This is a genomic window from Roseovarius sp. A-2 (assembly GCF_002072155.1).
Taxonomy (GTDB): domain Bacteria; phylum Pseudomonadota; class Alphaproteobacteria; order Rhodobacterales; family Rhodobacteraceae; genus Roseovarius.
Genome location: NZ_BDIY01000005.1, coordinates 111,914 through 169,584, shown reverse-complemented (window position 1 = coordinate 169,584; position 57,671 = coordinate 111,914). Strand labels below are relative to the sequence as shown.

Sequence of the window (57,671 nt, the reverse complement as noted above, 5' to 3'; positions counted from 1 at the left end):
GCACCTCAAACGTCACACAGACTCGGTTTGAGAGCGGAGCCATCTCTCCAGTGATGGGAGCGCCTTCAAAGCCGACGGCAATCACGCTGAGGCCGTCGGCACCCAGAAGAAGAACCTCGGTTGCAACATCGTTCAGGGCTAATTGTCCCTCCAATTGCGTGCCGGCCAAGCTCCCAAGGCCTTTCACGGTGGTTGCCGACAGTTCAGTGGCGGCCGCGCATTTTGCTATGCCTTCTTCAATCAGCTCGTTTGGCCGGATCGTTCCAAGCACCGCATTTGGATTGCCAACCTGTTGAGTGATAATCGGGCGAAACAAGTTGAACCCCGTCTCAACGTCCAACGCACTTTCAAACAAGGCGCCCTCTAGCTGCCAAACATCGACGATGTGATCAGCAGATAGGATCGTTTTCTCAGCCAAAAGGTGCCCCGCGTGACAGGCTCCGTTTTGGTCGGTCCACATACCATGAACATGCGCGAAGGGTTCACCATCTCGTCGGCCCAGATGCGCACCGGCCTGCTGGATCACGGCATCCCGCAACACTGTCTCACGACTGTACCACGCCACATGGCGATCATCTGAGGCCGGTGCAGGCCGGACGAAGGTGAGCTGCCGGACTGGTAACTCAGCCAAATCAAACCAAGCACCTGCACCGCCCGCTGCTTTGGTCATCGCCTGCAAGATTGTGGTCCCGGCCCTCAACTTTACCCGTCGATGAGTCGCCCGGCACGGCACCGCGCAAATCCGTTCCTCCGCGGCCGGGCCGGGATGCTGCAACATCCGCACCTCAGACATTCGCAAATTCCCCGCGAGATGCCAGTTCGGCTCTGATCAGTTTCTTGGTGATCTTCCCATAGCCAGATTTTGGCATCTCATCCCAGAACACGACGGTTTTGGGCATCTTATACCGCGGCATTTTTGCCCCCAACCATTCCAACAAAGCGGCAGCCTCAGGCGCATTGTCCTGCGCGACGCAGACGGCGATACCGACCTCGCCCCATGTCGGGTCCGGCATCCCCAGAACAGCGCATTCGCTGATGCCCGGATGTTGCAATATCTTCTCTTCAATCTCACGCGGATAGATGTTTGAGCCGCCCGAAATATACATATCCGACGCCCGGTCCGTCAGATAAAGGAACCCCTCAGCGTCCATATGGCCAAGGTCGCCAGTCAGAAACCAGCTGTTGCGGAACGCTTTGGCATTGGCCTCGGGGTTGTTGTAATATCCGGCAAAGACAGCCGGGCCGATAACCGCAACCTCTCCGGTCTCACCCGGTGCCACTTCGTGACCTTCGGCGTCTTGCACCTGAACCTGCATCCCTGTCCGCGCAAAGCCGCAGGTCCCGATCCGCATTGAGGTGTCGTCAGCAGAGTGATGGACCGGCGGCAGCACAGTGATGTTGCCAGTAACTTCGCCCAACCCGAAATATTGCACCAGTACTGGGCCTACAACCTCAATCGCACGGATCTGATCAGCCCGGTACATTGGTGCTCCAGCATAGATCATATAGCGCAGGCTGGAATGGTCGTGCTCGTGAACGGAAGGATGCTCAACCAGCATCTTTACAATCGTCGGCACCGTGAATGCGTTCGTAACGCGCCATTTGGCGATCAGACGCCAGATCTCGGCAGGATCGAATTTGGACCCGCCAGGGAGGATGGTTTTGGCCCCATGCGCCACCTGCGTCAACTGGTGAATCCCCGCCCCATGAGACAACGGAGCCACAACGATAGAGACATCATCTGGCCCCGTCCCCGGCATCAGATCACATAGATGGTTGGTGATGACGAAGGCCAATTGACCGTGCGTCAGAACAGCTGCCTTCGGCTTTCCAGTCGTGCCAGATGTAAAGAAGAACCACGCAGGGTCGTCACGGTCCACGGTGGCCGTGGTGACCGCGACACCCGCAAAAGCACCGACGAGCGTATCGTAGTCATCTTGGCCCGTGCCGCCAATTGACACGGTAAAGGCAACATCGTTGCAGGCAGCGATATGCTCTGCAAATTCGGCCCCCGCCAACAACCCCTTTGCACCCGAAGACGCGGCGAGCCAAGCCACCTCTTCCGGCGTTTGGCGGAAATTAGCGGGCACCCAGACGCAACCGAGTTTCCAACAGGCGAAAGCGGCTTCGAACATCTGGTTACAATTGGCGGATTGCACCAGCAAGCGGTCCCCCTTGCGCATCCCAAAGCGGTCGCGCAAAGCGGCAGCAAAGGCGGTCGCGCGCGCCTCTAACTCGGTCCAGCGCCAAGTCTCTTCTCCCCAGACAAGACCGATGCTGTCGGGGTTACGCCGCGCAGAGTCGGTCAAAAACTGCGAAAGGTTCATGACGCGGGTTGAAACAGGCTGCATCATGCGAGCCGCTCAAGAATTGAGGCATAAGACGCCACCGCTGCCCCGCCCATATTGAACACCCCGGCAAGCTCTGCATCTGAGACCTGCATGCCACTCGCTTCGCCCATCAACTGCATCGCGGCCATCACATGCATCGACACGCCTGTCGCCCCGATGGGATGCCCCTTGGACTTTAGCCCACCTGAGGGGTTTACCGGCAGCCGTCCGTCTTTGGCCGTCCAGCCTTCGCGGATGGCACGCGCCCCCTGCCCCGGCTCGGTCAATCCCATCGCCTCATATTCCAACAGTTCTGCAACGGTGAAACAGTCATGGGTCTCAACAAGGCTCAGATCGTCCAGCGTCACGCCACCTGCTGCAAAAGCCTGCTCCCACGCTCGCCTTGCACCGTCAAATCGGGTGATGTCGCGGCGCGACAGGGCCAGGGGCTCGTTGGTATGGCTTCGAGCGCGGAAGCGGATCGCGCGCTGTAACTGGGCCGCAACTTCGGGCGCAGCTAATACCATCGCTGCCGCGCCATCCGAGACCAGCGAACAATCAGTGCGCCGCAAGGGCCCCGCGACGAGGGGGTTCTTCTCCGACACAGTATTGCAAAAGGCCACATCGAAATCCCGCTGCATATGGGCAAAAGGGTTCTGCAATCCGTTGTGATGGTTTTTGGCGGCAATCATCGCCAGCGCTTCGGATTGGTCGCCGTAGCGCTGAAAGTAGCTTCCCGCGATCTGCCCAAATAGTCCGGCAAACCCACCACGCACATCCGCTTCTTCGCGCCGGTAAGAGGCGCCCAGCAGTATGTCACCAACCTCCACTCCCGGCGTGGCGGTCATCTTCTCGGCCCCTACAACGAGTGCGATCTTGCCGCGGCCACTGGCGATGAAATCCATCGCCCCATGCAGTGCAGCTGATCCGGTGGCGCAAGCGTTTTCATAACGAGTGGCAGGCACACGGGCCAATGCCTCATTGCCCATACCCACCAGCGCGCCCTGAAAATCTTGATCCGAAAATCCGTTGTTGAACACACCGACGAAGAGCCCATCAACGTCTTCGGCCGCCACACCCGCATGGTCCAGCGCCGGGCCCGTGACCTCGGCCATCAGCGCCTCTGTGTCCGGGGCTTCGCTTTTGCCAAAGGCGTTATGGGCCCAGCCCACAATATAAGGGTCTGTCATTGTCAGTCCTCCTCTAGGGCCGCTTGCGGCATGCGCCGTGCCAACCGTACTTCAATCTCTCGTGCCTCGCGGGCCAGCAAAGTGGCCAGTTCCGTATCACGCGGTGGCAGCATGCGGCTCTCGATCGCTGCAATTGACATGGCCCCGGCGACCGACCCGTCCGGACGACGCAAGACCACACCGACCCCCCAACTACCGGGTACGATTCGACCGGGGTTCAATGCAAACCCCCGCGCCCGCGTCGTGGCCACGTCGCTGCGCAGCAGTTCCGCATCATAATTCGGGTAATCCGAAGCCATCCTCTCAGCGTTGTCTGAGAGCACCATTTCGACCTCTGCATCCGGCAGTGCGCTCAGCATAGCGAGCGAACCTGCCCCGATCCCAAGTGGATGCTGCGCACCTGTCTCAAGAGCATGGGTGCGGATCGGGAAAGCCCCGTCTTCGCGGTGCAGGCAAACCGAAGCAGAGCCGCGCCGCATGCTGACGAAGGCCGTATCGCCGCTCACTTCGGCAAGCCGCACAACCGCATCTGCGGCAATCTCCAACAGCCCATGGCGCGGTGTCGCCAAGGTTCCGAGGACATAGCTCTCCTCTCCCAGAAAATAGAGCCGAGTGGCACTGTCTTGTTCCACCAGACCGCGCCGGATCAGTGCCAGCATCAGTCGACGCACCGTAGGCTTGCCCAGACCAGAAGCTGCGATCAACTCCGACAGCGTCACGCCACGCCCCGCACCACGCCCGGTAATCTGTAACAGAGCCAATGCGCGGTCCACCGCTTGGCTGCCGCTGGCGGAAGCCGCCTGATCGCCGCCATTCATAATATGGACCTCAACCTTCCACTTACCCGAAGTTTTCACCCAAAGACCTGCGCATTCCGCAGATAATTGCAAGAAATATCTTGCCCATAACTTCGAATTCTGTTCCACATTGTGGCTCAATGAGGGAGGAACCACCATGAAGTTGATCTCAAAGGCCGCATTGGCCACTATTTTAGCTACAAGCGCTTTTTTGGGCGCGGCACATGCCGAAACTCTGCGCCTGTCTCATAACACTGGTGACACTACGACTTGGCACAAGGGTGCCGAGAAATTTGGCGAGCTTTTGTCTGACAAGACCGATGGCAATTACGATGTTCGTGTCTTCCCAAATGCCCAACTCTCTGGCGGCGACCAGATGAAACAAGCCGAAATGGTGGGCCGCGGCGCGCTTGACCTCGTTGTCACCTCGGCGATTAACGTAACCCCGCTGGTGCCTGAAATGGCCGTCTTCTCACTGCCCTATCTCTATGCAAATTACGATCAGGTTGATGCGACCACCCAAGGCGAACCGGCAAAGCTTCTTGAGAATATCTTGCGCGACAAGGGCATCGAAGTTTTGGCTTGGGGCGAAAATGGGTTTCGCGAAGTCACCAACAACGTCCGCCCGATCAAAACCCCCGAAGACATGAAGGGGCTTAACATGCGTGTGGCTGGGCCGATGTATATTGATGTGATGAACGCCCTCGGTGCCAATCCACAGCAAATGCAATGGGGTGAGACGATAACCGCGCTTCAGCAAGGTGTCGTCGACGGGCAGGAAAACCCAATCGGTGCGGTAATCATTCCTCAGCAGGTGTTTGAAGTGCAAAAACACCTTACTGCGTGGCATTACTCCTATGACCCGATCTTCCTTGGTGTCTCTAGCGAGGTTTGGGCAGATCTGGATGCGGACACCCAAGAACAGATGCGTGCGGCAGCGACCGAGGCGATGGAATACCAGCGCGAGATTACCCGTAAAGGCACCGCCGAAGGCGTCGCATTCCTGCGCGATAAGGGAATGGAAGTCTACGAGCCTTCGGACGAAGAGCTAACCGCCTTCCGCGAAGCGACCAAACCTGCGTTCGACACTTGGGCCGCCAAAGTCGGCACCGACATCGTCGGCAGCTTTCAAGACGCCATCGCCGCGACTCCCGCGAACTAAGGCCACGACACGGCCCTGCTATAGGGCCGTGTCGATCCGGGGAGAGTTAAAGCCATGCGGTTTGTGCTGCAAGAATTCGAAAAGATCGTCTGCGCCCTGCTGTTCCTTGGCATGACGCTTATCGGTTTTATCAACGTCGTGGTCCGATACGCTACGCATTATTCCTTTGCCGCCTCAGAAGAGTTGTTGACCAACGGTTTTCTGCTGTTGACCGTTTTCGGCGCTGCCATCGCGGCGCGACGCGGGCAGCATCTGGCGGTGACGATTGTACAGGATTTCTTGCCTCGGCCCGCAGCCCGTGTGGTTTTTGTGCTGTCGGTGATCCTCTCAGTCATGCTGCTTGCGGCTTCGGCTTGGTTTTCCTGGGCTACATTGGTGAACCAGATAGACAGCGGCATCCGCAGCTATGCCCTCGGCGTGCCTGCGTGGTGGTATCAAATCGGCCTGCCCTTCGGCTTTGCCCTCGTCATTATCCGCTACCTGCAACACGCGGCGGAGACGTGGAATCCGCCACGGCAAGAAACACAGGCGACTCCAAGTGTCTGATATCCTGAATTTGGGTGCAGGCACGCAGATGATCGTGGCCTTTTTCCTGCTCATGGCGCTGCGCGTTCCCGTGGCTTTCGCGCTCGGCCTATCGGCCATGTTTGCGATGTGGCAAATCGGGTTCGGCTTCGATCTTGCAGGCGACCTGATCGCCACTGGCATCGCTAAATACGCTTTGCTGGCCATCCCCTTCTTCATCCTCGCGGGGACGCTCATGGGGACGTTGGGCATCGCAGAACGCATGATCCGGTTTTTCCGTATTCTGATCGGCAACCTGCCCGGTGGCATGGGGGTGGTTGGCACTGTGGTTTGCCTGTTTTGGGGTGCTGTTTCAGGCTCCGGCCCTGCCTCTGTGGCGGCCATCGGCCCTATGATCGTCAAGGGTATGCAAGAAGACGGCTACCCCCGTGCCACCGCCGCCGCCCTTGTCTGCACGGGTGCCGCATTCTCTATCGTCATCCCCCCGTCCATCGGCCTCGTGATTTATGGCGTCATCGCCGAAACTTCGATCTCTGCCCTCTTTATAGCGGCGATTATACCCGGCCTCTTTATGGGGGCCCTCATGCTGGTCGTCCTGCCCTTTAGCAAGTCGACAAACCGTGAGGGGCTGGACAAGCTTTCCCCCGCCCCTCCCAGCAACGGCTACTGGCGCGACCTTGGTCAAAGCTTTCGGGAGTCGTTCTGGGGCTTGATGACACCGGTTGTGATCCTCGGCGGTATCTATTCGGGCATCTTCACACCTACTGAGGCCGCTCTGGTCGCCACAGTCTATGCCATAGCAGTCGGTGCTTTCGCCTATCGCACGCTATCGGTGCGCGCGCTTTATGACGCACTGACCGAAGCTGCCTCCTCTTCGGCTGTGGTCATGCTGGTTGTCGCCTACGCCAGCCTATTTGGCTGGGTCGTCACCGTCGAGGACCTTGTCGGTCAATATTCCGGCCAACTGCTCGGCCTGTCGGACAATGGCGCAGTGATCTTGATGGTCATCATGTTGATCCTGTTGATTGCGGGGATGTTCATGGACCCCGTCACAGTGATGTTCATTTCGCTCCCGATCTTCATGCCTGTAGTGCGAGAGCTTGGCTGGGATCCGGTGTGGTTCGGCGTGCTGGTGATGGTAAACCTTGCCATCGGTCTCATCACACCGCCGGTCGGTATTAACCTTTACGTCGCTGCCAACATCACGCGACAACCGCTAGAGCGTATCGCCCGTGCCGCCTTGCCGTTTCTGCTCATCAGCGTCATCGGTCTTGCCATCGTGGCCGCGATCCCTAATTTGTCCCTGTTCCTACCCGAGGTGTTGAAATGAACGATACTATCGCCCTGATTACAGGTGCCGCACGCGGTATCGGCCTTGCGACTGCATCCCTCTTCCACGCTGAGGGCCGACGCGTCGTCATGCTTGACCGCGATGCAGATGAGCTGGCAAGCGCTGCGGCGACCTTACCCGGCGCGCTGGCGATCACCTGTGACGTTTCGATTCCGCAGCAAGTCGCCCAAGCCATCGCAGAGGTTGAACAGACCTGCGGACGCCTCGACATTTTGGTGAACAACGCAGGCGTCGCTGATTTCGGGCCGCTGGCCGAAACCGACTTCACCCGCTGGCGGCGCGTGATGGAAACCAACCTTGATGGTGTGTTTCTCATGTCCCAAGGCTGTCTACCGCTGCTGTCAGCCAGAGGCGGAGCTATCGTCAACATCGCATCAATCTCTGGCTTACGGGCCTCAACCTTGCGCGTCGCCTATGGCACGTCCAAGGCCGCGGTGATCCATTTGACCAAACAGCAGGCAGCAGAGCTTGGCGAAGTCGGGGTGCGGGCAAATTGCGTCTGCCCCGGACCTGTGGACACAAAACTTGCCCTGGCTGTCCACTCACCAGAAATACGCGCCGCCTACCACGATGCGATCCCACTCAACCGTTATGGAACGGAACGCGAAATCGCCAATATTGTCTGCTTCCTTAGCAGCGAGCGCGCCAGTTATGTCACCGGTCAAGTGATCGCCTCTGACGGTGGATTTGACGCCACCGGTGTAGGCCTGCCCGCGCTTAGGGCTGATCGGTAATACGTTGGGCAGCCTTTAGCGAGACGAGACAAGTAACCCCGGCGTGTCGAGGTTGACCCCCTCTTCGATGCGGATCTCATCGGGCAACCACTGGTGGTGGATACGCGGCGTGAAAGAGGCCTGCGGCAAGGGCAAGCTTGATCCGCATCGCTCCTTTCTGATCGGACTGATTGATCAGAATGGCGACATGACCATGCCCGAGCTGGCCGGTGCGCTGGCAGATGCGACTGGCGTTCAGGCCCACCCGGATGCGATTGGCCGGTTCTTACGCAAGCTCGGATTTACGTATAAAAAAAGACGTTGGTCGCGACCGAGCGACGCCGCGCAAGGGTAAGAAAGCAACGCAACGATTGGATCAAGCATCGCCTGCCAGCCGTCTCGACCAGACCGGACCACGTTGTCTTTATTGACGAAACCTCAGTCAAAACCAACCTGAGCCGCCAACGAGGCTGGTCACAGCGGGGTGAACGACTGGTCATGGATGCGCCCTTCGGATCATGGGGGACACAGACCTTCATCGCGGGTCTTGGCGCGGGGGCACTGATCGCTCCGTGGGTCATCAAAGGTGCGACGGATGGCGAAGCCTTCGCCGCTTACCGCGACGCCATCCGACCTCGACACCCATGGCCTGTCGGGATCAGATTGCGCAGAGCGTGCCGCGTTTTCAGATAAAGCTCACATCATCGAGGATGGCATTGGTATTGGTGATGCCGGTGAAGGTGAGCGTGTCGCCACCCCCGAAATCGAGCAGCAGGAAGCCGTCCGCGTCGCGGGTCGCGAAGGGGATCAAATCCGCCGGCTCGGGCGCACCGCCGCCCAAGAGCGCCGCCTCGAGTTCGATCGAATCCACATTGCCCAGATCCGCCACCCGGTCGTTGCCCGAGCCTAGGCGGAACACGAAAGTATCCGCCCCCAGCCCGCCGCGCAGCACATCGTCGCCCGCACCACCGTCGAGCGTGTCATTGCCCGCGTTGCCCTCAAGCAGGTCGTCGCCGTCGCCGCCATTGAGCAGGTCGAACCCGTTGCCGCCCAAAAGCGTGTCGTTGCCCGCATCGCCGTTGAGCACGTCATTGGCAAAGCCGCCCTCGAGCCGGTCGTCGCCCGCGCCGCCATTGAGCAGATCGTCGCTGTTGTTGCCCTGCAGCGTGTCATTGCCGTCGCCGCCATTCAGCGTGTCGAACCCGCCCTGGCCCTGCAACAGGTCGTCACCCGCATCGCCACTCATCACGTCCGAGCCGATGCCGCCGATCAGCAGGTCGTCGTCTTCGCCGCCATTCAGCTCATCATTGCCGGCATTGCCCTGCAACGTGTCCTGACCGGTGCCGCCCTCGAGCGTGTCGAACCCGTCGCGCCCGACCAGCAGGTCATCGCCCGCGTCGCCGCGCAGCACGTCAAAGCCGACGCCGCCCTGCAACTCGTCATCGCCGTCGCCGCCATTGAGCTCATCATTGCCGAAATTACCCTGCAACGTGTCATTGCCGGTGCCGCCATTCAGTGTGTCGAAGCCGTTCAGACCCTGCACCAGATCATCGCCAGCCCCGGCGTCCACCAGGTCGAAACCGATGCCGGTATTGATCACGTCATCGCCGTCGCCGCCGTCGATCGTGTCATTGCCAGCCCCGGCCAGAATGGTGTCGTTGCCGCTGCCGCCCGAAAGGGTGTCGGGCCCCGGACTGCCGAGGCGCGCGGCCCCCGGGGCGACCGCCCCCGTCGCGGCACTGGTCAGGCTCTCCTCCGTGCCGAACCCGTCGGTATAGCTGACCAAAACGCTGATCGCCGCGCCAAGCTGCGCCTCTCCCGGGGTGAATGTCGCCGCCGTGGCCCCCGCGATCGCGGTGCCATCGGCCCACCATTGAAAGCGGAACGCGCCCAGCCCGTCGGCATCGGCGAGGCTTCCGGTTTCGGCGGTCAGCACCGCGCCCCGCGCCGCTGTGCCCGAGATCATCACCGCGCCGGTGGGCAGATCGTTGACATTCGCCACCGGATCGGTTGCCGCAGAGCGCACGCTCTCCTGCGTGCCTGCACCGTCGACATAGATGGCCACCACCGTGATCGCCGTGCCCACATCGGCCTGGGTCAGCGTGTAGCTCGCCTCCGTCGCCCCGGCGATATCCGCGCCGTCGCGCTGCCACCGGTAGCTGACCTCTCCAAGCCCGTCCGCATCCGCCAGATCATTCGAGGCCGTCAGGGTCTGCTCCTCTGCCGCCACACCGCTGATCGTCACCGTGCCGGTGGGGGCGTCGTTGCTGATCGGCCCATCAAGACCCGCAATGACTTGAGGCTGCCCCTCGACCGTCAGGGACAGGTCTGCGGAGGCCAGGCTGAAACTGTCACTCACGGTGAAATCGACTGTCACCAGGGGCGCACCGGTCGCAACCGGGCCCGCGAGGGATCCTGTCACCGTGATCGAGAGAGCGGTGTCGACACGCTGATTGCCAGATGACAGGGTTCCATCCCCCCCGAGACGCAGATCATCCACGGTCACGCCCTCGACGACGAAATCGAGCGCCGCTTCGAATGAGGCGGCCGTGATGGCTGGTCCCGCATTCAGGACCCGGACGGAGAGCACATCGCCGTCACGCTGCGCCTCCAACCGGAAATCAGGGTCCTGAGCCGGAGCGTTGCCCGTGACGTCGAAACGCGTCGGTTGCCCCTCCAGTTCTATATGGTGCGCCTCAAGCGGTGTGCCGGTGACGCTGGCGTGAAAGACATCGACAAAGGTCCCGTCGGGCAGGGTCAGGCGCGAGACATTGCTGAACTGCTTGCTGATCGCTGCGAGCGCGTCGGTGACCGAGGCAAAGCCGGACTGGGGCAGGAACAGCACCTCGGTCGCGAGGTCGAAATCGTTGATCGTGGCGGAGCCGTCCCCGGTCCGGATCTCGAAGAGATCGACGCCGCTGCCGCCGACCAATGTATCGCTGCCGGGCCCGCCGACGAGCGTGTCCGCATCGTCGCCGCCGCTAAGAAAATCGTCGCCAGTTCCGCCGTTGAGCAAATCCGCGCCTGCGCTTGCAAAGAGCGTATCGCCTCCCGCCGAGCCCAGAAGCGTGTCGTCGCCCGCTTGTCCGATGATGCGGTCATTGCCCGCCATCCCGTCGATGACATCCCCCAGCAGGGTGCCGAACACCGGGTCGTCATCGCCGTCGGAGGTAAGCGGCGGGGTGCTGCCCTGGGTCACGAACCCTTCGACCTCGAACCCGATATCGGCAAGCATGGCAAGGTCAATGTCGCCCGGCAGCATGCGTCTGCCGTTGGTCAGGATCGGGTCGAACAGCACCGTGTCATCGGCGAACCCGTCCTGCACATGAGACAGGTCGCGCTCCAGCGGCAAGGGTTGCCCGCCATTGGCCGCGCGGGCATTGACCCCGTCGAACATGCCGTTCGCCACCAGAGCCTCAAAGGCGGCGCTGGTGCCGATCCCGAGGATATGGCCGATCTCGTGTAGCGCAACGCTGATGAAGTCAGGCCGCCCGGACTGGGCCGCATCCAACCGAAAGCTCCAGTCCGCCGCAGCATCGAAGGCGATCGTTCCCGCCCAAGGCTCGAAATCCGTGATCGGACCGATGTCGCGAAAGTCGGACGAAACGCGGCGGCTGAAGGCGTCACCCTGCGCATCGAACCCGTCCGGACCGGCATTGGCGAGGGTGCGCCCCGGCAAATCGGTCGCCCCGACGAAGATAAGCAGATCGTCGATCTCCTCGGTCAGCGTCACCGCGCGTCGCGCTCCGGTAGAAGGGTCACGCAGGCTGAAGGACGTCCCGGCAGGCACGTCGTCGAACTCATCCGCGATCAGGCTCTCCCATATCGCCCCGGCCTCTTCCAGGGCCTGCCTGCGTGTGTCGTCGGCAAAGAAGCCGGTGCTGTCGAAGCGGTAATCGAAAGTGATGTTGAAGGCCATGACGGGATGCCCCGGAAAACTGCGACTGGACCGCGGTGATGGCTCGCGAAAGCCGGGTATGCCGATCCGGTCCTATGGTCAAACTGTTAAGAAAACGTTCGGCGCTGACCTTACGGGGGCAGAACCCTAGGCGACCCCCCGTATCGGGAATAAGTCTAGCATCCTCGAATGGGCAAGTGAAGCCACGACGCAGATATGCCGTCCCGTAGTGACGGCGATGTTATTTCATAAGGGATGGTGCGGCTGACTGTACAGATCCGCTCACATTTGCGGGTGGGACCGGCGACCCGCGCCGCCGGTCCATTCGCCTCTGACCTCAGATGAAGCTCACATCATCGAGGATGGCATTGGTATTGGTGATGCCGGTAAAGGTAAGCGTGTCGCCGCCCCCGAAATCGAGCAGCAGGAAGCCGTCCGCGTCGAGCGAGGAAATGTCCCGCAGATCCGCCGGGTCGGGGCTGCCGCCACCCAGCAGTTCCGCATCGAGCGCAACCGAGTCCACGATGCCCTTATCCACGATCCGATCGTTGCCCGAGCCCACGCGGAACACGAAAGTATCCGCCCCCAGCCCGCCGCGCAGCACATCGTCGCCCGCACCACCGTCGAGCGTGTCATTGCCCGCGTTGCCCTCGAGCCGGTCGTCGCCGTCGCCGCCATTGAGCAGGTCGAACCCGTTGCCGCCCTCGAGCGTGTCGTTGCCCGCATCGCCGTTGAGCACGTCATTGGCCAGCCCGCCCTCGAGCAGGTCGTCGCCGTCGCCGCCATTGAGCAGGTCGTCGAGATTGTTGCCCTGCAGCGTGTCGGCCCCATCGCCGCCGTCGAGCGTGTCGAACCCGCCCAGACCTTGCAACAGATCGTTACCCGCGTCGCCGTTCATCACGTCCGAGCCGATGCCGCCAATCAGCAGATCGTCGTCATCGCCACCCGAGAGGCTGTCATCGCCGGCATTGCCCTGAAGCGTATCATTGCCCGCGCCCCCCTCAAGCGTGTCGAACCCGTCGCGCCCGACCAGCAGGTCATTGCCCGCGTCGCCGCGCAGCACGTCAAAGCCGACGCCGCCCTGCAACTCGTCATCGCCGTCGCCGCCATTGAGCTCATCATTGCCGAAATTACCCTGCAACGTGTCATTGCCCGCGCCACCGTTGAGCGTGTCAAAGCCGTTCAGACCCTGCACCAGATCATCGCCGCCCCCGGCCTCGACTAGATCGAACCCAGAGCCGGTATTGATCAGGTCATCGCCATCACGACCCTCGATCGTGTCATTACTGCCCGAACCGGTGATCGTATCATTCAACGGCGATCCAAGCAGCAAATCATCGCCGGACGTTCCCGTCAGGGTCAGTGCAACCGGGTCATCGGTCTCGACCGCTTCGGTGACCGTTGCCGGCACTTCACTGGCGGAGGTCAGGAACGAGGCATCATCTGTCAGGGCAAAGTCGAGCACGGCATTGTTGAAGTTCGGCGTGCCCTCGGTCAGTCCCGCATCAAGCGCCGCTTGCCGCGCCGCGTCGAACACCGCCGGATCGAGGGTGTCGAGGCCGACGATCTCGCCGGGGAATTCCGGCAGGTAAAAACCGTCGAGGCTCTCGCCGTTGTCATATGTGAAGAGGCTGTCGGCCTCCGAGCTCACGCGCCAATCCTCGCGGAACTGGCCATAGAGATCGCCAAAGGTGAACGGCCGCGCCAAGACCGTGCCATCGGCGCGGGCGACATCGTTGGCGGGATCGCCATCGCCATCGCCGAGCAGACCCTCGAGCCGCCCGAGAAGCTCCTCGTTGAGGCGCACGTCGATATCGACCCGGCCCTCACGTACCGCAACCCGCACCTGGCTGTCGCCATCGCCGACGGTGCCATCGGCCCCGGCATAGACAATCGTGTAGGTGTCGCCCTCGCGGAAGATCCGGTCATTGCCGACCGCGACAAAGCCGAAATCCTCGATCTCGGTGGCCACGCCGCCAATCGAGAGCGGGGTCGCGTCATTCGCGTCGATCATCACCGCAGTGCCGCCAAGTCTCGTGGCGATCGCCTGATTGACGCTGACATTCTCGGCCACCGGCACCATGCGGGCCTGCAGCTCGAAATCGCTGTCGGTTCCGCGCAGAAGCACGAATTCACCCGCCGCCTGAAAGTCGTAGCCGACCCCGTCCAGCGTGGCGAGATGCGGATCGCCGCTGACCCAGCCCCCGGCCCCCACGGCCGGCAGAAGAGGCACTATTGACTCCACGACGCCACCGTTGCGCACCGAGAACTCCCAGATGCCGGTCAAACCGCTATTTCCGGGGATCGCATCAAGGCTGAGCATGTCATCCTGACTGCCCGATTGCGGCAGTTCAAAGAATTCGCCCTCCTCGCCGGTGCCTGCGGTGAACCCGGCCCGCGCCACCGTCCCACCAAGGCCATTGGCGCCACCGCTCGCATTGCCAGTGGTCCAGTTGACATCCTCGTAGCGGAACTGGATGTCGAAATCGCCATTGCCGCGGTCAGTCAGGATCAGTTGGAAGGCGTTGAGCAGGTCGGTACGCGAGCCGAAATAGCCCACATCGTCCCAGGTCACGATCAACTGATCCCCAAGCGTGTTGAAATCCCAATGAACGAGGTTCGAACCTTGCGAGTTGCCGCCCGGTGTCGGCGCAACCTCGCCGCCGCGGGTGTCCACATCCGCAAAGAACGGCGTGATTTCGGGATTGTTCGACACGCCGGTGATCACGTCAGGCGTGAAGGTGCTGCGGGAATTGACGAAGGTGACGGAGCCGTTATTGTTGATCCAAAGCCCCGAATAGACCGTGCCGAAGAAGTTAAGCCCATCCTCGAAGATCGGCGTGATGTCGATCTGCGTCGTCGATCCATCATCGTTGCGATCCAGAAAATCCTCGCCAAAGCCGAAATCCCCGCCGAGGCCACGCAAGAGACCCGGGCTGGTATTGTCCGGGTTGAGCAGCACATCCGTGGACCTGTCATCGAACTGGAGCCGCTGGATATTGGCCAGCGTATCGACCTCACCAGTCATCGTGTTGGTGAGGATGCGCTGGTTGCTCTCGTTCAGGCCGGAGTCGTAATTCGACGCGGCGCCGGAAAACACCGCAGTATCGAACCCTGCTCCGCCATCGATCGTGTCATTGCCGGGCCCACCATCGAGAATGTCGTCGCCCGCGCCACCGTTGAGGCTGTCATTACCCGCTTCGCCGTTGATGGTGTCGTTGTCGGGTGTCCCGATCAGATTGTCAGCCTCTGGTGTGCCGGGAATTAGGTCGCCTTCCATGGTGTATTCCTCTTCCTGAATATGATTCCCCCGCATAAGACACCATAATCACATTTCTGTGAAGTGATTTAAAATCCCATTGTAAAAAGCATCTTCTTCGGAATTGGCACGCGGGAGCGATGTCGCCCCCGCGTGTCCGCTATTTGTGTTTCGCCCCCCTCAGATAAAGCTGACCTCGTCGAGGATGGCATCGGTGAAGGTCACGCCCGCGAAGGTGAGCGTGTCGCGGCCGCCGAAGTCGAGGATCAGGAAGCCGTCATTGCCGAGCCTGGCAATATCCCGCAGATCCTCTGCATCGGGGCTGCCGCCGCCGAGGAGTGCGGCCTCGATCTGGATCGCATCCACCCCGTCCTGGAAATCCATCACCCGGTCTTCGCCGGAGCCTGCGCGAAACACGAAACTGTCCGCACCGCCGCCACCGATCAGCGTGTCGTTGCCCAGCCCGCCGTCGAGCGTATCGGCCCCGGCCCCGCCGAGGAGGAGATCAAACCGCCTGCCCCCGAGCAGATGGTCGTCGCCCGCCCCGCCGATCAGCAGGTCATCGCCCCCGCCGCCCTCGAGCCGGTCATTGTCCGCACCGCCGTCGAGGGTATCAAGGCCGATGCCGCCGATCAGAAGGTCATCCCCATCGTCGCCCGAGAGAAGATCGTCGCCGGCATTGCCTTCCAGCGTGTCGTTGCCCGAGCCACCCTCGAGCCTATCGAAGCCGCGAAGCCCCAGCAGCAGGTCGTTGCCCGCACCGCCGCGCAGGGCATCGAACCCGATACCGCCATTGAGTTCGTCATCGCCGTCGCCACCATTGAGCTCGTCATTACCAGCATTGCCAAGGAGCGTGTCATTGCCCGCGCCGCCGTTCAACTTGTCAAAGCCATTGAACCCCCGCACCAGGTCATTGCCGCCCCCTGCCTCGACCAGATCGAAGCCGATGCCGGAATTGATCACATCATCGCCCTCGCCCCCGTCGATCTTGTCATTGCCGCCTCGGGTCACGATCAGATCGTTGCCGGCCCCTCCGGAGACGGTGTTGAACCCGCTGCCGCCTTCGATGACATCGTCGCCATCGCCTCCGAACAGCCGGTCGGGCCCGCGGCCCGCACGAATCTGGTCATCGCCTGCGCCACCGCTGATCGTGTCCTGCCGGGTCGTGCCGATGAGCGTGTCATTACCATCAGTTCCCAAAAGGTTCACCGGGGCCGCGTCCTCGACCAGAACGGTCTCGGTCGCGAAAGGAGGCACATCTGCGGCCGACTGGAGAAAGGACGCATCACCGGTCAGACCGAAATCGAGCACGGCATTGTCGAAATTGGCCGTGCCCGGGACAAGCCCCGCCTCCAGAGCCGCCGACGTCGCCGCATCGCGCACGGACGGCGCAAGCATCTCGACATCGATGGTCCCGCCGGGGATCTCCGGACGATAGAACCCGTCCAGGCTTTCGCCCGCGTCATAGGTGAACAGACTGTCGGCCTCGGTGGCCACGCGCCAATCGTCGCGGAACGCCCCGTGCAGATCGGCAAAGCCGAAGGGCCGCGCCAGCACCGTGCCATCGGCACGGGCGACATCGTTGGCGGGATCGCCGTCGCCATCACCAAGCAGACCCTCGAGCTGGCCGAGACGCTCTTCGTTGAGGCGCAGATCGACATCAACCCGCCCGTCGCGCAGGGTGACCCGGATCTGGCTGTCGCCATCGCCGACGGTGCCATCGGCCCCGGCCAGCACGATCGTGTAAGTGTCACCCTCGCGGAAGATGCGGTCATTGCCGACATCGACGAATCCCAGATCCTCGATTTCGGTACCCACGCCGCCAACAGAGAGCGGCGTCGCATCAGTGGCGTCGATCATCACCGCAGTGCCGCCGAGATTGGCCGCGACCGCCGAAAATACGCTCGTCTGCTCCGCCACGGGCACCAGCCGCGCCTGCACCTCGAACGCGCTGTCAGTCCCGCGCAGGAGGACAAATTCGCCCGCCGCCCGAAAGTCGTAGCCGACCCCGTCCAGCGTCGCGAGATGCGCGCCGCCGCTGGCCGAGCCTCCGGCACCGGTCTGCGGCAGCGCTGGCAGGATCGTGTCCGGCGTGTCCGCGTTCCGGACGTTGAAATTCCAGATCCCGATCTCGCCGGTATTGCCGGGGGTTGTGTCAAGCCTGAGCATACCCGTGATACTGCCCGATTGCGGCAGCTGGAAAAAGCTGCCCTCTTCGCCGGTGCCGGCGGTGAAACCGGCCTCCGCCACGTTAACGACGGTATCAAAGGGAAAGAAGGAAAACTCGTCGTCGAAGACGTAGGCCCAGTTGACATCCTCATAGCGGAACTGGATATCGAAATCGCCACCCCCGCGATCTGTCAGAATGAGCTGAAACGCGTTGAACCCCCCCGGGCCGTCGAACGCCGCCACATCGTCCCAGGTCACGATGAACTGGTCGCTGAGCAGGTTGAAATCCCAGTGAACCAGATTGCTACCCTGCGAGGTGCCGCCCGGTGTCGGAGCGACCTCGCTCAGGAACGTGCTAACATCCGAGAAGAAGGGCGTGATTTCGGGATTGTCCGACACGGCGGGGATCGGCTCAGATCTGAAGCTGCTGCGGGGGGCGGCAAAGGTGACTGATCCGTTGTTGTTGATCCACAGCCCGTCATAGACCGTGCCGAAGAAATTCAGCCCGTCCTTGAACACCGGGGACAGGTCGATCCGCGCTGTCGAGCCGTCACCGGTGCGATCCAGGAAATTCTCGCCAAAACCGAATGCTCCGCCGAGACCGTCCACCAGGGCAGGGCTGCTCCCTATCGGATCGAGCAGCACATCCGTGGTGGCATCGTCGAACTGAAGCCGTTCGATCCCTGTCAGGCGATCCAGCCCACCGATCAATGTATTGGTGACAATCGTGGTGCTGCCTAAATCATCCTCAAACAGCTCGCTGTCGTAGTCGGCCACAGACCCCGAGAAAACGGCGGTGTCGACGCCCGGCCCGCCATCCAGAGTATCGTCACCCGGCCCGCCGCTCAGGGAATCGTCGCCTGACCCTCCATCCAGACTGTCGTTGCCGGGATTGCCGATGAGGGAGTCATCCCCGCCCAGTCCGAAAATCGTGTCGTCATCAAAAGTCCCGAACAGGTTCTCCGCCTCTTCGGTTCCGGTTATAAGGTCGCCTTCCATGAGTAATGTCTCCTTTCAAATACCGCGACCAGTATGCAACTTTAGAGCCAGAAATCAATTTTTTCGGGAACCCGGTCGACGCCGACATCCATGGCATGGCCTGATCGCATTGCGGAAAACAGCCCCGCCCTCAGGCCATCAGATAAAGCTCACATCGCCCAGAATGGCGTTGGTATTGGTGATGCCGGTGGGGGGTGAGCGTGTCGTTGTCGCCGAGAGTGATCTCGCGACTGACCGGGGAGTGGCAGCCAGAATATGACCATCGGACGCGCTGCGATCTCGCGGCACGGCGCTACGTCTACATGTGGGCCGATGGGGTCTATTTCCAAGCCCGCATGGAGCCGAAAGCCGAGTGTATGCTGGTCATTCCTGGGGCCAAACCCGAACGAAAGGAGGAGCTTGTGGGCTTCCAGGTAGGCGTTCGCGAGAGCGCGCAGAGCTGGCGTGAACTGTTGGTCGACATCAAGGCCCGCGGCCTCAAGGTGCCGCCTGAAGGGTGCAAGCCAGTTGCCTTTGGTTGTCGCAGGCGTCAAATTCACCGGCGGTGCCGCCGCAAACGACACCGAGAACCGCGCAGCTTGATCAGGCCATATGACTCAAAATCGCGGATTGCTCGACCGGCTCCGCAGGTGGGTGGCATGGTCGACGGATCACGAGACCGCAAAGGTCTAGCAATCTCGACCGCCCGCGCGGAAGGCTGCGTGAATGACATCGCAAATATGCGCATAGGCAAGAAAAGGCGCATGCGCGGGTCACCTCGCGGCGCTCACCGTATCGCATCGAAGAATGGCCGCATGACCCCCAAGTTTTTCTCCAGTCCCATTAAATCTAGGACGCGCTAATTCTTCTGCGCCGCCACACCAGCGGGACTAGCGGAATGAGCCATATCGCAATGGTGAAAATACCGAGCCCCGCAGCGATGGGTCGCTCGAAGAAGGCGGCGAAACTGCCGTCGGATTTGATCATCGACGTGACGAAGTTCTGCTCCAACATTGGGCCTAAAACCAGCCCGAGGATGGCCGGTGCAATGGGGATGTCGTTCTCTTCCATCAGGAAGCCGACGATCCCGAAAACTAGCATCACCCCGATGCCGAAGACCGAATTATTGATGGCAAACGATCCAACGATGCAGAACATCAGAATGATCGGCATCAAGATCTTTGTCGGGATCGACAGAACATGACGCGCGCCTTTGATCGCAACCCAACCAAGCGGCAGCATCATCAGATTAGCCAGCAGGAACACGATAAACACTGCATAGATCATCTCAGGCTGGGTGACGAAGATCATCGGCCCGGGGTTGAGGCCCTTGATGTACAGCACGCCGATGACGATGGCGGTGATGGAGTCACCGGGGATACCGAAGACTAGGGCGGGGATCCAAGCGCCGCTCATCGCGCCGTTATTCGATGCGCCAGCTTCGACTAGGCCCTCAACATGCCCGGCGCCGAATTTTTCAGGCGTTTTCGAGAATTTCTTCGAGACGGCATAGGAAATCCAGGCCGCGATGTCGGCACCGGCACCAGGCAGCGCGCCGATCGCCGTGCCCAAAACGCCGCCCCGCAGCGCTTGAACGGGATACTTCTTGAGATTATTGAATTGCTGCCGGAAGATGCCCCGACTGCTGGTTTTCGGGGGGGCTTCGGCTTCCCTGCGGTGGATGAAGCCTCGGATCACCTCGGATACGGCGAAAAGGCCGATCATCGCGGGGATGAACTGCACGCCAGCCATCATCTCTACACTGCCGAAAGTGTAGCGTGGCACGCCGGCCGGATTGTCGAGCCCGATGGTTGCGGCGAAGAGACCGATGAACAGTGCGATCAACCCGCGCGCTGACGAACCTGGAGAGATGAAAACCGCGCAGGACAGCCCCAGCACCACAAGCCAGAAATATTCGAAGGACGAGAATTTGAGCGCGACCTCGGCCAACATGGGCGACATGGTGATGAGCACCAGTGTCCCGAATATCCCGCCGAGCGAAGAAAAGACCAGGAATGCGCCAAGCGCCAACTCGGGTTTACCTTTGCGGGTCAGGGCATAGGCATCCTGGACATAGGCGGCACTGGCGGGTGTGCCAGGCATACGTAGCAGCGTTCCGGGGATGTCGCCGGCGAAAATCGCCATGGCGGTAGCGGTCACAATGGTGGCGATGGCGGGTACGGGATCCATGAAGAAGGTCACTGGGACAAGCAGCGCTGTCGCCATGGTCGCCGTCAGGCCTGGTATCGCCCCCACGAACATTCCGAAGACGGCCGAGCAGAAGATGATTCCTAAGACATAGGGTTGAAAGACGAGACTGACAGCTTCGATCACGGTCGACATCAGAATATCACCACAGGAATGAGAAGAACGCACTGCGGGGCAACGGAACAAGGAGCAGCTTTCCGAAACTCTGCTGGATGGTGACGGTGGCCAGCGCCGAAACGATTACCGCAACGGGCAAGCGCGTACCGAGCGTCAACATGGCCGCAAGCATTAATACGAAAGCTGTCGAAACGAAGCCCAGGATGGGCGACACAAGGATATAGCCCAGAATCAGCGCCAAAACGCAGGCAGCGCGCGCCAAGGCGGCGCCGCTGCGGGTCCAGTCGGCAAGCCGGAAACCGAGGTTCCTATCCTCCGACAGGATTGCCTGGACGATTATGAACAGCCCCACCAGGACGGTAACAGCGGCAACGGCGCGTGGCATCGTGCCTGCGCCATATGCTTGGCCTGGGATGGCCTGGAAGTTCATGGCGGACAGGAAGATTGTGATCCCGCCAAGCAGGGTCAGAATCCCGAGGGTCAGATCGGTAACACGCATCAAGACGTCCTTCGACTCTGCATCCTGGTTAGCCGAGCGGGCATGGCCGGGACAGGAAGATGCTGCAAATGCCAGGGGCGTGGTGTTTTCTTACAGCCACGCCCCGGAGCCTGCGCGGGTTCATTTCGCCAGGCCGGCCTTCTTCATCACTTCGCCGAAGGCGGCATCGTCGTCGGCGACGATCTTCGTCGCGTCTTGTCCTGCCGCCCAACGAAGTCCGAAGCCCCTGTCATTCATGAAGGTCTGGTATTCATCAGAGTTATAAGCAACCTCCACGGCAGTCTCGAGCTTGGTCTTTACGTCGTCAGGCAGGCCATCCGGCGCAACGACCGACCGCCAGACAGCGACGGTCCAGTCCGACCCAGTAGTTTCGGCCAAGGTCGGGACGTCGGGGAAGGCATCCTGACGTTCTGCGGACATGGTCGCCAAAGGCGTTACGCGATTCGCCTCGATCATCGCGAGGCCTTCGGCCAATGAGGACGGCACGATATCGACGCCACCTGCAACCATGTCGGTTAAGCCCGGCGCCGCGCCTTGGCTCGGCACGAATGTCACCTGATCCGCCGGAAGGTTCTCGGACAGAAGCCAACCGGCTAAACCGACGTGCCAGATTCCGCCCTGACCGGTACCGCTGGCCTTGAAGGTGCCTTTGGGCTCGGTCTTGATCGCTTCGAGCAGAGCTTCGACACTGTCATATCCGGAATCGGAAGATACCATCAGACCGCCCGGATCGGCATTGACGATGGCAAGGATGTCGTAATCTTTGTAGGTGAGTTCGGTCAGACCCTGCCAGTGCATCATATCGATCTCGATCGTCATGATCCCGATAGTGTAGCCGTCGGGTTTGGCATTGGCGATGGCGCTGTGGCCGACCACACCCGAGCCGCCGGTGCGGTTCACCACATTCACCGGCACGCCAAGCTCTTTCTGGATCTCAGCACCTAGAATACGTCCCACGGCGTCGGTCCCACCGCCGGCCCCCCACGGTACGACCAACTGTATAGGCCGGTCGGGATAACCCTCGGCCTGAACGGCAGTAGTGAGCGCCAGAAGCGCGCCCATGGCGGCTGCAAATTTCGTGAATCCCATAGTGTTCCTCCTCCTTGATGATGTTGTATCCAGCCGAGGGTATTGCGTACCTCCCAGCCCCTCGAACGTCATTAACCCGTATGCCGACCCCTCCCGATCGGCACCTCCTGCATTGACACTAGCCAGAGAAGCGATAACGTCCTAATGAATAAATACGCGGCAATGATCGTGAAACACGATCGGTCGAGCGAGCCCTCGGAAGATCCATGGCGCGAGATATTGCAAGCAATCTGAAGGTCAGGCAACTGTCACTAATTGTGGCGTTGTCCGACCATGGTACGACGCATCGCGCGGCCGCCGCGCTGAACATGACGCAATCGACGGCCTCCAAGATGCTGCGCGATGTCGAAGAGCTATTCCAAGCCGCCTTGTTCGAGCGTCATGCCAGAGGGCTGAAGCCGACGCCCTTGGGCGAGTTTGCCATCAGCAATGCCCGCAATCAGTTGACAGGCTTGCAGCGGTTCGCCGACGACTTCCGCGCCCGGCGGGCCGGGGGTTATGGCACACTCAAGATTGGTGCAATCGCAGGTGCGGGACTAGATTTGATGTTCCGATCCTTGGCCAACATCAAACGCAAGCGCCCGCAGCTGACGATAACGCTGCACGGCGAAACCAGCGATACCGTATTGAACATGCTCGAAAACGAAGAGTTGGATCTTGTTGTCGGTCGATTCAGCTCCGAGCGTCATAGTCAGCTATTCGAATTCGAACCGCTTGCAGAAGAAAAGCTGATCATCGTGGCCCGTTTCGGTCATGCACTACAGGATCGCGTGATCAACGATCTAGCGGACTTGGTGGATTGGCCCTGGATTCTCCAGAATCAGTCCACACCGGCCCGCAAGGCGCTGGATCTCGCTTTCGTCAAAGCCGGGCTGCGGTCGCCTGATAATGTAATAGAATGCTGCTCTTTGCTGTCGATCCTAAGCCTTGTGCAGGTATCGGACGCAGTAGCGCTTTTGCCGTCCTCGTTGGTAGAAGCCCATCTCAAAGCCGGGCTTTTCACGGAATTGCCGATGCTATCTGAGATAAGGCTAGAGAAATTCGGTTTGGTCACATGGAAGGGCGAGCCTTTGAGCGAAGCAGCCCGCGAATTCGCAGATCTCCTGCGGATGAATGCCGCAAACGGTGACGCATAAAGATTGGTTCTGGTAGATTGGCTCCTCTATTTGCCGCGGCCTTGATGGTGTGGTCACCCCAACCATCAAGGCCCACCAGAATGCTCTGGTTATTGCAGTAAGGCGTGTATATCCATCTATTCATCAAAACCTTGTCGTACGTTCATCGGCCCCAACGCAGGACCAACGGATCGACTGGTTTTAGTAAGTCCATCAGGCGGGCGCGTATAGCTGGGTGAAGTGGGTCGGTAGGCTGCCGACAGAACTCCGATTTGATCACACCACCTTCAACCATCGCCGCTTTGCAAGAGCGCCAACCGCATTGTCGATTTTCATGATTGATCACCATTGCAATCCTACTATAGGCTGCGGTTGATCGGGCAACGTCGCCAGCGCGGTGCAATTCGATGACCGGTTTGATCTGATCAACGATCATACCGCTGGTCATTGACCCGGTGGCCCCGGCATCCAGATCCGCTAGCAAGGTGATTCCCTCTTCACCGTCGAACGGCCCCTCAATGGCATCGCCACCTTCGGCTATCAGCGCACGCAGCTTGTTGGCCGCCTGCGGGCATTCGATCTTGAACAGCTTCACCATTTCGATCTCGCGGGCCATCCTGATCAACAGCGAAACCGGCAAATCGACGCCTGAAAGCGGTGCATCCTGTACCATGATCGGAATACCGACCTCGCCCACGGCTCGGAACTGATCGAAAGTCTGCTGGGGCGACCCCTTCAGCAATGCGCCGTGATAGGGCGGCATCATCATTACAATGGCAGCGCCCAATGCCTTGGCATGAACGGCGCGCTCTACCGCGATCTGTGTGGCATAGTGGCTAATCGTTACGATCACAGGCACCCGGCCAGAGACATGTTCAAGGCAGAGCCGTGTCAAAATCTCGCGCTCGGCATCCGAAAGCAAAAACTGCTCTGAATAGTTGGCGAGAATGCAGATGCCATCGGCACCCTGATCAATGAGGCAATCGAGAACACGCTTCATTCCCTCGGTATCGAGCGAACCGTCATCGTGAAAAGGCGTGGGGGCAACAGGCCAGATGCCTTCATATCGGGTCATTCGAATACCTCGAAATGTTCGAGGTGCTCGTCCGATATACTGATGCCAAGGCCGGGTTGGTCATCGTCAAGCTGAAGAAAACCATCTTTGGCTTCGGCATCACCATCAAAGATATAGTAGAACAACTCGTTGCCCACTTCGACGTCGAAGACAGGAAAATATTCACTCATCGGGCAATTGGTATTAGCCATGGTCAGGTGGTAGTTGTGCATCTGCCCAGCGTGAGGAATGACCGGGATCTGCGCGGCCTCGGCAATCGCGTTAATCTTCTGCGCAGCAGTAATGCCACCTACGCGGTTGGTGTCATATTGAAGCACGCTCACGGCCTTGCGGCGGATCAGCTCGGCACAGCCGATGACAGAGAACTCATGCTCCCCGCCAGAGATCGGAACGATGCCCATGGCGTTCAACTCTGCATAGCCAGCCACATCATCCGCGATAACCGGCTCTTCCAGCCATCGCGGCTCGAATTTCGCTAGCTTAGGCAGCATCCGCTTGGTGTAGTCGAGGTTCCAGCCCATGTAACACTCAAGCATCAGGTCTTTGTCGTAGCCAATGACCTCACGCAACGCTTCGACCCGTTTTATGTTTTCGCGCATCCCCTGCATGCCCTCTTTGGGCCCGTAGCCAAAGCGGGACTTAAAACCGGTGTAACCGTGTTTCATCGCGGCTTCCGCTTCCGCTTGCATCGTCTCCACGGGGCCCGCGTAAAGTTTAGAATAATAGACTGGAATCTTCTCCTTCGTGCGACCACCAAGAAGCTTGAACACCGGTTTGCCAACCAGTTTTCCCATCAGGTCCCAGATCGCGATGTCAATGGCAGAAATCGCTGTCATGCCAATGCCCTTGCGACCCCAAGCATGGGTGCGCCGATACATCTTTTCCCACAGATAGGCATAATCAAATGGATCTTCGCCGATCACCAAGGGGGCGTACCAGTCGTCGATGGCCTTTTTTACCACAGTGGGCGCAAGCGCCGCGTTCCCGATCCCTACCGTGCCATCTTCGGCCTCAACCTCGCAGGTCAACCATTGATGGAACCGGAATGATGCCATTGCATCACCTCTCACCCAGAGCGCGTCGGAGGCATTGGTGCAGAAGTTGCCGGTAGGTGGAACAGTTGGCCCTGTCCAGTTCCAGACGCGGGTACGGACCGATTTGATCTTTGTCATAGTGAGTTTCCGTTATTGCGTTATCAACAGCGGGGCGGGCTTTGGCAAATTGGGTAAACACGTCGGACGCCTGCAGCGTCGCGCGAACGACATTATCCCGTATGACCGCCCCCTCCCGATCAGCTTCCTTGACAGTGATACTAGCCAGCGGAGCGATAACATCCCAATGAATAAATGTGTGCTTTCGATCGCGAAATGCGATCGGTTGAGCGAGCCCTCGGGAGCTCCATAGCGCTGGCTATTGCAGAAAATCCGAAGGGTGTTGCCCCGGCTGCGGATCTGTCAATTCACAGTGCTTTAGACGGCTAGTGGCTGTGTCCCGTGAGGTGGTGTAAGAGGCCGCGCGCGGAGCCCTCAGGCGCAACTTTATGGTGTTGCGCTAATTGCCCACTGATTGCCTCCTCGCTTTTATAGAACTTGGCGATGCGCTTGAGCTCTTCGACGGTGAAGCGATCCGCGTCGATTGCGATCAGGGCACCACGCGGCTAGACCGCCCCGATCAGATGAATCGGCTCCTGATTACAGATTTCAAGGTTGCCGGTATCCAGCGTCACGGCAACCTCGTATCGACAAGAGGTTTTGGACGATCCAGCCGCGCACGCCAACCGGCCAACCGCCGGAACGTGTCGCGGTCGATGCGCGCCCGTCCAAGTGTCGTGCCCTCGATCACATAGAGTATCCCGCCCCGCGATGCCGGAGAGACCATTTCGAACACGTCCGTGAATCGCGGGCTTTCCTAGATGGCCCTCGCATCCCAAGAGTTAACCACAGACCGGCGAAGATCGCCCCGGTGCGCGGGGCATGGCCATCGATCGAGGACCGTCGGCCATGCCATCCGCTAGAAGTTCAGCGAGATATCACGATGCTCGGCATTGCAGGAGGCAACGAAGAGCGCCTGCTCACGCGGCAATCTTGGCTGCTGGCGCAAGCCGATGGTGCCGCTGATTGCGGCCTTGTACTCTCTCAGATCGTCCAGCAATTCGTCTTGCGCCCGCGTACGCCACTCCACTTCGGACTCGAAGAGCGTGCGTGCCTCGGCGATATACTCGGCGGCGCGTTCGGGATCGGGCGACCTGTCGTCGATCTCGCGACGCGCATCCGAGAGTAGCCGACGGATGTCATTCGCACCGGCGACGTCGCCGAACGACCGCTCGACCTCCTTGAAGCGTGCATCGGCGGTTTCACGGTCCATATCCGGCGCATCGGCGGCGAGCGCGGCGATCTGGTCGTCGAGAGCGGCAAGTGTGTCCGCCGTCGCGACGACATCAATCAGCTCCTGAACCGGCTCATAGGCCTGATCCACCGTGCGGCGATACAGGCCGCGCGCGCGCCGGTCAGCAGAGGTGATCTGGCCATAGGCCGTTTGCAACGCTTTCCACTCTTCGGGAACCTGCTCGAGCAACGCCTCGCGTTCGGCTTCCATCTTGTCGACCCGCGCCTGTAGCGCCTCGGTATCGCCAAAGCCGCGTTTGATCTGCACACGCAAATCCTCAAGCTCGGCCTGAATCCTGCGCGCATCGCCTTGCAGGGCGCGGACAATCGTGTGTTGCGGGCGGTAATCGACCGCCTTTTCGTCCAGTTGTTGCCTGATCTCTTCGATCTCGTCGATCATCGGGAACGCGCTGCGGGCTTTCTCCAGGCCGTCCTCGAAATCTTCGCGCAGATTTTCAGGCAGGTAAGCGAGATCGAGCCGTTCCGCCCGCTCGATGGCGGCCAGGATGCTGTCGCCGTTGCGCTCGAATTCCTGAGCGATGTAGTTCTCGACGCAATATTGCAGCGCCGGATTGATCGGCGGCGGCGCGGTTTCGGCGGTCAGCGAGCTGCGCATGGGCAGGTAATTCACCAGCGGCGGATATGCGGCGACGATGAACAGCGCCACGATCTGCAGGGCGATGAAGGGCAAAACCCCGATATAGATCTGGATCGTCTTGACCGCCTTGGAGGCGACGCCGCGCAGGTAGAACAGCGCAAAGCCGAAGGGCGGCGTCAGAAACGATGTCTGGATGTTGAGGCCGATCATGACGCCCAACCAGACCGCCGTGATGTTCGCCTCGGGATCGGCCAGCAGGATCGGCGCGACGATCGGCACCACGACCACGGCAATCTCGATGAAATCGAGAAAGAAGCCCAACACGAAGATCACCATCATGACGATCGCGAATTTCATCCAGAAGCCGCCGGGCAGCCCTTCAAGGAAATGCTTGACCAGTTCCTCGCCGCCGAACGCCCGGAACGCAGAGGTCAGCATCGCAGCCCCGAGAAGAATGATGAACACGAGTGACGTTGTCTTTGCGGTATCCAGCATGACCCCGGTCAGGGCACCGTCGTTGACATAGGCGCGGTATCCGCTCCAGATGACCGCAATGGTAATCATAACCACACCGAAAATGGCCAGATTGATGCCGAATGCATCCTCGGCGTTCCGGATGTTCTGCACGTTCGTGTTGTAATTCGACAGGACGAAGGCGATCAGTCCAAGCCCGGCCAGCGCCATGATCGCGGGCACGAATTGCAGCCTGCCGCCGGGATGGAGCCGGTAACCGGCCATGACCATCGCGCCCACGGCCCCGATAGCCCCGGCTTGGTTGACCGTCGCGATCCCCCCGATGATCGACCCCAGCACCATCATGATGAGCGTGAGGGGCGGCACCATCGCTAGCAGGATCTTGCCCACGAACCGAAGGTCGAACTGGCCCCCGTGATGGACGGCAGGCGCAAGCCGCGGGCGCAGGATGGCCACGGTCAGGATGAACAGGATATAGAGGCTGACAAGCACCAGCCCTGGCACCAGAGCGCCGAGGAACATGTCTCCTGCGCTCGTCGAAACCACGGCGTATTCGGACGGCATCATCAACTCGCCAGTGACCTCCTTGTAGAGCGTCTGACGCATCTGCCCGGCCTGATCTACCGCCGAGGCCAACTGGTCAGCGAGAATGATCAGCACAATCGAGGGCGGAATGATCTGACCGAGCGTGCCTGAAGAGGCGATGATACCTGTGGAGAGCGAATTGGAATAGCCGTTGCGCATCATCGCCGGAAGCGAGATCAGGCCCATGGCCACAACCGTCGCGCCGACGATCCCGGTGGTGGCGGCCAAGAGCGCACCCACGACAACGACCGAGATGCCCAGACCGCCGGGCACCGGGCCAAAGAGTTGCGCCATGGTGACCAGAAGATCCTCGGCGATCTTCGAGCGTTGCAGCATGATGCCCATGAAGATGAACAGCGGAATCGCGATCAGCGTATCGCGTTCAGGCTCCCAGTAGACGCCGCGCAGGTTGGTCACCCCGGCGCTCAACCACTGCGAGGGGCCACCGGATCCGAAATAGGCGTCGACGCCGCCCCCGAAGAGATACCCCGCGCCGGAGGCCAGCAGGATCGTGAGGATCGCCGAACCGGGAAGCGCGAACGCCACCGGATAGCCCGAGCCGAGCGCGGTCGCCATGATCACGATGAGAAGAAGAAGGAAGAACAGTTCCATCAGGTCGGGCCTTATCTCTTACATGATTTCGGCATGCGTCTCGCGCGCGCCGGGTTCGCCGCGCTTGTCGGCGACGGCCTCGAAGAATTGCGCAACGAACTGGACCATCATCGTAACGGCAAAGACCCCGAGGAACCCGGCCATGAAATATTTGACATACATGCCAAAGCCGGCCTGCGTGACCTCGAAGACCAGGATCGGCCCGACAATGACGCTCGAAGACGAGCCGAAGCCCAGGATGAGGATGGTCCAGCACAGCAGCATGCCCAGCAGGACCGCACCGCACGCGTTGACCCGGCCCTTTCTCTCGCGCCGCATGCTGGCATAGAACAGATCGACGCGCACATGCCCGTCCTCCAGCAGCGTATAGGCGGATGCGAAAAGGAAAAGCGCGCCGTACCAGAACCGCACAAGATCGGCCATGAAGGCCTGTTCATAGGAAAACACGAAGCGGCTGAACACGATCAACAGTTCCGCGATCACCACCAGAAGCGAAAGCCAGATGAACCCGAGCGACCGCGTGACAGCCGCGATCAGGATGCCGAGGATCACCAGCGGCGTGTGAAAATAGAGGCCGCGAAACTCTGCCCGGCCAAGGTTTCCGGCCAGATCCGCGCCCACCATGCCCTCCAGCATGTTGTTGACGCGCAGAAAAGACACCACGGCATCGCCCAGCCCGACGAGCAGCACGACCCAGAACGCCCCACGGACGAGGAAAGTGTTGAAGGTTATGATGCCCGCCGCCTCCGAGCGAAGCGTTCTGTCAGGCGTCTTCAGCACATGCCATATGCCTAGCGTGATCGCGGCGAAATAGAGCGCGATCTGGATAAATCCCATCAGGCCGCCGCCGGAGAATGCGGACGTGGCCCCCGGAAAATCGAACCAGAATTTCAGGATCGCGTTAAGCAAGAATGCGACCATGAGACTGAGCATGGTCCAGCCGAATATTCGAACCAGCGGCGCCGGTGCGCCCTGTGACTCCATCATCCGGTCTCCCCCGTCCCTTGTTTATTGGATATTTGGTGGGTCGGGCCGGATGAATATCCAGCCCGACCGTGACTGACGGGCAAACCGCCAGCGATCCCGCGCATTCCGCGTCAGATCTTCAGGTAGCGGTTCCGCTTGGCGACATAGGGGGCGTCGGAAAGGTTCGACCAGGCACCCACATTGTTGCGGACCTCAAGGAAGCTGTCGATGATCTCAGCTGCCAAGGGGCTGTGATCGCGGGCTTCCTCGATCACTTCGGTCGCCGCATCGCCAAAGGCCTCGTAGACGTCATCGTTGAACTCGCGCAGCTCAACGCCGTACTCGTTGATCAGGCGGTTCAGGTAGACACCGTTGTTGTAGTTGGTCTCGGCGGCCTGCAGCGCGTTTTCCTCGGCGCAGGCGGCGGTCAGGATGCGCTTGTCGTTGTCAGACCGGGCTCCCCACCACTCGGCATTGAAGCCCATGCTGAGCTGGCTGCCCGGTTCGTGCATGCCCGGCCAGTAATAATACTTCGCCGCCTCGTAGAGCTTGAGGAAGAAGTCGTTCCAAGGACCGACCCACTCGGTCGCGTCGATGGCACCAGAGACGAGGTTCTCGTAAATCTGTCCACCCGGTAGCGAGACCGGCGAGGCGCCGACCTTGGCCATGACGTCACCGCCAAGACCCGGAATACGCATTTTGAGCCCCTTGAGGTCTTCAGCTGAGTTGATCTCCTTGTTGAACCAACCGCCCATCTGCACGCCGGTATTGCCACAGGGCATGCCACGGATGCCGAACTCGGCACCGAGTTTTTCCAGCAATGCCTGGCCGCCGCCGAATTTCATCCAGGCGTCGATCTCGGTATAGGTCAGGCCGAACGGAACGGCGGTGAAGGGCGCCCAGCCCGGATGCTTGCCTTTCCAGTAATAATCGGCCCCGATATAGGCGTTGGCATTGCCCGAGGCGACTTCGTCAAAGCTGTCGAACGCGCCAACGCGCTCGCCAGCGGCGAAATACTGAACGGCGAAGCGGCCTTCGGTCAGCTCTTCGATCCGGGCGGCAAGCCGTTGGGCGCTTGTTCCCAGACCCGGAAAATCCCGTCCCCACGTGGACACGATGACCAGATCAGTGCGCTCTTGCGCGATTGCCGGGGCCGCGAGTGTCGCAGATGCGACCGCACCCCCCGTCGCAACCTTTAGAAACTTGCGTCGTTCCATAAATTTTCTCCTCCTGTTGCACCCGTCTTTGATGACGGGCGTTCTTTTAGTTGGTTAGTGCCGGTTACATGACCATCGAATCGGATGAAATGGAAGCCTCGTTTCGCCTGTTGCGACCGAAAATTCCGACGCATAGTTGCAAATGGGTGCCACTGGCACCGCAACTTTGAACTGGTCGGGCGCGACCGTCGCGTGTTTCGCAATTCTTGCCCACAAAACAGGCGGAAAGCCGGGTTCTTGGGCACATGTCGGTTGATTGCGAAACGCGTCTCCCGAAGTCCGGGCCGCTTATCCGGTCTTGCGAACGCAATGTCCCTCGCCCCGGGCCAGTGAAGTCGAAGCAGCGCTCGCGACCATGTGACATCATCCGAGCGCCGCTCGCACAACGACCGCGCGACATATCATGCCCCGTGGCATGGCACGGGAGGCTGGCAGTCGTGGTGCGGTCGCGCTAAGGGTGTGACACAATCGCAGACCAATGGCCCTCCAGCCAGGGATCATGCCACGGATCGAGCGATAAACATATCTCCCGACGCCCCGAGAGGGGCTCACAGTCAAATGGATGAGAAACGATGCTGCACTCTGCTCTGGGTTTCGAAGGCGCGCTGAGCGCCCCGCACCGTGCCGCCGCCCTGGCCGGGCGTGATGTGCTGCGCGAGGGCGGCACGGCGGTGGAGGCAATGGTCGCAGCCGCCGCCACGATCGCCGTGGTCTATCCGCATATGAACGGCATCGGCGGCGACGGGTTCTGGCTGATCAAGCGCCCGGGCGAGGCACCCGTAGGCATTTTTGCCGGCGGGCAGGCGGCGGCGCTGGCGACGCCTGACTGGTACGCAGCCCAAGGCCACACACAGGCGATCCCCGCGCGCGGCGGGTTGGCGGCGCTGACCGTGCCCGGCACGGTCGGCGGCTGGCAGGCGGCGCTTGATCTGCATGCAACACGCCTGCCGCTGGCCCGGCTTCTGGCCCCGGCCATAAAATATGCACAAGACGGCATCGCCGTAACCGGCAACCAATCCCGCACCACCGCCGAAAAGCTCGACGGGCTGCGCCAGATTCCGGGCTTTGCCGAGACATTCCTGCTGGAGGGCGCGGTACCCGCGCCCGGTGCCCGGCTGCGGCAGGCCGCGCTTGGCAACACCCTGCGACATTTGGCGGAGAATGGGCTGGACACGTATTACAAGGGGCCGCTGGCCGCGTCCCATGCCGCCTGGCTTGAAGCGCATGGCAGCCCGCTGCGCGAAAGCGACTTCGCCGATTACGCGGCAGAGCGGGTCACCCCCTTGAGTGTGCAGACATCGCACGGGCGGCTCTACAACATGACCCCTCCGACGCAGGGCGTGGCATCGCTGATGATCCTTGGCCTCTTCGACCGTCTGAACGTGGCGCAGGGTGAAGGCTTCGATCATGTCCATGGGTTGATCGAGGCCACCAAACAGGCCTTCATCAAGCGCAATGCCGAATTGGGCGATCACACGCATATGTGCAGCCCCGCGCAGGACTGGCTGAGCGGTGCCACGCTAGACGAGATGGCCGCACGCATTGATCCCAAACAGGCCCTGCCCTGGCCGCACGAGCCCAAGGCGGGTGACACGATCTGGATGGGGGCGTGCGATCGTGATGGCACGGTGGTCAGCTTCATCCAGTCGGTTTTCTGGGAGTTCGGCTCCGGTCTGACCTGCCCGGACACCGGCGTGTTCTTCCAGAATCGCGGCGCAGGGTTCTCGCTCGCCCCGGGGGCGAATCAACTGGCACCTGGCAAGCGCCCTTTCCACACGCTCAACCCTGCGATGGCCGAACTCTCTGACGGGCGCGTGCTGTCTTACGGCACCATGGGCGGCGAGGGACAGCCGCAAACGCAATCGGCCATCTTCACGCGGCATGTGCAGTTCGGCATGGATTTGCAGTCCGCCATCACCGCGCCTCGCTGGCTTTTGGGCAAGACATGGGGACAGGACACGACGACCCTGAAACTGGAGGACCGGTTCGATCCGGCGCTGGTCGCGCGGTTGCGCGAGGCCGGGCATGATGTCGAACTGATCGCGCCCTATTCGGACCTTGCAGGCCATGCCGGGGCGGTGGTGCATCACCCGTCGGGCCTGATCGAGGCGGCATCCGATCCGCGCTCGGACGGGGCCGCGATCACCGATTGATCCGGGTCCTCGCACCTGGCCACATGCGGTTCCGGCTCATCGGATCGAATTGATCGAGCTTTCCAGCAAATGCCGCGTATAGGATGACTGCGCCTCGAAGCGGCGCATCGCCTCGACGCTCAGTACTTCCTCGAAACGGCCCTCTTTCATCACGCCGATCCGTTCGCACAAATGACCGACGACGCCCAGATCATGCGAGACCATGATGTAGGTCAGCCCATGCGCGCGCCGCAGATCGACCAGAAGGTTCAGGATTTCCGCCTGCACCGACACGTCCAGCGCCGAGGTCGGTTCGTCCAGCAACAGGATCGACGGATCGCAGGCCAGCGCGCGGGCGATGGCGACGCGCTGGCGTTGCCCACCCGACAGCTGATGCGGATAGCGAAACCGAAAACCGGGGCCAAGCCCCACATCGTCGAGCAGGCGACCGATGCGGCTGTCGATATCCTGTATCCCGTGCAGTCCCATCGCCTCGGAGAGCACGCGGTCCACCGTCTGGCGCGGGTGCAGCGACGCATAAGGATCCTGAAACACCATCTGTACCTTGCTGTAGAACGCCTTGCTGCGCTTTGCCCCCAGGGTTTCCCCGGCGACGGTCATCGCGCCCGACCATGTGGGCACCAGACCGGCGATGGCGCGCAGGATCGTAGATTTGCCCGAACCGCTCTCGCCCACAAGGCCAAAGCTCTCACCCTCGGCCACCTCGAAATCGACACCGCGCACGGCGTATGCGCGATCAGCCCCTGCTCCGAACCAGACATCGAGATCGCTGACCGTGACCGCACTCATTGGCGTGCACTCACCGAGGGAGCCTCGCGCCATGCCGGATCCCGCCTGAGAACCTCCAGATGGTCGCGCGGATGCTCCAGATCGGGCACGGCGTTCAGCAGGCCGAGCGTGTAGGGATGGCGCGCCTTGCGCAACTCGCTCGCCTTGCAGGTCTCGACGATGCGGCCCGCATACATGATCACGATCCGGTCGCAGAACTTGGCCACGAGGTTCAGATCGTGGCTGATGAACATCAGCCCCATGCCCCGATCGCGCACCAGCCTGTCGATGATATCGAGCACCTGAAGCTGCACCGACACATCGAGCGCCGATGTCGGCTCGTCCGCGATCAGGATTTCAGGGTTCGGCAGCAGCATCATCGCGATCATCACGCGTTGCCCCATGCCGCCCGACACCTCGTGCGGATAGAGATTGAACACCCGCTCGGGTTCGCGGATCGCCACCTCGTCCAGCATCTCCAGCGCCCGCTTGCGCGCCACGCCGCGCGACACATGCTCGTGCGCGCGCAGCGCCTCGACCAGTTGCTGACCGACCGTCATCACCGGGTTGAGCGAGAATTTCGGATCTTGCATGATCATCGACACGCGTCCGCCGCGCAGCTGCCGCATGCGTTTTTCCGGCACCGAGAGGATGTCTTCGCCGTGCACGTTCAGCCGGTCCGCCTCGATCATCCCCGGCGGACGGATCAGCCGCAGCACCGCGCGCCCGGTCATCGACTTGCCCGAACCGCTCTCGCCGACGATTCCCAGCCGTTCCTTGCCTAGGGTAAAGGAGATGCCCCGCACCGCGTCGAAGACACCGGTGCGGGTGCGGAATTTCACCCACAGGTTCTCCACATCCAGAAGCGGCGCTTGGGTCATGAATTGTCCTCTTTCGGGTCCAACACGTCGCGCAGGCCGTCGCCCAGCAGGTTGAAGGCGAGACTGATGGCAAAGATCGCGATGCCGGGGATCGTCGCGACCCACCAGGAATCGAGGATGTATTTGCGTCCCTCCGAGATCATCGCCCCCCATTCCGGGCTGGGCGGCTGCGCGCCAAGCCCGAGAAAGCCGAGGCCCGCCGCCGTCAGGATGATCCCGGCCATGTCGAGTGTCACCCGGATCACCAGCGACGAGATGCACAAGGGCCAGATATGCCGCGTCACGATGCGGAACGGCCCCGCCCCCTGCAACCGGATCGCGTGGATATAATCGGAATTGCGGATGGTCAGCGTCTCGGCGCGCGCGATCCGCGCATAGGGCGGCCAGGCGGTCAATGAGATGGCCAGCACCGCATTCTCGATCCCCGCCCCCAGGGCCGCCACGAAGGCCAGCGCAAGGATCAGCCGTGGAAAGGCCAGGAAGATATCGGTGAGCCGCATCAGCACCACGTCGATCCATCCGCCCGCATAGCCCGACACGGTGCCGACAATCAGCCCCACAAGCGGGGCGACCATGACCACCAGCGCCACGATATAGATCGAGATCCGCGCGCCGTAGAGCAGCCGGGAATAGATGTCGCGCCCCAGGCTGTCTGTGCCGAAAAGGTGCCCCCCCTCGCCCGGCGCCAGCAATCGCTGCCCCAGATTCTGCACAAAGGGATCATGCGTCGCCAGCAGCGGCGCAAAGATCGCGCTAAGGATCAGGAACCCCAGAACCAACAGGCCAAGCATCGCCAGCGTGTTCGAGCGTAGCGATAGCCAGCCCTTGTACCATGACGCGAACCGCGCCTGCCGACGCGACGTTGGCTCGTCGCTCAAAAGCCAGTCGCGCAGGCCATGCGATGTGCTCATTTGGACCTCGGATCGAAGAAACGGTAGAGCAGGTCGGAAAGGATGTTGATTGCCACGAAGATCGTGCCAATCACGATGGTCCCGCCCAGCACCGAATTCATGTCATTGGCCAGCAGCGACGTGGTGATGTATTGCCCCAGCCCCGGCCAGGCAAAGATGATCTCGGTCAGCACCGAGCCTTCGAGCAGATTGGCATAGGCCAGCGCGATCACCGTCACCAGTTGGATGCGGATGTTGCGAAAGGCGTGGCCCCAGACCACCTGCCACTCGCTCAGCCCCTTGACCCGCGCGGTGATCACGTATTCCGAGCCAAGCTGTTCGAGCATGAATGAGCGCGTCATGCGGCTGATATAGGCAAGGCTGTAATAACCCAGCAATGATGCGGGCAGGATGATATGTGAGAACGCGCTGCGGAACACCGCCCATTCGCCGCGCAGGGCACTGTCGACCAGCAGCATCCCGGTGATCGGTTCGACAATGCCCTGGTAAAAAATGCCCAACCGGCCCGGTCCGGCGACCCAGCCGAGGATGCCGTAGAAGATCAGAAGGCCGACAAGACCGAGCCAGAAGATCGGCATGGAATACCCGATCAGACCAATGAGCCGCGCCAATTGGTCGATCCAGCTGCCCCGGCGCACCGCCGCTATCACCCCGAGCGGTACGCCCAGCACGACGCCGAACAGCGTCCCCAGCGTGGCCAGTTCCAGCGTCGCCGGAAACACCCGGGCAATATCGGTCGTCACCTCTTGCCCGGTGCGGATGGATGTGCCGAAATCGCCTTTCAGCACATCCGTCACGTAGATCCAGAATTGCACCAGCAACGGCTGATCCAGCCCCAGATCGCGGAAGGTCTGGTCGTATTGTTCCTGCGTGGCACGTTCTCCGATCACCGCGAGAACCGGGTCGATCGGCATCACCCGGCCGATCATGAAGGTCACGAACAGCAGGCCGAGGATCGTCGCCGCGACGGTGGCCGCCGTCGCCAGCGTCTTCTTCAGCCAGGGCGGGAAGGACGGCCCAAACCGTCCTTCACCATGTGTCGTATCCGCCATCTACTTGGTGATCACCCAGTAAGAGACAGCCGTTGTCGCCCCGCCCGCGACGAAATTCTCGACATTGGACCGCATGCCGTTCTGCTCGATCTGCTGGAACATCACGCCGAACGGGCTGACCTGCTGATGCTCGCGCTGCAAATCGAGGTACATGTCGCGGCGGGCGTCGGTGTCATTCTCGACCACGGCGGCAAGGGTACTGTCGCTCATCTCGGGGATGCCCCAGGCGTTGCGCCATGCCAGAAGGCCGGTGGCACCCGCCTCGTCCGAATTGTCGGGATTGTAGGCGAAGGTGCCGGCATTGGTGTTCGGGTCGGGGTAATCCGGGCCCCAGGCCCCCAGATAGATGTCGTGTTCGCGCGCGCGGTAGCGGTCCAGCGTCTGCGCGCCGGTGCCGACGATCAATTCCACCTCGCAACCCAGTTGCCCCCAGGTGTTCTGGAGTGATTGCGCGATATCCAGCCGTTCCTGCGCATCGCGCACCGAGATCTTGATCGGGCCGCAGTCAGGATGGGCAGATTCGGCCAGCGCGCCCTTTGCCGCCTCGATGTCATAGGAGAACGGTGTCTCGTCAAGCGCACCGAGGAAGGTACGCGGCAGAAACGCCTGATGCACGGTATATTGCCCCTTGAGGAACGAGCCCGACATGCCTTCGTAATCTGTGGCCAGTTTCAGCGCCTCGATGACCTTTGGATCGGCCAGCATCTCCTTTTTCTGGTTGGCCGCGAAATACATCAGGCGACCGCGCAGTTCGTCGACGATCTTGACGCCCTCGGCATCCGCAAGACCGCCCACATCCTCCGGCGAGAGGTTGCGCGCCACGTCGATATCGCCGCGCTCCAGTTGCAGGCGCTGCGTCGCGCTTTCCTGTATATGCTGGACGATCACCCGTTCCATCGCCGGTGTCTCGCCGCCATAGTTGGGGTTGAGATCCATCAGCACGCTCTCGCTCGGCTTCCAGTCCACCACCTTGTAGGGTCCGGACCCGGCGGTATTGGTGCGCAACCAGGCATTGCCCATGTCACCGTCGACCGCATTCGCCATCGCTGTTTCCATGTCCACGATTCCGCCAATGGTGGCGGTCAGGCAGTTCAGCACGAAAGACACCGCATAGGGCTTGTCGAGCGTCAGAACCAGCGTCCGGTCATCCGGCGCGACGATGGTCTGCTCGACGTTCTCAGGGGTGAATCCGAACTGCGTCAGGATGAACGAGGGGGTCTTGTTCAACTGCACCGCCCGGCGCAGAGAAAATTCGGCGTCCCGGGCCGTCACCGGATTGCCCGAGGCGAAAACATTGCCGTCGGCCATGGTGAAGGTGATGGTCATGCCATCCTCGGAAATCTCCCAGCTTTCGGCCAGTTGCGGCTGATACCCGGCATCAAGGTCGAGCGGGTCGAAATTGACCAGCTTCTGATAGACATTGCGGCTGACATCGGCACCCGCGAATTCAAAACTCTCGGCTGGATCGAAGGTCTTGATATCGTCGATCCGGTTGGCGATGACTAGCATGTTCGGCGGCGTTTCCGCCGCGCCGGGGGCGGCCACGCCGACCGCCAGCATGGACGCAACCGCAGCCGCAACTAATGAGTGTCTCATGGTGTAAACCCCTGTTCCTGTTGTTGTCATTCGCCCCACGTCTTGCGCAGGACCCGTAACCAGTTCCCGTGCGTGACCTTGGCCAGGAGGCCATCGTCCACGCCATGAGAACGCAGTGCCGCGAGCATGTTTGGCAGGCCCGCACAATCCCCAATTCGATCAGGAACAAGCGCGCCGTCGAAATCGGACCCTAGGCCGATCCGGTCTTCGCCCAGGATGGTCAACATATGGTTGAAGTGACGGAGCACGATGTCAAGTTCAAACTCCGCATCCATCCGCCCGTCGGGACGCAGAAAGGCGCTGGCAAAGTTGATGCCGACCATGCCGTCGCTGTCACGGATCATCGCCAGTTGGCGATCGGTCAGGTTGCGCGATTGCGGGCAGACGGCCCAGGCGTTGGAATGGGTGGCAACCAGCGGCGCGTCGGTGATCCGGGCCACGTCCTCGAAACCCTTGGCATTGAGGTGGGACAGATCGACCATGACGTTCAGCCGATTGCATTCCCGGATCAGCGCCTTGCCGTCCTCGGTCAGCCCCGGCCCGGTATCGGGATCGGAGGGGTAACGGAACGGAACGCCATGGCCCCAGACGGTATCACGGCTCCAGACCGGGCCGAGCGACCGCAGCCCGCGCGCGTGCCAGCCATGCAGCTTTTCGAAATCACGGTCGACGGCCTCGGCCCCCTCGATATGAATGACGGCGGCCATTTCTTCGGCGGGCAGGGCCGCCTCGATCTCGCGAGCGTTTCGGCAGATGCGGATGGCCCCGGCGGCGGCGAGGTCGTTCATCGCCGCAAACCCGCGCTCGGTCCAGGCGGTCGCCTCATCCTCGGATATCGGCTCGGCCAGCGGAATGTCGTAGGGCGGATTGCACATCTCGTCATGGCGCACCGCCTTATCACCGGGGCTCGGCACAAAGATCGCGAACATACCGCCGCCAAACCCGCCCTTGATCGCACGCGGCTTGTCGATGTGACCGTCCGGCAGGCCCGACGCCACGCCCTCGGCGGTGACATCGCCGCGCAGCAGGCGCAGGATCAGGTCATTATGGCCGTCAAAGACGGGAAAGTCGGTCATGGTGTCTCCAGTGGCAGTTTGTAGCCAAGATGCGTGGCCTCGAACCCCGCGCCCTCATAAAACCGGTGCGCGTCGTCACGGCGGCGATCCGAGGTCAGTTGCACCAGCGTGCAACCCCGTCGCCGGGCTTCGTCGATCGACCAGTCCAGCAGCGCGCGCCCCAACCCCTGCCCGCGCAGGGGCCGGGCGACGCGCATCGCCTCGATCTGCGCCCGCCAGGCACCGTGGCGCGACAGGCCGGGAAGGAACGACAGCAGAAGCGTGGCGACCACCTGCCCGTCGCGTTCGCCCACGACAAGCATATGGTTCGGGTCCGCTTGAATCGCGTCGAATGCGCCCTGATAGGCGACGTCGGGCTCCGCCAGTTCCCGCGACACCCCGATATCGTCATCCCCGTAAAGCGCGACCAGCGCCGCAAGATCGTCTTGCCGGGCAGAGCGGATGAACAGAGCCGGGTAGGTCATTGTCCGACCCTTGGCGAAGTCGCCGCCGAACGCAATCGCAAATCCGCGTCGGCAATGGTCCATTCCCGCGAGCGGCCCACCGATGGCGAAGGCTTGCGGGCGCCGGGGCGTATCATCCCGCCCGCACCGCATCCAGATGACCCGCAAAGCACGCGTCCTGCATCAGCGCCCGGCAGCGGGCAAAACGCCCGGTCGCATAGGCCCAGAAATCCTCAGTGGGATTGTCATCGGCCAATTGGATAAGACCCCAGAGCGTCCAGAGCAGATCACACATCGCCTTGTAGATCACCATCCGCCCTTGTTCGGCATCGGTGGGCGCACGACCGAAATAGGCCGCCAGCATCTCGGCATCCTGCGCGTCATCCATCCCCGCCTCGATCGACAGATCCCCCAGATCCCAAAGCGGGTCGTTCATGCCTGAATATTCCCAATCGACGATCCACATGATCCCGCCGTCATCGAGAAAGTTCTCGCACAGCGGATCGCAATGGCAGGGCGCGAGCGGCAGATCGGCCTGCGCCAGCACGGCCTTCACCGGGGCGGCGGCCGCGACGACATCGTGATAGCCCTCGGGCAGGGCCACGTCCTTGCCCGACAGCACCTTGAGATAGTCGTCGATCATCGCAAAAAGCTCGAACCGAAACTGGAAAGTTTCGCCGGAATTGTGCAGTTTCGCCAGGGCCACCCCCGCCCGCGCAGGTGCCCCGGCGCGGCTGCGAAAGAGGTCCGGCGTCATGGTTACGATGTCCGGCACGGTCTCGGTGATCATAAGGCCGCTCTCTGCCTCGGCATGGATCACCGCCGGTGACACCCCCGCCCGCGCGGCGGCATGGGCGTTGTGCGCCTCGACCGCGCGGTCGATATAGGCCTCGGTCCCCTCTCCGGGGAGCCGCACGATCACCGACCGCATGCCCAGATCGACGCGATGCACCAGATTGGTCATGCCCCCAAGCCGCGTGATGCTGTCCGCCGCCGTCACATCCTCGAATCCCGGAGCCCTGCGCAATGCGCTCAGCACTTCTTCGGCGTGTTCGGTCATCGTGACACCTCCTCTCCTCTCAACGCCATGTTTTCGGGGTCATGGACCGGACCCTCCACCCGGGTGATCGGGTGCCGCTCTCCGAACAGTTCGAGCATGAACGCGGTCTCGTCCCAATGCGCCTTGTCGAGATATCCGCGCAGAACGGTCTTTTGCACCGTGTGCCCGAACGCCACGGAGGTGGCGAGCGACACCACCCTGTCGCCGATCAGGATCGTCTCACCTCCGGTCAGCGGCAGCTTGGCATCGGTCACGAAGGTGCAGAGCCTGCGGGTCAACGCCCCCCCCTTCTGTGCCTCCAGCACGCGACGCCCCTTGAAATCGCCCTTGGATTTCAGATGCACGCGAAAGCCGACCCCGGCCTCGATGGGTGTGTAATCGGGCGTCACGTCGCCCGACCAGTAGATATAACCCTTTTCCATGCGCAGGCTTTCGATGGCGCGGTAACCGACATTGGCGATGCCCACCCCCTGCCCCGCCTGCCACAGCCGGTCATAGACATGGGCCGCGAATTCCGTCGGGATATGCAACTCATAGCCAAGCGCACCGACATAGCCGATCCGCGCCGCCAGCACCGGGGCCGCCCCGACGATGATCTCGCGCGCGGTGGCAAAGGGGATCGCCGCGTCCGACACATCGCTTTCCGAGGCCGCCGCCAGCACCTCGCGGGATTTCGGCCCGACAATGTTGATGACCGCCTTGCCCGACGTCACCTCGATCATCTGGACCGAGCCGTCACCGGGCATATGACGCCGGATCCAGTCGCTGTCATGCACCCCGAAACCCGAACCGGTCACCATGTAGAACCGGTCCGCCCCCAGCCGGATGAAGGTCACGTCGGCCTCGGTGCCGCCCGAGTCGTTACACATCTGGGTATAGATCACCGCGCCCTCGGGCCGGTCCATGTTGGACACGCACAGCTCTTGCAGCAGCGCCAGCGTGCCCGGCCCGAGGATCTCGAACTTGGAGAACGACGACTGGTCGATCAGCGCCACCCGCTCGCGCACGGCCTCGTGTTCCTCTGCGACATGGCGCATCCAGCCGGGATCGAGGAAATCGAGCTGATCGACCGGCGCGACACCCTCCGGGGCGAACCACAAGGGCCGCTCCCAGCCGTTTTTTGAACCATAAACAGCACCCGCATCTTTCAGCCGCTGATAGAGTGGCGACAGGCGCAACTGCCGGGCGCTCTCATGCTCTTGCCCGGGATAGCGCATCTTGTAGTGATGCGCGTAATGCTCGACTGCGCGCGGATACATGAAGGCGCGGGTGCCATGATGCGGCCCGAACCGGCGCACGTCGAGCGGCCAAAGATCAAGCGAGGGGGCCCCCTCCACGATCCATTCGGCGATCATCTCGCCCGCGCCGCCCCCGGCGGCAATCCCGTAGAGAAATCCGGTGGCCAGCATCAGGTTGTCGAGCCCCGGCTGCCAGCCCATCACGAAATCGCCGTCCGCCGAATAGGGGATCGGGCCATTGATGACCTGCCGGATGCCAACCTCGTTTACGATGGGCGTGACCTGCCCCGCCAGTTCCGCCAGCGGCAGAAACCGGTCGAGGTTCTCGGGCAAGAGCTGGCGCACGAACGTGCCCGGAATCCTTGGGTCACCGAAGGGAGGCGTGCCCTCCTCGTAGCCGCCGATCACCAGCCGCCCGCCTACATCGGGCTTGTAATAGACCAGCCTTTCGGGGTCGCGCAGGGTCGGGTAATGGCCGATCTCGGAGCCGGTGGATTCGGTTATGATATACTGATGCTCTACCGCGCAGGCCGGAATACGCAGGCCCAGTTTGGCCCCCAGTTCGCGGCTCCACATGCCGGTGGCGAGGATGACGTTCTGCGCCTCGAAACCGCCAATACTCGTCTCGATATGGTTGATCCGGCCACCCGCCACGGTGAAATCCGTCACCTCGACGCCCTGCCGGATATCTGCCCCCTGCCTGCGCGCCGCCCCGGCGATGGCCTGACACAGCGACGCCGGATCGACATAACCGTCGGACGGGATATAGGCGGCCCCGTGCAGACCCTTTTCGTCGATCAGGGGAAACAGTTCTTTCGCTTCCGATGGGCCGATGATCGACATCTCCAGATCGAAACTGCGCGCCATGGTGGCCAGCCGTTTCGCCTCCAGCATCCGGTCGCGCGTCGCGGCAAGCCGCAGCGAGCCGGTCTTTTTCCAGTCGAATTGCAGCCCCTCCTCGTTTTGCAACCGGTCATACATCTCGACCGACTTGCGGAGCATCCGCGTGGTGTTGCGCGATGAGCGCAACTGACCCACCAACCCCGCTGCGTGCCATGTCGCGCCCTCGGTCAGGTTGGCGCGTTCCAGCAGCACGACGTCCTTCTCGCCCATCCGGGTCAGGTGATAGGCGATCGAGCACCCGATGATGCCGCCGCCGATGATCAGGTGTCTGGCGGAATGCTGCGCCATGCGCCTATCCCCTCACCCGGTCCATGCCGGGATCAAAGAGCGGATCGAGCGTGACTGTCGCGGGCACCCGTTCGGTCGCCACCTCCAGCTCGTATTTGCCGCTCAGAACGTAATCCCGGTCAATCGGTTCGGAAGCGCGCACATAGCCCATGCCGATAGAGCGGCCCAGCGTATGGCCATAGCCGCCCGACGACAGCCAGCCGCACCGCTCGCCGTTGCGATAGATGGTTTCGCGCCCCGACAGGATGGTGTCGCCGCCCGTGGTGAAGGTGGCGAGGATCTTGCCTACCCCGGTTTCGCGCTGCGCCGCCACCGCCTCGCGGCCCTTGAAGGAGATGTTCGATTTCATCTTGACCGCCCAGCCCAGACCGGCCTCGTCGGGGGTGTGATCCGGGCCGATATCAGCGGCCCAGGCGCGATAGCCCTTCTCCAGCCGCAAGGTCTCGATGGCGCGGTATCCGGCATTGCGCAACCCGTGTCCCGCCCCCGCCGCGTGCAACGCATCATAGACCGTCAGGGCATATTCCGTGGGCAGGTGCATCTCCCAGCCCTGCTCGCCCACATAGGTGATCCGCAGCGCCAGAACCGGGCAACCGGCGATGCCGATGCGGCGCGCGGTGGCAAAGGGCTGGCCTGCGTTCGACACATCCGCGCGGGTCACCGCCTCCAGGATCTCGCGCGCCTTGGGGCCAAAGAGCGACAGCACCGCGTTGGCCGAGGTCACATCGACAAGCTGCGCATTCATGCCTTGCGGAATATTCCGGCGGATCCAGTCGAAATCATGGGTGGCAAAGCCGGTGCCGGTGACGATGTAATAGCTGTCATGCCCGGTGCGCACGCAAGTGAGGTCGCATTCGATCCCGCCCCGGTCATTCAGCATCTGTGTATAGATGATCGAGCCCACCGGCCTGTCCACCCGGTTCGCCGCGATCCATTGCAGGGCGGCCTCTGCATCGGGGCCTTGCAGGATGAACTTGGCAAAGGATGTCTGATCGAACAGCACCGCCGCCTCGCGCGCGGCCTTGTGTTCGCGCCCGACTGGCCCATGCCAGTTGGGGCGCGCAAAGGTATATAGATCGCGCGCCACCTCGCCCGCCTCGGCAAACCAGTTTGGCCGCTCCCAGCCCAGCTTTTCGCCGAACACCGCGCCTGCAGATTTCAGCCGGTCGTAGAGCGGCGAGCGGCGGCAGGGCCGCCCGCTCTCGTGCTCTTCCGATGGCCAGGCCATCGTGTAATGCTTGCCGTAAGCCTCCAGCGTGCGGGTGCGCACCCAGTCGGTATCGGTGTGCGGGCGGCCAAAGCGGCGAATATCGACCGGCCACAGATCGTAGGGCGGCGCGCCCGTCGCCACCCATTCCGCCAGCGCCATGCCCGCCCCGCCCCCCGCGGCGATGCCGAAGGCGTTGAACCCGGCCCCGACGAAGACATTGGCCATTTCCGGTGCCTCACCGAGGATGAAATTCCCGTCCGGGGTAAAGCTTTCCGGCCCGTTGATAAGCTGCTTGACGCCAACGCTTTCCAGCTTTGGCACGCGCGGCAGCGCCAGTTCCATGAGCTGCTCGAAATGATCGAAATCCGACGAGAGCAGTTGAAAATCGAACGGCTCCGGGATGCCGTCCTGCGCCCAGGGAATCCCGTTGGGCTCGTATCCGCCCATCACCAGACCGCCCACTTCTTCCTTGTAATAGGTCAGCCGGTCGGGGTCGCGCAGGGTGGGAAGATCGGACGGCACGCCGAACGGCTCGGTCAGCATGTATTGATGCTCCACCGACACAAGTGGCACGGTCACGCCGATGGTGCGGGCCAGCTCGCGCGTCCATTGCCCGCAGCACAGCACCAGCTTTTCGCAGGCGATATCGCCTTGGGCCGTGCGCACACCGACCAGCTTACCGCGTTCGGTCAGGATCTCCGTGACCGGGGTGTTCTCCCGCAGCACCGCACCCCTGGCCCGCGCGCCCTTGGCCAGGGCCTGCGTGATGTCCGAGGGGCTGGCCTGCCCGTCGGTGGGCAGAAACGCCGCTCCGACGATGTCCGAGATATCCATCAGCGGCCACAGATCCTGCGCCTCCTGCGGGCTCAGTAACTGCATGTCGAGGCCAAAGGAATGCGCAGTCGTCGCCTGACGCTTCACCTCGGTCCAGCGTTCCGCGTTGCAGGCCAGTCGCAAGCCGCCATTCATCTTCCAGCCGGTGGCCAGCCCGGTCTCGGCCTCCAGCTTATCGTATAGCTCGATCGAATAGCCCAGAAGCTGCGTGATATTGGCGTTCGAGCGCAACTGCCCCACCAGCCCCGCCGCGTGCCAGGTCGAGCCCGAGGTCAGCGCCGCCTTTTCCAGCAGCAGCACCTCCTGCCCCATCTGCGCAAGGTGATAGGCGGTCGAGCACCCGATGATACCGCCACCGATGATGACGGTCTTGGCAGAGGACGGCAGCGTCATAGCATATCCTTAAACATTCTTGAAATCCTGCAGGGCGGTGCCGAGGCGCGCCATGTTCTCGGCGGTGTAGGCGGCATAGTCGAACGCCAGGTCGGAATGCATTTCCGAGGTCATCGACCAGAGCGTTTCGCGCATCAGAGAGGCGCATTTCATCGCCTGATAGGCGCGCCAATGAGTATCGGCGGGGGCTTCAAAATACCGCTCCAGCATGTCGCGCTCCTGCGCCTCGGAAAACCCGTTATTGCCGGCCAGCCCCGCAAGATCGAAGAGCGGCGTGTTGAACCCGCCATATTCCCAGTCGATCAGCCACAGCCGCGTGCCGTCATCAAGGATGTTCGCGGCCAGCAGATCGTTGTGCCCGATGACCAGCGTCACCGCACCGGTGGCACGCTCCAGCCTGTCGAGTTCGGCCATCAGTTCGGGCAGCCGCGTGGCATGGGCCGAGCCATCGGCGCGCAGGCGCGCGGCATAGCTGCGATTGACCTGAAACGGCCAGAATGCCAGCACGGGTGCCGTCAGATGCGGGCCGAGGGCATGGTGGGTTTTCTTCACCAGATCAACGATGCGCGGGACATTGGCCGGATCGCGGGCCATGGCCTCGGTGTAGGTCTGCGCCTCGAGGAACTCCAACACCAGAACGCCGGGTTCGTGGTAATGCACGGCAGGCGAAACCCCCGCCGCCTGCGCCGCGCGGCTGAGCGCCAGCTCGTTCCAGCGCAGCACGCCATGTTCGGGAATGTCCGCGCCCAGCCGGACGACAAAGCGGCGCGCGCCATCGCTCACGCGCAGATTCACATTGGTGATGCCACCGCTCAGCGGTTCGATCTGCGACGGATGATCGAAGCACGGCAGCGCTTTCGCGCGGGCGATTGCATCCTGGCTCACAACCCCAGCCTCCGTTTCTGATTGTCCGACAGCGCATGCACGATCCGGTCGGCGATGATCGCGATGAACGCGACCGACAGCCCCGCCACGATCCCCTGTCCCGCATTGGCCTTGGTCAGCGCAATATAGACCTCCTGCCCCAGATCGCGGGTGCCCACGAGCGCGGTGATCACCAGCATCGACAGCGCCAGCATGATCGTCTGGTTCAGCCCAAGCAGAAGCTGCGGCACCGCCAGCGGCAGCTTCACCCGCCACAGCAACTGGCGGGGGGTGCAGCCCGCCATGCGCCCGGCTTCGAGCAGATGCGGCGGCACTTCGCGGATGCCATGCGCGGCATAACGCACCGCAGGCGCGAGCGCATAGAGCACGACCGCAATCATCGCGCTGAAATCGCCGACCCGGAACAGCATCACTACCGGGATCAGGTAGACGAAGGAGGGCAGCGTCTGGAGCGTGTCCATCAGCCCCAGAATGATCCGCCCCGCGCCCGGACGCTGCGCTGCCCAGATGCCAAGCGGCGTGCCGATCAGCACCGCGATGAAGACCGACACACCGCACAGATAAAGCGTCACCATCGCCTCGCCCCACAGGCCCGACGCGGCAATGAATCCCATCATCAGCGCCGCCACGATCCCCATCTTCCAGCCCGCCACCCGCCAGGCGATCACCCCGGCTGCGAGGATGCCCCAGAGCCACGGGATGCCCGCGAAGAACTTCTTTACCGGCAGTAGCACCGCCTTGAGCAGCGCCGTCTTGATCGCCTCCAGCGTGTCGAAGAAATTGACGTTGATCCATGCCATCGCGTCCGACCAGAACGGCCCGGTGCTGATCTTCCACGCATCGGGATAGCTCTGCACCGCCGGGATTACCTGACCCAGCAGAAAGGTCGCGACGATCACCCCGAGTACGATCGCGCTGCGCGGATGGCGTTGCAGGACCGAGCCATGACGGCGATGCGTCATCCGCCGCTCGGCAAAGGCCTGGCTCGCCCGGTCGAGCGCGATGGCCATCACCACGATGGCCAGCCCCGCCTCGATCCCGCCGCCGATATCGAGTTTCCGCAAGCTCGCCAGCACGTCGAAGCCCAGCCCGCCCGCGCCGATCATCGAGGCGATGATCACCATGTTGAGCGTCAGCATGATCACCTGATTGACGCCCACCATCAGCATCGGCGTGGCGGCGGGCACCAGCACCTTCCACGTCATCTGGCGCGGCGTAGCCCCCATCATCCGGCCCGCCTCCAGCAACTCCTCCGGCACGCCCTTGAGGGCCATGATCGTCACCCGGATCATCGGCGGCATCGCATAAATCACCGTCGCCACAAGCGCCGCGACCGGGCCGAACCCGAAAAGGATCAGGATTGGCACCAGATAGGCAAAGACCGGCACCGTCTGCATCAGGTCCAGAACAGGGCGTAGCAGCCGTTCAACCCAGGCGCTGCGATAGGCCAGAATGCCAAGCGCCAGCCCCCCGGCCGCCCCGATCGGCACCGCCACCAGAACCGAGGCCAGAGTGATCATCGCGCTGTGCCATTGCCCGAACACCGCCAGATAGAGAAAACACGCCCCCACCAGGGCCGCCAAACCCCAGTCGCGGGCATAATGCCCGATGGCCACGGCCAACGCGATCACCGCGATCCAGCTGAGCGACGGGGCGATCTGGACGGCCTCCTGTCCCAGACCGGATTGGAACCCCTCGATCAGCAGGTTGCGCAGAAACTGATAGGGCAGTTCGATCACCCAGGCGATGGCGCGGGTCAGATCGCGGAAGGTGAACAGCCAGAAATTGGCGGTATTGACCAGCCAGTCGAGAAAGCCGCTGATCGCGCTATCGAGGTTCAGTTGAAACCGGCTCGGAAATCGGATGATCCAGCGTGCATCCAGTGCCTTGTAGATCTGAAAGGAATATTGCGACAGCGCCCAGGTGACCCCGAACAGCCCCAGCCAGACCAGCCGTCGGCGCGTGATATGGCGACGCAAGCCCTGCATCAGCCGCGCCCGACCAGCACGTCGATCACCGCGCGCGCGCTGATCTGCCCGATCACCGCGCCATCCCTCATCACACGCAGCGGCGCATCGGCGCGCTCTACCTTGTCGGCGATGGCCTCGATGGTCGCATCATGGGCCACATCCCCGGCAAAGCGTTCAGCGGTTGCGGGCTCCATCCGGCTCTGCGCGCGGATCACCTTGGCGCGCGCCACGTGGCGGGTGAAATCGGCCACATAGTCCGTCGCCGGGTTCTGCACCAGCTCCTCGGGGGTGGCGATCTGTTCGATCATGCCGTCCTTCATCACCGCGATCCGGTCGGCAAGGCGAATGGCCTCGTCGAAATCATGGGTGATGAACACGATGGTCTTTTTCAGCATGTTTTGCAGGCGGATGAATTCATCCTGCATCTCGCGGCGAATGAGCGGATCGAGCGCCGAGAACGGCTCGTCTAGGAACCACAGGTCGGGCTCCACCACCAGGCTGCGGGCGATGCCGACGCGCTGCTGCTGCCCGCCCGACAATTCGCGAGGGTAATAATCCTCGCGGCCCTGCAACCCGACAAGGTCGATGACCTTGCGCGCGCTCTGCTGCCGCGCTTCCCGGTCGACCCCCTGAATCTCCAGCGGAAAGGCGACGTTTTCCAGAACCGTCAGGTGCGGCATCAGGGCGAATTGCTGAAACACCATGCCCATCTTCTTGCGGCGGATTGCGATCAACTCCGCCTCGTCAGCGCGCAGAAGGTCACGCCCGTCGAATTCGATCTCGCCCGCCGTCGGCTCCACCAGCCGCGACAGGCAGCGCACCAGCGTGGATTTGCCCGAGCCCGACAGGCCCATGATGACGAAAATCTCACCCTGATGGATTTGCACATTCACGTCGCGCACAGCACCGATCACACTGGCCCGGGCCAACGCATCCGCGTCGGGCACCCGCCCCCCGGCCAGAAGCGCCCCGGCCCCCGCGCCGTAGAGCTTCCAGACATGGCGACAATCGAGAATGACGGATGTGGTCATGCAGGCCTCGGGGCAGATCTCGGGCACGGCCTTCACGGATCACCGACACTTTGCCGACGTGAAACCGACCTGTTACAGACATCGGAAAAAGACAGGCGCACCGAGGCGCGCCCGTCCAAGAACGCGGTTACTGCGCGATCCAGCCTTTCCAGGTGGCCTCATTGTCGGCCATCCAGGCGGCGACGACCTCCTCCACGGATTTGCCGTTCAGATCCACATCAGCGACCATCGCGCCCATGTCCTCGTTTGAAATCCTGAAATTCTCGATGGTGTTCGCGGCATTCGGCCATTTCTCCGGCAGACCGGCCCAGGCGGCTTTCCAGATCGGCCCGGTCGGCTTGCCGCAATCGTGGGCGGCGTTCGGATTGAGGCCGACCGACGGATCGTTATAGCACTCCAATGAATAGGGCGGGAATTCGATGAAGCTGCCCTGGTATTTCGCCGGGGCCCAATGCGGCGCATAGACCCAGAGCACGATCGGATCCTCACGCTGATAGGCCGACTCCAACTCGGCAAAGAGCGCGGCATCGGTGCCCGCATGGACAACCTCGAAATCCAGTTCCAGCGCCTCGATGCGCTCTTCGTCAAAACCGCCCCAGGTGACCGGCCCGCCGAGGTAACGGCCCATTGGCGCGGTTTCGGCGGTGGCGAATTCCTGCGCGCAATCGTTCAGCGCCTGCCAGTCTGGCAGACCCGGACACCGCTCCTCCATATAGGCCGGATACCACCATTCCTCGATGGCAAGCATGCCAGTCTCGCCCATGTTGACGACATTGCCCGAACCTACGGCCTCATCGAGCGCCTCACGGCCGGTGGTTTCCCAGATCTCCATCGCCAGATGCAGGTCGCCGGTTTTCAGCCCCGCAAATTGCGCGATGTAATCGGCCTGCACATATTCCACGTTGTTGCCCGCCTCTTCGAGCACCTCGCCCATCAGCGTCGTGGTGATGAGTTGGCCCGACCAGTCATGCAGGGTCAGCTTGATCGGTTCGCTTGAATCCTGAGCCAGCGCGGGCGTCGCCGCAAGACAGGCTGCGGTCAGCACGGACAGGTGTTTCATAAGTATTCTCCCTATGGCTGCCGCTGCTCTGGTTGGGGTGCGTGGCATCGGCTTGATCCGTTCATTCAACAACAACCCAAAACAAAATCAACAAAAATCAACAAATGGGTGGATATTTTGTTGTTTTCGATTGCGAAGCGCCCAGGATCGGGGCACATCAGACAGGTGAGTGAGAGATACGAACGTGATCATGACAGACCTGCACAGCCGTCTTGACACCGCCCGACAGATTGCCGCTGCGGCCTCTGCCGTGGCGATGGCGCATTTCCGGCGACCACTCGATGTCACCTCCAAACCCGATGACAGCCCGGTCACCATTGCCGATCAGAAGACCGAGCAGGCAATCCGCACCGCGCTTCTGGCCGCCTTTCCCGGTGAAACCATCCTCGGCGAGGAGTTCGGCCAGACCGGCACGCAGGATGACATGTGGATCGTCGATCCCATCGACGGGACCCGCTCATTCATCACCGGCCTGCCGCTTTTTGGCATGTTGCTGTGCTATCTATCCGACGGCGCGCCGCAACTGGGCGTGATCAACATGCCTGCCCTGGGCGAGCTTTACGCCGGCGCACGCGGGACCGGAGCCACTCTGAACGGCACCCCCATCACCGTCTCCGCCTGCCGCGATCTTTCCTCCGCGCGGCTGTTTCTGAACGAGGCCGACCGGATGGCCGTCGAGGCCCCGGCGCAATTTTCCCGGTTGGTGACGGCGGGGGCGCTGCGTAGGCTCGGCGCGGATTGCTACCCGCACGCCCTCGTGGCAAGCGGACATGCCGATGCGGTCGTCGATTACGGTCTTCAGCCCTATGATTACCTTCCTGTGGCGGCGGTGGTCGAGGCCGCTGGCGGGGTGATGACGGACTGGTGGGGACAGCCCCTGTCGCTCAATTCCGACGGCCGCACCCTTACCGCCGCGACAGCGGAATTGCACGCAGACCTTCTGGAGATGGTTCAACCATGACCTCGCCAACCTCGAAATACAGTGAAGAGATCCTGCGCCGGGTCGACATGATGGGCACCGTGACCGTGCAGGAACTGTCGCAGATCATGGGCGTATCGGATCAGACCATCCGCCGCGTCACCCGCCCGCTGGCGGAACGCGGGGCCCTCAACAAGGTGCACGGCGCGCTTGTCTCCACCAAATCGGCGCTCGATCCGCCCTTCCTGTCGCGCATGAACCTCAACCGCGAGGCCAAGGTCGCCATCGCCAACACCGTGGCCGGAATCGTGCAGGACGGCGACAGCCTCGCCATCGACACCGGCTCGACCTCGGCCTTCATCGCGCAGATGCTGCGCAACCGGCGCGACCTGACCGTTGTTACCAATTCCGCCTTTGTCGCCAGTACGCTGGCGATGATCCCGGGCAACAACGTGTCGATGGCGGGCACCCAGCTGCGCGATCATGACGGCGCGTCGTTCGACCGCGCAGCCTTTCAGGTGGTGGAGCGGGCGCAGGTCGATTACTGCGTACTCTCGGCCTCGATGGCGCATCCCGCAAACGGCTTTCTGGTCCACGAGCAGTGCGAGGTCGACATGGCTTGTGCGATGATGGCCAGCGCCGCGCGCTCGATCATGGCGGTCGATGCCTCCAAGTTCCAGCCGCAGGATCGCAAACCCGCATTGCGCCAGCCGGATCTCAAGGCGGGCGACATCCTCGTCACCGATCTGGAGCCGCCCGACGCCTTCCGCACACCCTTGGCGCATCTGGACATCCGTGTCGCGGGCTGACCGGGCATTGCGTCAGGTGACGGAAACCTCGCCTCACGGCTGGCTATCGCGTTTGCGCTGAAGTAGGAACTCGCGTATGTCGAGCGTCGATTTTTCGTCCATCGACACGTAGACGAGGCTCATGTTGGTCCGCTCGCGCACCATCTCACCCGGAAAAGGCAGATAGGATAGCTCGCGCGAGCCGAAGGAAGGCGACGCGGTGCCGACCTGCCATTCCGTTTTGAGCTCCACATCTATCAACTTGAGCGCCTTCACGCCTGATGCCGAGGGGCGCTCGAACGGCACACCGGCCAGCTTGAGAAAACTGAACTTGTCGCGCGCCTGCACGAAACCCTCGATGAACTGCGTGGCGAGGATCTGGATATCGGCGGCCTCGTCGTCCGCGTCCATGTGCGAATGCAGGTGATGTCCGTCGGCGTGGTTGTGCCCGGCACCCTGCGCGGGGTGGTCATGGGAATGCGGGTGGGGGTGGTGATCATGCGGCATGGCTCATCCCACCTCATGCGGTTTGTCATTGGACCAGCGCTTGCCCTCAAATTCGCCGAAGGGCAGCGATACCGGCTTGTCGATATGCCTCTTGTGCGCGCCCAGCTTGCCATGCGAAACCAGCGCACCCAGCACATCGACGATGACCCGCGTTCCCATCAGCGCGGTGATGTCCGAGGTGTCATAGGGCGGCGAGACCTCGACCAGTTCCAACCCGCAGATCCCTTCGGCGGCGACGCCCGAGGCGAGCGCCAGCGCCTCGCGTGGCAGAAAGCCGCCCGGTTCGGGCCAGCCGGTGCCGGGGACAAAGCCGCAGTCGATGCTGTCGATGTCAAAGGACATGTAGACCATGTCGACCCCGTCCCAGGCCATTTCGAGCGCCATCTCGATGGTCCTGTCGATGCCCATCTTCTCCATGTCGCCCATGGTGATGATGTTGGTGTGCCGCTCGCGCGCGACCTTGACCGCCTCACGCGGTACCTGCCAGCCGCCGATGCCGATCTGCACCAGGTTCGTCGCGGGCACATTGGGCAGGTTGGTTGAATGAAACCACGGCGTGGTGTGCATCCGCTCGTCGAGATCCTTTTCCTGAATGTCGGCGTGGCGGTCGAAATGCACGATCCCGATTTTCTTGGAGGTGCAGTCCGCGATGCCGCGCACGCAGGGAAAGCCGATGGAATGATCACCCCCGATCATGATCGGCAGCGAGCCCGAGGAGGCGACATGGCTCACCGCGCGACTGATCTGATCAAAGCTCTTCTCGATATTGGCGGGGATGGTGAACACGTCGCCCGCATCGCATAGCGTCATCTGCTCGCGCAGATCGACCCCGATCTCGTAGTTGTAGGGTGTGTAAAGTGCCGAGATCTTGCGCATCCCCTGCGGCCCGAAGCGGGTGCCGGGCCGATAGGTGGTGCCACCGTCGAACGGAATGCCCAGCACGGTCGCATCGTAATAGGCGACCTCCTGCACGTCCTCGACATAGGGTGCCTTGAGAAAGGTGTTGATACCCGCGAAATGCGGCAACTCACCGCGCGCGAATGTGGGGATCGAGCGGTCCTCGATCGAATCCGCTCCGGTCAGCCCCATGCGCAGCGCCCAGCGGCGCTCCTCGTCCCAACGGCCTTCGGGCAGGTCCTGCTCCTTCTGCATCGCCTTCCAACCTGCCAGCTTCGTCAGATCGGGATGATGCGCGCGCCGCTCGCGCAGGGCATGGCGTTCGGCAATGTCGCGCGGATGGTGCGTCCTGCTGCGTGTGGGGTGCGAGACCATCATGGGGTTCTCCTCGTCCTGTGCCCCTGTTTGCGCGGGGCGGTTTCCGGGCCTCGGCGGGGCCGATCTGCGGGGCCCGGCGGCGCAGATCGGCAAAGATCATCCAACGGCCAGCGTCGGGTATCGCTCCAGAGTGTTCTGGAACGGGATACCGCCATCGCGGGCGTCGAAATCATAGGTGATGGTGGCCCCGAAAAGCCCCGGATCCTGCGGGTCCCGGCGGGGCTTGTCGAAGACCAGAACCCGGTCGCCCAGCTTGAACGCCTCTTCCAGATCGTGCGAGACCATGAAGACGGTCATCCGGGTCTCGCGCTGCAATTCGGTCAGAAATTCGTGCATCGCAACGCGCGTGCCGGGGTCGAGTGCGCCGAACGGCTCGTCCAGCAACAGCACGCGGGGCTTGGCGGTCATCGCCTGACCGATGGCCAGACGCTGCTGCATGCCCCCCGAGAGCGCGGCCGGATAGTGATCCGCCACATGATTGAGACCGATCCGTTCCAGCATCGCATCCGCGCGCTCGACCGCGGCCCGGCGGCGCGCGCCGCGCAGGCGGCCCAGCACGGTGGCAAAGCCCTCGCCCGCGATCAGGTTCTCGCGCACGGTGAGATGCGGAAAGACCGAATAGCGCTGAAAGACCACGCCGCGTTCTGGATTGGGTTCTTGCGCGGGCGCGCCGCCATCAATGCGGATCTCGCCGCGCGTGGGGCGCTCATCGGCCAGCAGCAGGCGCAGAAAGGTGGACTTGCCACAGCCCGAGGCCCCCACGATCGAAACGAACTCGCCCTCCTCGACGCTGACGCTGACCCGCTCCAGGATCGACCGCCCGCCGTAGGCCTGCCAGACATTCGATACGGTGACAAAGCTCACAACCCCGCCTCCATCCACGGAAAGGCACGGCGCGACAGGGTCTTGAGCAGCCAGTCCAGCACGAAGGCCAGGAGTGTGATCCAGATCACGTAGGTCAGGATCACGTCCATCGCCAGGTAACGGCGCACCAGGAAAATCCGGTAGCCCAGCCCCACATCCGAGGCCACCGCCTCGGCGGCGATGAGAAACAGCCACGCCGAGCCCAGCGACAACCGGATGTTGGAAATCAGACGTGGCAGCACCTGCGGCAGCGCCACCCGGAGCGCGATCACCAGCGACGACGCCCCCAGCGTCTGCGCCTTGACCATCTGTTCATGCGGAATATCCAGCACGCGCTGCGCCAGATCGCGCGTCATGAAAGGCGTGATGCCGATCACGATCAGCACCACCTTGGACAACTCGCCCAGGCCCAGCATGATGAAGAGGATCGGCAAAATCGCCAGCGGCGGCACCATCGACACCACCGCGACAAAGCCCGACAGCATCGCGCGGGCAATCGGCAAAAGCCCGATTATCATGCCCAAGCTCAGCGACAGCGCGGCGGCGATTCCGACCCCGCCCAACAACCGCGTCAGCGAGGCGAAGGTATCCTTCCATAACACGATATCGCCGGTGCGCCGGTCGCCCTGGGTAAAGAGTCGCTGCGCGGTCTCGGCTATGGTGGCGGGCGCAGGCAGGAGCTTGTCCGCCGGGTTTACCGCGAGGCGCATATCCGAGGCGACGCCATAGGCGATCAGCACCAGCACGAAGGGCAGCGCAACGAGCAGCACCACCATCGGGCGCGGGGGCCTTTGGTTGATCAGGCGCATGGGGTCAGGCGGCCCGCCACCGTCGTCGGCCGCCCCCCGGATCAGAGCGCGCCATCGGCGGCCATCTGCATATAGGTGGCGTCAAAACGGAACCTCACATTATCCGGGTTGCCCGAGACCGAGCCATCAGGATAGGACACGCCGACGAAATCGGCGCTCGGTGCGCCCTCGCCCAGAATGCCCTTGTCGAAGAGGAACCCGGCCACTCCGGTCATCGTGGCGGGCAGGTTCTCGGCGCTTGCCTGCGCCACGGCATCGGCCGGATCATAGAGCATCTGGGTCGCCGCAAGCTGCGCCTTGTAGCCGTCAAGGTCGGTGCCCGAAGCCTCGGCGAGCGCGCTCAGCACGGCCTCGTCGCCTGCTTTCATCAGCCCCATCACCTCGTACCAGGTCCCTGCCACGGCCTTGCCGAAATCAGGATTATCCGCAAGCGTCTGCGTGTTCACCACCATCAGATCGAGGATTTCTCCGGGAATCATCGAGCTGTCGAAGACCGTGTTGGCCTCTGGGTTGGAGTTCAGGATTTCCGACACCAGCGGGTTCCAGGTGACGACCGCCTGCACGTCGTCAGTGGCATAGGCGGCGATCATGTCGGCATCCGAGGTATTGATGACCCCGGCCAGATCCGACTCGGACAGCCCGACACTGTCGAGCCCGCGCGCCAGCAGGTAATGCGAGACCGACAACTCCACCAGATTGACCGGCTTGCCCGCGAGATCGGCGATACCGCCCTCGCCCTTTAGGATTACCGCGTCATTTCCGTTGGAATAATCCCCCACGATCAGCGCGGTGGTGTCCACGCCGCTGCCTGCGGGGATCGACAGCGTGTCCATGTTGGTGGCCGACACGCCGTCAAAGGCGCCCGCAGTGTATTGGTTGATCGATTCCACGTAATCGTTGATCTGCACGATATCGACGGTGATGCCGTATTTCTCGGCCCATTTGTCCATGATGCCACTATCCTCGAGATAGCCCCAGGGCATCCAGCCGACATAGATTGACCAGGCCAGCTTGAACTCGGTCTTTTCCTGGGCGAATGCGGCAGGCACCATCGCCGACAAGAGCCCTGCCGAAAGCGCGGTCGCGGTGAGAAGGGACGTCTTCATGCGTAAGTCTCCCGTGATGCGTCCCGCCGAAGTGACTGAAGGATTTCGCGCCGCAGGCGGAACATGGACATCGGGCGCGGACGAAACCTGCGCAGGAAAGTCTCCCGGGATTTTGCCCCGCCGTGTGCCCGTCGCGGAATTTGCCACGCGGGTGCCGCTTCTCGGACCAGTCTCCGCGTTTGCGGACGGAACCCTAAGCGGCCTGCTGTTCCAGCAAAGCGTCGCCGCCCGTGACAGGGCAAGCACCACAGGGCACAATCCTGAATGGGGGTGAACTGTGCACATTTTTTAGGCAGATCGCACACGGTCTGGCGCGAAATCCGGCGCGAAATTGCCAAAC

The 57,671-nt window shown here is 62.1% G+C and carries 45 protein-coding genes, 2 pseudogenes and 1 riboswitch (1 of these 48 cut by a window edge); of the genes and pseudogenes, 12 read left to right on the top strand and 35 right to left on the bottom strand.

Annotation, left to right across the window (positions count from 1 at the left end; translation table 11 throughout):
* From BHD06_RS09170 to BHD06_RS09155, 4 genes are all read right to left on the bottom strand, one after another.
* Positions 1-670: the 5' portion of a hypothetical protein gene (locus BHD06_RS09170; RefSeq protein ID WP_254892369.1), read on the bottom strand. 23 nt of this gene lie to the left of the window's left edge; 670 of the gene's 693 nt are visible here — the first part of the coding sequence; the start codon lies at positions 668-670; its stop codon lies beyond the left edge, outside the window.
* Positions 671-785: 115 nt separating this feature from the next.
* Positions 786-2,354 (bottom strand): acyl-CoA synthetase, encoded by a 1,569-nt coding sequence (locus tag BHD06_RS09165; protein ID WP_080456687.1) that lies wholly within the window; start codon positions 2,352-2,354, stop codon positions 786-788.
* Complete coding sequence (locus BHD06_RS09160) at positions 2,351-3,520, bottom strand: acetyl-CoA acetyltransferase (RefSeq protein ID WP_080456686.1); 1,170 nt, start codon at positions 3,518-3,520, stop codon at positions 2,351-2,353. Before BHD06_RS09160 ends, BHD06_RS09165 begins: the two co-directional genes overlap by 4 nt.
* A 2-nt stretch (positions 3,521-3,522) precedes the next feature.
* A complete protein-coding gene (locus BHD06_RS09155) occupies positions 3,523-4,377 on the bottom strand; it encodes an IclR family transcriptional regulator (protein WP_307718125.1) in 855 nt (284 codons plus the stop codon).
* Positions 4,378-4,474: 97 nt separating this feature from the next.
* Between BHD06_RS09155 and BHD06_RS09150 the strand changes: the two genes are divergently transcribed.
* From BHD06_RS09150 to BHD06_RS24720, 6 genes are all read left to right on the top strand, one after another.
* The gene (locus BHD06_RS09150; protein WP_080456684.1) at positions 4,475-5,479 is read left to right on the top strand and encodes a DctP family TRAP transporter solute-binding subunit; all 1,005 of its coding nucleotides are present in this window, start codon (positions 4,475-4,477) and stop codon (positions 5,477-5,479) included.
* A gap of 54 nt (positions 5,480-5,533) precedes the next feature.
* A complete protein-coding gene (locus BHD06_RS09145) occupies positions 5,534-6,025 on the top strand; it encodes a TRAP transporter small permease (RefSeq protein WP_080456683.1) in 492 nt (163 codons plus the stop codon).
* Positions 6,026-6,053: 28 nt separating this feature from the next.
* Entirely contained in the window at positions 6,054-7,334 is a 1,281-nt protein-coding gene (locus BHD06_RS09140; protein ID WP_254892368.1) for a TRAP transporter large permease, read from the top strand.
* Positions 7,331-8,089 (top strand): SDR family NAD(P)-dependent oxidoreductase, encoded by a 759-nt coding sequence (locus tag BHD06_RS09135; protein ID WP_080456681.1) that lies wholly within the window; start codon positions 7,331-7,333, stop codon positions 8,087-8,089. The genes BHD06_RS09140 and BHD06_RS09135 overlap by 4 nt, the downstream gene beginning before the upstream one ends.
* A 109-nt stretch (positions 8,090-8,198) precedes the next feature.
* Positions 8,199-8,423 carry a hypothetical protein gene (locus BHD06_RS09130; RefSeq protein WP_176214319.1) on the top strand — a complete coding sequence of 75 codons (225 nt, stop codon included), beginning with the start codon at positions 8,199-8,201 and terminating at the stop codon, positions 8,421-8,423.
* Positions 8,390-8,761: a transposase gene (locus tag BHD06_RS24720; RefSeq protein WP_080456680.1), complete on the top strand. Its 372-nt coding sequence runs from the start codon at positions 8,390-8,392 to the stop codon at positions 8,759-8,761. Before BHD06_RS09130 ends, BHD06_RS24720 begins: the two co-directional genes overlap by 34 nt.
* Here BHD06_RS24720 and BHD06_RS09120 read toward each other — a convergent pair.
* The 3 genes from BHD06_RS09120 to BHD06_RS09110 form a co-directional block, all read right to left on the bottom strand.
* Positions 8,754-11,987 carry a matrixin family metalloprotease gene (locus BHD06_RS09120; RefSeq protein ID WP_080456679.1) on the bottom strand — a complete coding sequence of 1,078 codons (3,234 nt, stop codon included), beginning with the start codon at positions 11,985-11,987 and terminating at the stop codon, positions 8,754-8,756. The genes BHD06_RS24720 and BHD06_RS09120 overlap by 8 nt on opposite strands.
* A gap of 316 nt (positions 11,988-12,303) precedes the next feature.
* Positions 12,304-15,246, bottom strand: coding sequence for a nidogen-like domain-containing protein (locus BHD06_RS24255; RefSeq protein WP_303245680.1), 2,943 nt, complete (start codon positions 15,244-15,246; stop codon positions 12,304-12,306).
* Between the two features lie 159 nt (positions 15,247-15,405).
* On the bottom strand, positions 15,406-18,393 hold the full coding sequence (locus BHD06_RS09110; RefSeq protein WP_080456677.1) for a nidogen-like domain-containing protein: 2,988 nt from the start codon (positions 18,391-18,393) through the stop codon (positions 15,406-15,408).
* A 203-nt stretch (positions 18,394-18,596) separates the two neighbouring features.
* Between BHD06_RS09110 and BHD06_RS09105 the strand changes: the two are divergent.
* Positions 18,597-18,887 (top strand): annotated as a pseudogene (locus tag BHD06_RS09105) (transposase); the annotation flags it as partial.
* A 147-nt stretch (positions 18,888-19,034) separates the two neighbouring features.
* Positions 19,035-19,235, top strand: a pseudogene (locus BHD06_RS24250) (hypothetical protein); the annotation flags it as partial.
* Here the strand turns inward: BHD06_RS24250 and BHD06_RS09100 are convergent.
* The 3 genes from BHD06_RS09100 to BHD06_RS09090 form a co-directional block, all read right to left on the bottom strand.
* Complete coding sequence (locus BHD06_RS09100; RefSeq protein ID WP_080456676.1) at positions 19,222-20,715, bottom strand: tripartite tricarboxylate transporter permease; 1,494 nt, start codon at positions 20,713-20,715, stop codon at positions 19,222-19,224. The pseudogene BHD06_RS24250 and the gene BHD06_RS09100 sit on opposite strands and share 14 nt — an antisense overlap.
* Before the next feature lie 7 nt (positions 20,716-20,722).
* Entirely contained in the window at positions 20,723-21,196 is a 474-nt protein-coding gene (locus BHD06_RS09095; protein ID WP_080456675.1) for a tripartite tricarboxylate transporter TctB family protein, read from the bottom strand.
* A 120-nt stretch (positions 21,197-21,316) separates the two neighbouring features.
* The gene (locus BHD06_RS09090) at positions 21,317-22,285 is read right to left on the bottom strand and encodes a tripartite tricarboxylate transporter substrate binding protein (RefSeq protein ID WP_080456674.1); all 969 of its coding nucleotides are present in this window, start codon (positions 22,283-22,285) and stop codon (positions 21,317-21,319) included.
* Positions 22,286-22,491: 206 nt separating this feature from the next.
* Between BHD06_RS09090 and BHD06_RS09085 the strand changes: the two genes are divergently transcribed.
* Positions 22,492-23,421 carry a LysR family transcriptional regulator gene (locus BHD06_RS09085; protein ID WP_080456673.1) on the top strand — a complete coding sequence of 310 codons (930 nt, stop codon included), beginning with the start codon at positions 22,492-22,494 and terminating at the stop codon, positions 23,419-23,421.
* Between the two features lie 142 nt (positions 23,422-23,563).
* On the opposite strand, the gene BHD06_RS09080 is transcribed toward BHD06_RS09085, so the two are convergent.
* The 6 genes from BHD06_RS09080 to BHD06_RS09060 form a co-directional block, all read right to left on the bottom strand.
* Entirely contained in the window at positions 23,564-24,475 is a 912-nt protein-coding gene (locus BHD06_RS09080; RefSeq protein ID WP_080456672.1) for a dihydrodipicolinate synthase family protein, read from the bottom strand.
* Positions 24,472-25,647 (bottom strand): L-rhamnonate dehydratase, encoded by a 1,176-nt coding sequence (locus BHD06_RS09075; protein WP_080456671.1) that lies wholly within the window; start codon positions 25,645-25,647, stop codon positions 24,472-24,474. The genes BHD06_RS09080 and BHD06_RS09075 overlap by 4 nt, the downstream gene beginning before the upstream one ends.
* A gap of 550 nt (positions 25,648-26,197) precedes the next feature.
* Positions 26,198-26,353, bottom strand: coding sequence for a hypothetical protein (locus BHD06_RS23695; RefSeq protein ID WP_176214318.1), 156 nt, complete (start codon positions 26,351-26,353; stop codon positions 26,198-26,200).
* A 132-nt stretch (positions 26,354-26,485) separates the two neighbouring features.
* A complete protein-coding gene (locus tag BHD06_RS09070) occupies positions 26,486-29,128 on the bottom strand; it encodes a TRAP transporter large permease subunit (protein ID WP_080456670.1) in 2,643 nt (880 codons plus the stop codon).
* A gap of 18 nt (positions 29,129-29,146) precedes the next feature.
* On the bottom strand, positions 29,147-30,115 hold the full coding sequence (locus tag BHD06_RS09065; protein WP_080456669.1) for a TRAP transporter small permease subunit: 969 nt from the start codon (positions 30,113-30,115) through the stop codon (positions 29,147-29,149).
* A gap of 110 nt (positions 30,116-30,225) precedes the next feature.
* Complete coding sequence (locus tag BHD06_RS09060; protein WP_080456668.1) at positions 30,226-31,311, bottom strand: TRAP transporter substrate-binding protein; 1,086 nt, start codon at positions 31,309-31,311, stop codon at positions 30,226-30,228.
* Positions 31,312-31,883: 572 nt separating this feature from the next.
* Between BHD06_RS09060 and BHD06_RS09055 the strand changes: the two genes are divergently transcribed.
* Positions 31,884-33,464 (top strand): gamma-glutamyltransferase family protein, encoded by a 1,581-nt coding sequence (locus BHD06_RS09055; protein WP_080456667.1) that lies wholly within the window; start codon positions 31,884-31,886, stop codon positions 33,462-33,464.
* A 36-nt stretch (positions 33,465-33,500) separates the two neighbouring features.
* Here the strand turns inward: BHD06_RS09055 and BHD06_RS09050 are convergent, their stop codons facing one another.
* The 14 genes from BHD06_RS09050 to BHD06_RS08985 form a co-directional block, all read right to left on the bottom strand.
* On the bottom strand, positions 33,501-34,253 hold the full coding sequence (locus tag BHD06_RS09050) for an ABC transporter ATP-binding protein (protein WP_080456666.1): 753 nt from the start codon (positions 34,251-34,253) through the stop codon (positions 33,501-33,503).
* Entirely contained in the window at positions 34,250-35,113 is an 864-nt protein-coding gene (locus tag BHD06_RS09045; RefSeq protein WP_080456665.1) for an ABC transporter ATP-binding protein, read from the bottom strand. The genes BHD06_RS09050 and BHD06_RS09045 overlap by 4 nt, the downstream gene beginning before the upstream one ends.
* Positions 35,110-36,024: an ABC transporter permease gene (locus tag BHD06_RS09040; RefSeq protein WP_080456664.1), complete on the bottom strand. Its 915-nt coding sequence runs from the start codon at positions 36,022-36,024 to the stop codon at positions 35,110-35,112. The genes BHD06_RS09045 and BHD06_RS09040 overlap by 4 nt, the downstream gene beginning before the upstream one ends.
* Positions 36,021-37,076: an ABC transporter permease gene (locus BHD06_RS09035; RefSeq protein WP_080456663.1), complete on the bottom strand. Its 1,056-nt coding sequence runs from the start codon at positions 37,074-37,076 to the stop codon at positions 36,021-36,023. Before BHD06_RS09035 ends, BHD06_RS09040 begins: the two co-directional genes overlap by 4 nt.
* A complete protein-coding gene (locus BHD06_RS09030; protein ID WP_080456662.1) occupies positions 37,077-38,672 on the bottom strand; it encodes an ABC transporter substrate-binding protein in 1,596 nt (531 codons plus the stop codon).
* A gap of 26 nt (positions 38,673-38,698) precedes the next feature.
* Positions 38,699-39,748, bottom strand: a complete 1,050-nt coding sequence (locus BHD06_RS09025) for a dipeptidase (RefSeq protein ID WP_080456661.1) — start codon at positions 39,746-39,748, stop codon at positions 38,699-38,701.
* Positions 39,745-40,212 (bottom strand): GNAT family N-acetyltransferase, encoded by a 468-nt coding sequence (locus BHD06_RS09020; protein WP_176214317.1) that lies wholly within the window; start codon positions 40,210-40,212, stop codon positions 39,745-39,747. The genes BHD06_RS09025 and BHD06_RS09020 overlap by 4 nt, the downstream gene beginning before the upstream one ends.
* 112 nt (positions 40,213-40,324) lie before the next feature.
* On the bottom strand, positions 40,325-41,251 hold the full coding sequence (locus BHD06_RS09015) for a choline/ethanolamine kinase family protein (protein WP_080456660.1): 927 nt from the start codon (positions 41,249-41,251) through the stop codon (positions 40,325-40,327).
* On the bottom strand, positions 41,248-43,680 hold the full coding sequence (locus tag BHD06_RS09010; protein ID WP_080456659.1) for an FAD-dependent oxidoreductase: 2,433 nt from the start codon (positions 43,678-43,680) through the stop codon (positions 41,248-41,250). The genes BHD06_RS09015 and BHD06_RS09010 overlap by 4 nt, the downstream gene beginning before the upstream one ends.
* Before the next feature lie 4 nt (positions 43,681-43,684).
* On the bottom strand, positions 43,685-46,117 hold the full coding sequence (locus BHD06_RS09005; RefSeq protein ID WP_080456658.1) for an FAD-dependent oxidoreductase: 2,433 nt from the start codon (positions 46,115-46,117) through the stop codon (positions 43,685-43,687).
* Between the two features lie 9 nt (positions 46,118-46,126).
* Positions 46,127-47,002, bottom strand: coding sequence for a choline/ethanolamine kinase family protein (locus tag BHD06_RS09000; RefSeq protein ID WP_254892361.1), 876 nt, complete (start codon positions 47,000-47,002; stop codon positions 46,127-46,129).
* Positions 46,999-48,990 (bottom strand): proline/glycine betaine ABC transporter permease, encoded by a 1,992-nt coding sequence (locus BHD06_RS08995; RefSeq protein ID WP_080456657.1) that lies wholly within the window; start codon positions 48,988-48,990, stop codon positions 46,999-47,001. Before BHD06_RS08995 ends, BHD06_RS09000 begins: the two co-directional genes overlap by 4 nt.
* Positions 48,990-50,003 (bottom strand): glycine betaine/L-proline ABC transporter ATP-binding protein, encoded by a 1,014-nt coding sequence (locus BHD06_RS08990; RefSeq protein ID WP_080456711.1) that lies wholly within the window; start codon positions 50,001-50,003, stop codon positions 48,990-48,992. Before BHD06_RS08990 ends, BHD06_RS08995 begins: the two co-directional genes overlap by 1 nt.
* A 127-nt stretch (positions 50,004-50,130) precedes the next feature.
* Entirely contained in the window at positions 50,131-51,063 is a 933-nt protein-coding gene (locus tag BHD06_RS08985; protein ID WP_080456656.1) for an ABC transporter substrate-binding protein, read from the bottom strand.
* Between the two features lie 169 nt (positions 51,064-51,232).
* On the opposite strand from BHD06_RS08985, the gene BHD06_RS08980 reads away from it, so the two are divergent.
* Both BHD06_RS08980 and BHD06_RS08975 read left to right on the top strand, forming a co-directional pair.
* Complete coding sequence (locus BHD06_RS08980) at positions 51,233-52,024, top strand: inositol monophosphatase family protein (RefSeq protein ID WP_254892360.1); 792 nt, start codon at positions 51,233-51,235, stop codon at positions 52,022-52,024.
* A complete protein-coding gene (locus BHD06_RS08975) occupies positions 52,021-52,791 on the top strand; it encodes a DeoR/GlpR family DNA-binding transcription regulator (protein WP_080456654.1) in 771 nt (256 codons plus the stop codon). The genes BHD06_RS08980 and BHD06_RS08975 overlap by 4 nt, the downstream gene beginning before the upstream one ends.
* A gap of 33 nt (positions 52,792-52,824) precedes the next feature.
* Here the strand turns inward: BHD06_RS08975 and BHD06_RS08970 are convergent, their stop codons facing one another.
* The 5 genes from BHD06_RS08970 to BHD06_RS08950 form a co-directional block, all read right to left on the bottom strand.
* Positions 52,825-53,277 (bottom strand): hypothetical protein, encoded by a 453-nt coding sequence (locus BHD06_RS08970; protein ID WP_080456653.1) that lies wholly within the window; start codon positions 53,275-53,277, stop codon positions 52,825-52,827.
* 3 nt (positions 53,278-53,280) lie between these two features.
* Complete coding sequence (locus BHD06_RS08965) at positions 53,281-54,552, bottom strand: agmatinase family protein (RefSeq protein ID WP_254892359.1); 1,272 nt, start codon at positions 54,550-54,552, stop codon at positions 53,281-53,283.
* 96 nt (positions 54,553-54,648) lie between these two features.
* The gene (locus BHD06_RS08960; RefSeq protein ID WP_080456652.1) at positions 54,649-55,416 is read right to left on the bottom strand and encodes an ATP-binding cassette domain-containing protein; all 768 of its coding nucleotides are present in this window, start codon (positions 55,414-55,416) and stop codon (positions 54,649-54,651) included.
* A complete protein-coding gene (locus BHD06_RS08955) occupies positions 55,413-56,225 on the bottom strand; it encodes an ABC transporter permease (protein WP_080456651.1) in 813 nt (270 codons plus the stop codon). Before BHD06_RS08955 ends, BHD06_RS08960 begins: the two co-directional genes overlap by 4 nt.
* A gap of 41 nt (positions 56,226-56,266) precedes the next feature.
* Positions 56,267-57,331 carry a putative urea ABC transporter substrate-binding protein gene (locus BHD06_RS08950; RefSeq protein WP_080456650.1) on the bottom strand — a complete coding sequence of 355 codons (1,065 nt, stop codon included), beginning with the start codon at positions 57,329-57,331 and terminating at the stop codon, positions 56,267-56,269.
* A gap of 99 nt (positions 57,332-57,430) precedes the next feature.
* Positions 57,431-57,539: riboswitch (guanidine-I (ykkC/yxkD leader) on the bottom strand.
* Between the last annotated feature and the right edge of the window lie 132 nt (positions 57,540-57,671).

Coding starts and splice junctions, on each gene's coding strand:
- BHD06_RS09165 (WP_080456687.1), bottom strand. CDS start 2,354: ATGATGCAGCCTGTTTCAACCCGCGTCATGAACCTTTCGCAGTTTTTG.
- BHD06_RS09160 (WP_080456686.1), bottom strand. CDS start 3,520: ATGACAGACCCTTATATTGTGGGCTGGGCCCATAACGCCTTTGGCAAA.
- BHD06_RS09150 (WP_080456684.1), top strand. CDS start 4,475: ATGAAGTTGATCTCAAAGGCCGCATTGGCCACTATTTTAGCTACAAGC.
- BHD06_RS09145 (WP_080456683.1), top strand. CDS start 5,534: ATGCGGTTTGTGCTGCAAGAATTCGAAAAGATCGTCTGCGCCCTGCTG.
- BHD06_RS09140 (WP_254892368.1), top strand. CDS start 6,054: ATGATCGTGGCCTTTTTCCTGCTCATGGCGCTGCGCGTTCCCGTGGCT.
- BHD06_RS09135 (WP_080456681.1), top strand. CDS start 7,331: ATGAACGATACTATCGCCCTGATTACAGGTGCCGCACGCGGTATCGGC.
- BHD06_RS09120 (WP_080456679.1), bottom strand. CDS start 11,987: ATGGCCTTCAACATCACTTTCGATTACCGCTTCGACAGCACCGGCTTC.
- BHD06_RS24255 (WP_303245680.1), bottom strand. CDS start 15,246: ATGGAAGGCGACCTAATTCCCGGCACACCAGAGGCTGACAATCTGATC.
- BHD06_RS09110 (WP_080456677.1), bottom strand. CDS start 18,393: ATGGAAGGCGACCTTATAACCGGAACCGAAGAGGCGGAGAACCTGTTC.
- BHD06_RS09100 (WP_080456676.1), bottom strand. CDS start 20,715: ATGTCGACCGTGATCGAAGCTGTCAGTCTCGTCTTTCAACCCTATGTC.
- BHD06_RS09095 (WP_080456675.1), bottom strand. CDS start 21,196: ATGCGTGTTACCGATCTGACCCTCGGGATTCTGACCCTGCTTGGCGGG.
- BHD06_RS09090 (WP_080456674.1), bottom strand. CDS start 22,285: ATGGGATTCACGAAATTTGCAGCCGCCATGGGCGCGCTTCTGGCGCTC.
- BHD06_RS09085 (WP_080456673.1), top strand. CDS start 22,492: ATGGCGCGAGATATTGCAAGCAATCTGAAGGTCAGGCAACTGTCACTA.
- BHD06_RS09080 (WP_080456672.1), bottom strand. CDS start 24,475: ATGACCCGATATGAAGGCATCTGGCCTGTTGCCCCCACGCCTTTTCAC.
- BHD06_RS09075 (WP_080456671.1), bottom strand. CDS start 25,647: ATGACAAAGATCAAATCGGTCCGTACCCGCGTCTGGAACTGGACAGGG.
- BHD06_RS23695 (WP_176214318.1), bottom strand. CDS start 26,353: ATGGTCTCTCCGGCATCGCGGGGCGGGATACTCTATGTGATCGAGGGC.
- BHD06_RS09070 (WP_080456670.1), bottom strand. CDS start 29,128: ATGGAACTGTTCTTCCTTCTTCTTCTCATCGTGATCATGGCGACCGCG.
- BHD06_RS09065 (WP_080456669.1), bottom strand. CDS start 30,115: ATGATGGAGTCACAGGGCGCACCGGCGCCGCTGGTTCGAATATTCGGC.
- BHD06_RS09060 (WP_080456668.1), bottom strand. CDS start 31,311: ATGGAACGACGCAAGTTTCTAAAGGTTGCGACGGGGGGTGCGGTCGCA.
- BHD06_RS09055 (WP_080456667.1), top strand. CDS start 31,884: ATGCTGCACTCTGCTCTGGGTTTCGAAGGCGCGCTGAGCGCCCCGCAC.
- BHD06_RS09050 (WP_080456666.1), bottom strand. CDS start 34,253: ATGAGTGCGGTCACGGTCAGCGATCTCGATGTCTGGTTCGGAGCAGGG.
- BHD06_RS09045 (WP_080456665.1), bottom strand. CDS start 35,113: ATGACCCAAGCGCCGCTTCTGGATGTGGAGAACCTGTGGGTGAAATTC.
- BHD06_RS09040 (WP_080456664.1), bottom strand. CDS start 36,024: ATGAGCACATCGCATGGCCTGCGCGACTGGCTTTTGAGCGACGAGCCA.
- BHD06_RS09035 (WP_080456663.1), bottom strand. CDS start 37,076: ATGGCGGATACGACACATGGTGAAGGACGGTTTGGGCCGTCCTTCCCG.
- BHD06_RS09030 (WP_080456662.1), bottom strand. CDS start 38,672: ATGAGACACTCATTAGTTGCGGCTGCGGTTGCGTCCATGCTGGCGGTC.
- BHD06_RS09025 (WP_080456661.1), bottom strand. CDS start 39,748: ATGACCGACTTTCCCGTCTTTGACGGCCATAATGACCTGATCCTGCGC.
- BHD06_RS09020 (WP_176214317.1), bottom strand. CDS start 40,212: ATGACCTACCCGGCTCTGTTCATCCGCTCTGCCCGGCAAGACGATCTT.
- BHD06_RS09015 (WP_080456660.1), bottom strand. CDS start 41,251: ATGACCGAACACGCCGAAGAAGTGCTGAGCGCATTGCGCAGGGCTCCG.
- BHD06_RS09010 (WP_080456659.1), bottom strand. CDS start 43,680: ATGGCGCAGCATTCCGCCAGACACCTGATCATCGGCGGCGGCATCATC.
- BHD06_RS09005 (WP_080456658.1), bottom strand. CDS start 46,117: ATGACGCTGCCGTCCTCTGCCAAGACCGTCATCATCGGTGGCGGTATC.
- BHD06_RS08995 (WP_080456657.1), bottom strand. CDS start 48,990: ATGCAGGGCTTGCGTCGCCATATCACGCGCCGACGGCTGGTCTGGCTG.
- BHD06_RS08990 (WP_080456711.1), bottom strand. CDS start 50,003: ATGACCACATCCGTCATTCTCGATTGTCGCCATGTCTGGAAGCTCTAC.
- BHD06_RS08985 (WP_080456656.1), bottom strand. CDS start 51,063: ATGAAACACCTGTCCGTGCTGACCGCAGCCTGTCTTGCGGCGACGCCC.
- BHD06_RS08975 (WP_080456654.1), top strand. CDS start 52,021: ATGACCTCGCCAACCTCGAAATACAGTGAAGAGATCCTGCGCCGGGTC.
- BHD06_RS08970 (WP_080456653.1), bottom strand. CDS start 53,277: ATGCCGCATGATCACCACCCCCACCCGCATTCCCATGACCACCCCGCG.
- BHD06_RS08965 (WP_254892359.1), bottom strand. CDS start 54,552: ATGATGGTCTCGCACCCCACACGCAGCAGGACGCACCATCCGCGCGAC.
- BHD06_RS08955 (WP_080456651.1), bottom strand. CDS start 56,225: ATGCGCCTGATCAACCAAAGGCCCCCGCGCCCGATGGTGGTGCTGCTC.
- BHD06_RS08950 (WP_080456650.1), bottom strand. CDS start 57,331: ATGAAGACGTCCCTTCTCACCGCGACCGCGCTTTCGGCAGGGCTCTTG.